This window comes from Methylocaldum sp. GT1TLB, assembly GCF_051027445.1.
Lineage (GTDB): Bacteria > Pseudomonadota > Gammaproteobacteria > Methylococcales > Methylococcaceae > Methylocaldum.
The window spans coordinates 2,809,085-2,865,627 of record NZ_CP194898.1 but is presented as its reverse complement, the minus strand read 5'-3'; the positions used below and the strand labels follow the sequence as shown (position 1 = coordinate 2,865,627).

The following is a 56,543-nucleotide window of genomic DNA, read 5'->3' as shown; positions in this document are numbered from 1 at the left end:
CCGATATGTCCAAAATTAACTCCTTCCGGGCGATGATTTCACGTTGCTTTCGGGTTAATTTCGTCATGATTTTGACGGTATGGATAAATTTTGACGAAACGTCAATTGTTATGCTGTAATCTGAGCCGTAGCTTGGGCGAAGAACTCGCTGTGACCCAAGCAGCGTACCCGGTAAGAAGGCTGGATTTCAATGAGGCGATTCCGATGCATCGTTCCCCGTTCGTTCGGCTGATCTCGATTTTTGCAGTTCTGGTGCTAGTCCATTCCCCCGTCTGGTCTCAGAACAGTCCTCCGGCCGAGCGGGCGTCGACGGGTGAAAGTCCTGATCTTAAGACGCTCGCAGTGCTGGACTTGGAACTCACCGGCGATCTCGGCGACAGCACGCGGGAGGCCGAGTGGAGCAGGCGGCTCGCTGTCATGACCGAGGTTTTGCGGGACGATCTGAGCCGCAGCGGGTTGTACCGGGTGGTGGATCATGGGCCGGCTCCCGAACTCGTCGCCGAGCTGAAGTCGGCCCGCTATCTGCATGCCTGCAACGGCTGCGAGCTGGACATCGCCCGGCGGCTCGGCGCCGAGCGGGTTCTCGTCGGATGGGTGTTCCGAATGAGCAATCTGGTCCTCAGCCTGCACATCCAAATCCGCGACGTCGCCACGGGGCAAACCCTGATCAACCGCGCCTTCGATTTTCGGGGTGACAAGGACGAATCCTGGCGCCGGGCCATAGCCTATTTCGTCCAAGACCTGCGGGAAAGGCCGCCAAGAAGGCAATAGCTGTCCGCCTTGGGCTTTCCGGTCCAACTTCCGGAGAAAGCAAGCATGCTCGAAAAGCTGAATGTGACGAAAGCGATCGATGTGCCCGGCCACGAAGTTTGAACAGCGATCAGCGGCATCGAGCAGGATTTACGATAGGAGCATAGTCATGTCTGTCTTAAGCAAGATCATTTCAGTCCTTACTCTCGCGATCCTCGTTTCCCTTCCGGTACGCGCGAATTCCAGTATTGGGGTTCTGGATTTCGAGTTGAACGATGTCACCTCGAATCCGGGCGTTGCCGAAGAAGTGGAAAGAACGGCCTCGCTGAAACGGTTACTGGAGGAACATTTGAGTGGCAAGGGCTATCGCATCGATGCGACCGACCCGGCCGCTCAAGCCGCCGCCACCAAGGGGTTCGGATACCTCTGGGATCATTCGGACGAAGCGGCGGAGCTCGGGAAAAATAGCGGGAGCGAGTTCGTCGTGGTCGGACGGTTGCACAAGCCGAGTTTCCTGTTCGTCTATCTCATGGCGCATTTGATCGATACCAAGACCGGCAATGTCGTCGGCGACTTCATCGTCGAGGTCAAGGGCCAACAGCAGAACTTCACCGCCAAGGGCATCGAGAACCTGGCTCGGCAGATCGATACGAGACTCAAGACGGTTAGCGGGTCGTAAGCCCCGGCGGGCTGCGAAAGGTTGTGCAACGCCGGGCGGTTTCCGGTCACCCGCGCAACCCCTTTGGTACCAGCCGGCGTTCGGCGAGCTCGAAGACGCCCTCGATCAATAGCGCAAGCAGGGCCGCAGGGACAGCCCCTTGGAGGATCAATCCCGTATCGTCCAGGCGAATGCCCGTGAGAATCGGCTGCCCATATCCTCCCGCACCGATCAGCGCGCCAAGGGTCGCCATGCCGACGTTGATCACGGCAGCCGTCCTGACTCCGGAGATGATGGTGCGCAAGGCCAGGGGCAACTCCACCAGTCGTAGCCGGGCGAAGCGGGGGAGGCCGAGCGCATCGGCCGATTCGAGCAGCGGACCGGGAATGTTCTGAAGCCCGGTACAGGTATTGCGCACGATGGGCAGGAGGCTGTACAGGAACAGAGCGGTGATGGCCGGCCAGGCTCCGATTCCGAGCAGCGGGATCATGAACACGAGGAGCGCCAGCGACGGTATCGTTTGAAGAATCCCGGTGGCTCCAAGTACCAGCCTTCCCAGGCGCGGTCTACGCGCGCACAGAATACCCAGCGGAATGGCCACGAGGATGGCGGCGGCCAGCGAGATTGCGACCAGAGAGAGATGTTCGAGCGTGTGGCGCCACAGGCTGGCAGCCAAGCCCTCGACCTCGCCGTCGGACGCGATGGCTAGCCGTTTCCGCAGGAAGTCGGCGGCCACCTTGCGCTCCGATACCTTGCCGAGCTTGGCCGCCGCGTTCATGGCGGTCATCTCTTTCTCCGAAATCCGGCCTTCCAGTTGCCGGAGTACCGGAAGGACGGCCGGCAGGCGTTCGGCGAGGTCGGCCCGGTAAAGAAACACGGCGCGATAGTCGGGGAAATAGCCTCGGTCATCCTCTAGCACCCGGAGCGAGTAGTATTGAATCTCCGCGTCGGTGGTATAGAGGTCGGTCACATCCAGGCGGCCGCCGGCAAGGCCGCGATAGGCGAGCCCATGATCCAGACCCACGACCGCTTGCTGGGGTAAGCGGTAGGCTCGTTTGAGCCCGGGCCATCCATCCGCCCTAGCCATGAATTCGTTGCTGAAACCGAACTTGAGCTCCGGGTGGTCGCGCAGCTCGGAGATGGTGGTGATTCCCAAGCGGTCCGCGCGAGCGGTCATCATCCCGAGGGCATAGGTGTTGTTGAATCCGAGCGGCTCGGTCATCGACACGCCCTGTTCCGCCAGGACCCTGCGCAGCGTCGCCAGGTCCCGCTTCCCTTGTAGCCGGCCGCCCAGAACCTCCTCGATCAGAGTCCCGGTATATTCGGGATAGAGGTCGATCTCGCCATCGATCAAAGCCTGCCAAAGGAACCGGGTCCCGCCGAGCTGCTTTCGGTGTTGCACGTCGATCCTCGCGCTTTCGAGGATCTGGGCGGCGATCTCGCCGAGGATCACCGATTCCGTGAACTCCTTGGAACCCACGGCCACACCTGTCGTCTCCCCGGCTTCAGGAGCCGAGCCGTAACCGATCCACAAGCTCAAGAGCAGGATCAGCCGGTAGATCATGTCGCCCGTTGCACAAGTCCGTCGACCAGGCTGCGCTGCGCCCGCACGAAGCGCGCGACGTACTCGGTGGCCGGCGAATCGATCAAAGCCGTCATCGGCCCTTGCTGTTCGATGGAGCCCTCGCGCAGCAGCACGATCTCGTCGGCAAAATGGCCGGCCTCGCTCAGATCGTGCGTCACCATCAGAACGGTTTTCCCGAGAGCGGTGAACAGCGTCTTGAGATCGGTCTGGAGTTCGTAGCGGATCAGCGGGTCCAGTGCGCCGAGCGGTTCGTCCAGCAGCAGGATCTCGGGGTCCAGCATCAGCGCCCGCATCAGGGCCACTCGTTGCCGTTCGCCTCCGGAGAGTTGGGACGGGTAGCGGTCGAGCGCTCCCGTAGGCAGGCGGACCAGTTCTGCGAGTTCGATCATCCGCGCCTCTGTTCGCGCGGATGACCAGCCGAGCCGGCCCGGCATCAAGGCCACGTTGCCGCGGGCGGTCAAGTGCGGAAACAGTCCGCCCTCCTGGATGACATAGCCCATTCGGCGGCGCAGTGCCAGAGCCGTCGAGGCGGTGACCGGCGTGCCCATCAACTCGACGGTGCCTCGGTCCGGGAGGACCAGGCCGTTCGCCAGCCGGAGCAGAGTGGATTTGCCGCAGCCGCTCGCGCCGATGATCACCGCCACCTGCCCCTCGGGAATCGAGAGATCGATGTCGCGAAGCACGGCAACGCCGTCATAGCTTTTGGTGACCCGTGACAGTTTGAGCATGCGGCGATAATACCGGTTAATAGCCTGAATTTCGTGGACCCGCCCTCTAAATTTGTTCCGCGACAGGACAGGGTCGATTGTCGCCGGCTTCCGATGCGCGACTCGAAACGGTTCGCGGGTCGTGTAGCTCATTTTGGCACTGCGAGTTTGCGCAACGCCTCGCGAGTTCGTTCATCGGCCACGGATAAGCGCAGTTTCCGTTCAGTCGCCGCGGCAAACCGCGGAGAGGCCGCCCCCGAAGCGATCATGTGGAGCGCGGTTCGCAGCTCATCGATCAAAGACCAGTCGGCATCGGTCATGCCGGATGAATCGGGATGTCGCGAGCCCCGAATCCAGCCATCGATGTCGCCGTCGAATCGTTGGTATATCTCGAGCTTTTCAAGGGTAATCATGATCTATGAGAATGCGTTTTGAACTCAGCACCAAAAGTAATATCGCAAATAGATTGATACCAAGCCCTCTCGGGTTTGCGACATCTTGTATGGAACCTTCCAGCATATTCAAAGGTATGGCGAATCCGGGATCCAATTTGAAAACGAAGTTTTCACCATAAATGAAAACCACCTGTAATGAATAAAAACCATTACGAGCTGTCTTCCGATGGAAAGGCGAACCGCGGTTAAAATCCCGCCGGAAAATCCGATAATCCCGAATATAAGACATGGGATATTGAGATGTTGATGATCGCGGATGGAAATAAAGCTGCCGGATAATGCGGATGCGGAAAGCAGGAGCGTGATTGCCGAAAGTGCAAGTTGTTTCTTTTTCATGGATCTCTCTGCAAGGCAGGACGACGCAATAGCGAACTCAATTCCACTTCTCCATTCACCCGATGCCGAATTTTTTCGATGGAACGATCAATCGTGCCGAATCTGCGCGCAGGCATTTAGAGCGTTTTCATCTCGCTCGTACGGCAAAACAGGCCTGGCAGGAGTCGTTGGCGCCTTCGGCTCGGGTGAATGGATTCAAGCATTTGTAGGTCGGCAATCCTTTCCCAATCGCAAACGGTCGCTTTAGTCGCGACCCTTCCGACGAAGACGCTCCGGCCGGGACGTGGCGTCGGGAAGGGATTCCCGATCTACGGGGATGCACGGTCGTAGGTCGGCAATCCCTTCCCGACGAAGACGCTCGGCCGGAGCATGGCGTCGGGAAGGGCGGCTTCGGCGCTCCAATCGCAAACGGTCATCCCAGGAGCGCTGGGATGACCCTTCCAATTGCAAACGGCCTGGCCGGGAGCGCCGGCCACGCCCTTCCCGAAAACGCCGTTTGCGATTGGAAGGGGGACTTTGGTGCTCCCAAAGTTCCCGTTTGCGATTGGAAGGGTCGCGACTAAAGCGACCGTTTGCGATTGGAAGGAATTCCCGACCTACTCGCCAGTGCCCGTACAGTAGGTATGAAAATGCTCTATTAACCCGGCCTATAAATATAGGCCGGGTTAATCCGGGGCAGGGATGCCCCGGCGCGGCGACAAGCCGCGTGAGCCCAGGCCGGGCGTGTACCGGCCTGGGCGGCGGCCCGAAATACCAGGAGGGTATTTACGGGCCTGATTAATAAGTACATTCAGGGAAGTCTTGCGGCATAGGCAACCTGCAGGACAACCCCGCCAGTCAAGCCAATCTGTCGAGATCCCGCAAATATTTGCGGAATGTACTTAGGCCTATTCCTGTAGGTCCCAAAAACCCTTCGACTCGGGGCGAACGGTCTACCGAGATAGGCTCTTAGAGTTCCCGCTGTCGATATTCCCGCGGCGAGCAGCCGAAGCGCTGCTTGAAAGCCCGGCTGAAATGCGACAGATCGTTAAACCCCCAGCGGAGCGCGATTTCGGACAAGCTGTGGCCTACATGCGCCGAGTCGAGCAGGTTTTTCGCGCAATTTTCCAGCCGGCGCCGCCAGACATGGCGCATCAGGGAGGTCTCCTCGTCCTTGAAAAGATCGTTGATATAGCGGGCCGACAAGCCCACGCCGCTCGCGACCGATTCGACATTCAGGCCGGGGTCGGAAAGGTGCCGCTCGACGAACGCCTTGACCCGGTAGAGGGAGAGCGAACGGCTGCGGGAGAGATGAAAGTTCGCGGGACGCACCGAATTTATGGCGAGGGTCAGCAGGCCGAGCGACTGTTCGGCAAGGGCGGAGAACTCGTGCGGATTCAAGCGGCCCGCCTGGCTGGCGGACCCGCGAAGGAACATGGACGCCACGGCGCCGATGCCGTCTTTTCCGGGAATCCGGCGCGCCGTGCAGTGCTCGATTCCGGCAATTCTGTCTCTCAGCATCGTGCGCGGAATAGAGACGATCAGTTTCGAAAAAGTCCGCGGGCAGTAGATGCGGTGGGGCCGGGTGGCATCGTAGAGGGTGATGTCGCCGGGTCTTAGAAAAACCTCCCGTCCCTGCTGTTCCAGGGAGTATTGGCCCGAGAGCAACACCACCGCGAAATAGGCGTCCTGATCGGATCGATACGGCTCGCCCGGCAGCCGTTCGATGCCGATGGCGTTGGACCGGATAGCGGAGAGGCGCAGGTCTTCCCACGGATATATCGTCATCTCGTTGAACAATGCGCCGTCGGCGGGTGGGCTGATTTCCACCTTGACGTACTCCCGGCCAATGACTTCCCGCAGCCAGCCCTGCCTCTCGCTTCTGGGCACATCGGCTGTGGATAGCGTTAAGGCCTTGGTATTCGATGTGTGCATGGATCAGGTTCGCGTTTTTCTCGATGGCTCCGGATAGTAGGCGTGCGGCAAACGGCTGTAAACGGCGAAACCGCCGTTTCAGTCAAGTTTTCTTTCCGTCCCGATCCAGCGGACAAAGGCGGAAATATTCATACTGCGCGGCACCGATTTGTAACCGGAATTCACGATGAGATTGACGATGCAGCAAGATTCAGGACTCGCGGGAAACATGATATTGCTCAGAGGCGCCGCGCTGTGGCTGTTGATGGCTCTGGTTCTGGCCTGGTGCATGGTCGGCCTGGGATTCGGTCTGCCCGTGCTGCCGGCCATTTTTCCGGGCAAGTTCACCCGCCTCTTGCAGGCGCATCTGGATTTCCTGCTCATGAGCGCCCTGATTTTCGGCTTCTATGCCGCCAGAGTGCCGCTGCCCTGGCATGTGCGCTGGGCCATGGTGGTCGGTGCCTTCACCAATTCCAGCCTGTTTTTGATGCAGGCGATGTTTCCGGTGCTGGATACTCCCACGCCCTCGGACGGTTTGTTTCCGGCGGCGTTTCGGCTGTTTTTGCTGGCTAGTATCGTCCTCACCAGCTACGGTTTCGGCAAGGGGGCGGTCATCGTATTGCGATCGACATTCAGGAACGATTGAAGCTCGACGGACGCCCTCCGGCGCATCACCCTGACTCGGCCGGATCGAGTTCGCAGAGGCTGGGCAGCCAGGGGAGGTCAGTGACGCCGTAGTCGAGCCCCAGTTGGCTCAGCAAGGTCGTCAGTTGTCCTCGGTGGTGGGTCTGATGGTTGAAGAGATGTGCGACCAGCAGCCAGAAGGGCCGGGTGCGCGTTTTACGGTCCGAAAGGCTGGTATAGGTGAAGGGCTGAGCGAGACGTTCGGGAGAGAGTGTCCGGGTCCAGTCGAGAATCTTCCGGTCCATCGTCTCGCGCTCCCGCCGCAAGTCGTCGAACGCGGAATAAAGTTCCTGGCCCAGGGCTGCCGTTGTCAACGGCAGCCCAGCCAAGCGTCCCATCCAGATGAGGTCGGCATGGAGCAGGTGATTGAGCGTGCCGTGAATCGAGCCGAAAAAAGCGCCGAGATCCTTTTTCCGGAGTTCGTCGGGAATTTCGGCGCACACCCGGTAGAGCTTCTCGTTCATCCAGGCGTTGTATTCGGCCATGGTTTCGTAATAGCTGAGCTCGTACATGAGACTATTGCTCCAATCTGCGTTTTCGTAGCCCGTATGCAGCGCAGCGGAATACGGGGAAAGAGGATTATTCGTTCACCGCGACCACCGCTTCCTTGCGGGCTCTCGACCGGCCGGTGCTATTGATGAACACCACCGATCCGATGATGATCGCCGATGCCGACAGGATGCGCGGGGTCAGCGGTTCCTGCGCGAACCAGTTGCCGAGGAACACCGCCACCAGCGGATTGACGTAGGCGTAGGTCGCCACCAGCGGAATCGGCGCGTTTTGCAAGAGCCAGGCGTACGCGACGAAACCGATCATAGACCCGAAGGCGATGAGATACGCCAATGCCAGCCACGAGTCGGTGGAAACCTCCGAAAAGCTGAATCCCTTCAATTCGCCGTTCATGGCGCTCGCGGCCATTAGGGCGCAACCGCCGGCCAGCATTTCCGCGCCCGTCGTCATCAAGGCGGACTTCGGCAGATTCATGGTTTTGCCGCAGATCGAGCCGAGTGCCCATAGAAATCCGGCGATCAGGAGCGCCGCCACGCCGAGAGCGTCCAAATGCAGGTCGTCCGAGAATTCCGACGGGCCGACCAGCAAGTAAATCCCGGTGAAGCCGATGGCCAGCCCGGCGATCACTCGGGCCGTCGGTCTGACGCCGTTCGGCCTGAGCGCGTCGGCGATCACCATGAACATCGGCACCGCGCCGATAATCAGCGCTGCAATGCCCGATGGAACGGTCTGCTCGGCCCATGAGACCAGCCCGTTGCCGCCGAGGAGGAGCAAGGTGCCGACGATGGCTGCCGATCGCCATTGGCGAAGGGTCGGCATGGCATCTCCGGCCGCGCGTCGCCAGATCAGCAAGATCACGCCTGAAACGAGGAAGCGGAGCCCGCCCGACAGAAACGGCGGAAGCGTTTCCACCGCGAAGCGGATCACCAGATAGGTCGAGCCCCAAACGAAATAAACCGCCAGCAACGCTAGCCAAATCCTCGTTTTCATTCCTCGAACGCCTGGATGACCTCGGTTTCCGATTTGCCGGCCTCGATCCATTCAACCATGGCAGGATGGCCGAGCACCGTATTCACGTAGTCCTGCGCCACGGGACCTGCATCGAGCCGATAGGTCCAAAAACGCAAGGCCACCGGTGCGTACATGGCATCGAGGACGGTGAAGCGGCCGAACAGCCAAGGACCGTCATTCGCGTGCCGCTCCCGGCAGTCCTGCCAGATTTGCCCGATTCGGGCGACGTCCTTTTGAGCGTCCTCGGGCAATTCCTTGGCAACCGGTTGTCGCCGGCAGTTCATGCTGCAATGTATGCGCAAGGCCTGAAAGCCCGCGTGCATTTCCGCCGCGAGCGAGCGGGCCTTTGCCCGGTCGGAAAGAGCTTCAGGCCATCCGCCGGTCTTCGGGAATCTTTCGGCCAGATATTCGAGTATGGCCAGGGAATCCCAGACAGTAACCCCATCGTTCACCAGTACGGGCACTTTTCCGGACGGCGAATAGGCGGTGATGCGGCTTGCCGTGTCTTCTCGATAGAGGGGAATCCGGACCTCTTCGAAGGGAATGCCGTGGTGTTTCAGAAACAGCCAGGGGCGCAGCGACCAGGAGGAATAATTCTTGTTGCCGATGACCAGGGTCAGATTCATGAGAGACAACTCCTTTTCGATGAAAAAAGTTCAGATGGACAAGGACGGGCTGTTCGTGCGGTTTCCACCGCGGTCGGTGATTTCCCCCAGAATTTCCGCGATCAGGCCGATGCCCCGCTCGATGTTTTCCGGAGCCGCATGGCTAAAGTTCAGGCGCAAGGCCGGGTAACGCTGGTCTCTTGCGGGAAAGAACGGTTCGCCCGGCATGAACGCCACGTCGCGCGTGAGGGCCGCCTGGAGCGCCGCCAGGGTATCGCACTCGCGGGTCAGACGCAGCCAGAAGAACAGGCCGCCGGCAGGCGCCCGCCACTCGGCGAGCCCCTCGAAATGGCGCAGGAGGGCGGCCTGCATGGCGTCGCGCCGTTCCCCGTAGACCCGGATCATCCGCGCCATGTGTTCGTCGAACCCGGCCGAGCTCAGAAACCGCGTGAGCCAGGCCTGGCCGATGCGGTTGGTATGCAGATCGCTCGACTGCTTCAGCCGCACCAGTCCGGAGAAGAGTTCCGGCGACGAAGCGAGATAGCCCACCCTGAGGCCCGGCGCGGTGATCTTGGAAAAGCTCCCGAGATAAACCCAGGGCGCCCGTTCCAGATAGGCGCAGATCGGGGTACGGTCGACCGTCTGGTAGACCAGGTCCCGGTACGGATCGTCTTCGATCAGGGGCACGCCGGTTTCGTCCAGAACCTGGGCTACCGCGCGCCGGACTTCGTCCGAGTAGCAATACCCGGAAGGGTTCTGGAAAGTCGGGATCAAATAGACGAAAGCCGGTCGGCGACGGTCTATGGCCAGGCGCAACGTATCCGGATCGACGCCGTCGGCGGACAGCGGAAGTCCTTCGAATTCCGCGCCGTACACGCCGAGCGCCTGGATCGTGGCGAGATAGGTGGGCGCTTCCAGCAAGACCTGCGAGCCTTCGTCGACGAACAGCTTCCCGACCAGGTCGATGCCCTGCTGCGAGCCGGATGTCACCAGCACCCGATCCGCGTTGCAATCCACCCCCAATGTGGACAGGTTCTGCGCGATCAGGCTCCGCAAGGCAGGTTCGCCTTCGCTGGGGCCGTACTGGCGGTAGTCGTCGGCGAGGCCTTCGAAATCCAGGGACGGCATCAGTTCGTCCGCGGGCAATCCGCCGGCGAAGGAAATCACGCCGGGCCGCTGGGTGACTTGCAGGATGTCGCGGATCAGGGAACTGGTGAGCCGCTCGGCACGGCGGGACAATCGAAGCGTCATGGGATCGTTGATTCCTCGGTAAAGGATTGAAGCAGTATTTCGCCTTGCAGGTATTTTACGGCCCGGCCCGAGATGAGAACGCGTTCCCCCCGCAGTTCGCATTCCAGTTCGCCGCCCCGGCTGGACAGTTGTCTCGCGGAGAAGCGGGTTTTCCCGGTGCGCTCCGCCCAGTAGGTCGTCAGCAGGCAGTGGGCCGCGCCGGTCACCGGATCTTCCGGAATGCCGACCTTGGGTGCGAACATGCGCGAAACGAAATCCACCGAGCGGCCCGGCGCCGTGACGATGACGCCCATGAGGTCGAGCTTGGCCAAAGCCGAGAAGTCGGGCTGCAAGGAGCGTATGTCCTCTTCGTCGGCAAAAACGCAAAGGTACATGGCGCCGCGCAGGACTTCCAGGGGATTGCGTCCCAACCCTTCGGCCAGGAGGTCCGGGCAATCGCAAATCATGCCGTGACTCGCCGGAAAATCCAGCGTCATGAACTCGTTCTCGCGGCGAACCCGGAGCTCGCCGCTGCGGCTGTCGAAGATCACTTCCCGCAAGGCCGGCTCCATTTCCCGGAACACCACATGGGCCGCGGCCAGAGTCGCGTGGCCGCACAGGTCCACCTCGACCGTGGGCGTGAACCAGCGCAAGCTGTAACGCCCGTTCCCGCCGACCAGGAAAACGGTCTCGGAAAGATTGTTTTCCGCGGCAATCGATTGCAGCGCGGAATCGTCGAGCCAGCGACCGAGCACGCACACGGCGGCCGGGTTGCCGCCGAACAGGCGATCGGTGAATGCATCGATCTGATAGATGGGAATACGCATGGATTTTTTTACCTTCCTAGAGCGTTTTTTATTGCGGCTTGGCGGCGAGCATCGGAGATGCGTGGGTCGGCAATCCTTTGCCGACAGAGCTCCCGCCGACGGGCTGCGTCGGCAAAGGATTGCCGACCTACTTCGTGCGCTACGCCAAACCGAAAAATGTTGGTTTAGTAGGCCGGGAATCCTTTCCCGGCGTAACGGCTCGACCAAGCCACCTTGAGTCGGTGGGTTACGTTCCGCTAAGCCACCACAATAAATGTTCATTCAAATGCCGAATGGACTATCAGAGACCGGACATGCCCACGTAACCGGGCAAGGACCGGATGCGTGCGATCCATTGCCCGATGTGTGGAAATTCGTCCAGTACGACGCCGCCTTCCGGAGCGAGAGCGACGTACGGATAACAGGCGATATCCGCTATGGTTGGGTGGTCGGCGGCGAGCCATCGATTTTTTTCGAGATGATTCTCCATGACGCCCAATCCGGATCTTCCCAGATCCTGGCATTGCGCCAGATCCCAGGGACGGTTGAATTTGGTTACCGCCCGAGCCCGTGCAAGCCCGTACAGGATTTCGTTTTCCGACAAGGCCAGCCACTGCATGACCCTGGCCATCGTTTCCGCCTCGGTAGGGAGCCACCGTTCGCCCCCGTATTTTCTGGCCAGGTACACCAGAATCGCCATGGAGTCCCATACGACGGTGCCGGCATCGTCCAGCACCGGAACCTGGCCGCGCGGATTTAAGGCCAGGAAGGCCGCCTGCTTGTGTTCCCCCTTCATCAGGTCGACGGGTATGGATTCGTAGTTCACCCCTGACAATGAACAAAACAGCCTTATCTTGTAGCAGTTACCCGATAATTCCATGTCATAAAGCTTCATGATCGTTCCTCATTAAGATTTGATTTTTCTCGGTCCGTAATGTCATTGAATGGCGAATTCGGCGGCCTTCGCGCTTGATTTCCGCCGACTGCCGCATCGGAGAGTGCTGACTGACCCAAAGGCTTGTCACTACGACGGCAGCCACGCCGAGCAGCGAACCGCTCAACGCCTCCCCCAGCCATAACGCGGAGGCGCCCAAGGTCAGGAATGGCTGCAGCAGTTGTATCTGGCCGATCTTTGCGATACCGCCCACGGCCAGACCGCGATACCACAATATGAATGCCAGGAACTGGCTGACCACGGCGACATAAGCGAACCCGGCCCAAGCGTCGAACGGCGCCGAGAGATCGGTATGCGCCATGATCCAGCACAGCGGTCCCAGCAACCAAGGCACCGACAGCACCAGGGCCCAGCTGATCACCTGCCAGCCCCCCAGAATGCGGGTCAGCCTGGCGCCCTCGGCATAACCGAGCGCGGCCAGCAAAGACGCCACGAACAGCCAGAGATCGCCCGAGCGAAGGCTGCCGCCCCCGGCTTCGAAGGCGAACGCGAACACCGCGGCCGCACCGATCAGCGCCGCGATCCAAAAGCGTCCGGGCAGCCGCTCGCCCGCCAACCACGCGCCGAAACAGGCCGTGGCCAAGGGCGTGACCGAAAGCGCGATGCCGCCGTGGGACGCCGGCAGTTCGCGCATGGCCCAGGCCGAAAGCACCGGGAAGCCGATGATGACCCCCAATGCGACCAAGGCTAAGCCTCGAAGCTGATGACGCTTCGGCCAAGGTTGCCGGGTGACCAGCAAAGCGATTGCCGCCAGTCCAGACGCAAGCACGCCGCGTCCAAAGGCAACGAACCAGGGATCGAGATGCAGGACGGCGACGCGCGTTGCGGGCAAGGTCAGACTGAAGCCGGCAATTCCCAAAATAGCGAGAAGCCAACCCCGGCGTATCTTCGACGTGTTCGACTGCATGACAACCGATTCCCCGAGCGTGTTTTCGTAGCGTGGTGGCCGTACAATAAATTGCCGCCGGCGGACAATACAGATACAGTTGACGATCCGTTCGGCCATCCTGTACCGGTCGCGGAGCCATAACAATCATGAATTCCCTCAACCTCGATCCCCACGACAGCCGGCCCTTGATCGAACAGATCGTGGCGGGCATCAAGCAGCGCGTCGACGAGCGCGCCTTGCGGCCCGGCGCGCGCCTGCCGTCGATCCGGCATTTCGCGAACGAGCACCGGGTCAGCAAGTTCACCGTGGTCCAGGCCTTCGACCGGCTGGTGGCGATGGGCTATCTGAAATCCCGGCAGGGGTCGGGTTTTTACGTGGCTCAACGCTCGGAATCCGGCGCTGCGGTGAATCAGTCCTGCCGGCTCGAGCGGGCCATGGACGTGCTCTGGCTGCTCCGCAACGCCTTGCAGGAACAGCCGCACATCGCCATGCCCGGCGCCGGCTGGCTGCCCGGCGAATGGATGGACGGCGAGGGCATTCAGCGCAGCCTCCGCACCCTCGCCCGCAAGAGCGGCACCTATCTGACCGGATACGGTCTGCCGGCCGGCTACGAACCGCTGCGGTCCCTGCTGGCGCGGCGGCTCGACGATCAGGGCATCGGCTGCTCTCCCCGGCAGATCGTCACCACCCGCGGGGCCACTCATGCCCTGGACCTGATCAGCCGGCTGTTCGTCAAACCGGGCGACGCCGTGCTGGTGGACGATCCCGGCTATTACACCCTGTTCGGTTACCTGAAGCTTTCGGGGGCGCGGCTGGTCGGCGTACCCTGGACTACTCAGGGGCCGGATACCGCCGCGATGGAAAGCCTCATCGAGGAGCACCGGCCCAAGGTGTTTTTCACCAACACGCTGCTCCACAACCCGACCGGCGTCAGCATTACCCAGGCGGTGGCCTACCGGGTTTTGCAACTGGCCGAGCGCTACGATCTGATGATCGTGGAGGACGATATCTACGGCGATTTGTTGACCGGACAGGCGACGCGCCTTGCGACGCTCGACCAGCTGGAGCGGGTGCTGTTCGTCAGCAGTTTTTCGAAAACCGTTTCCGCAAGTCTCCGGGTCGGTTTTCTGGCCTGCAAGTACGAAATCGCCGAGAGTCTCACCGATCTCAAGCTCCTGACCAGCCTGACCACCTCGGAAATCGACGAGCGGCTGGTCTACGAACTCCTTACCGACGGCTATTACCGGAAACACCTGGAAAAACTGCGCTCACGCCTCCGCAAGGCGCGCGGCGAGGCGGTCAGAAACCTCGAAAGCAGCGGGCTGGAAATTTACCAGGACGCGGAGGACGGACTGTTCATCTGGGCTCGCCGCGATGCGTCCGAGAATGCCACGTCGCTGGCCGCGGCGGCGGCCAAGCAGGGCATCATGCTGGCACCGGGCGCTCTGTTCAGACCTCAGCAGGAAGCCTCGCCCTGGCTGCGCTTCAATGCCGCGGGTTGCGGGAATCCGGCCATTTTCCGGTTTCTGGATGAGGGGCTTGCCGGCTGGGATTCCGGAACGGATTTCGACGACTGAAACGTGCCCGGCGGAAGTCGTTGGCGCCTACAGTCAGGATAGATCGACTCAAACCTTCGTAGGTTGGCAACCCTTTGCCGACGAAGACGCTCGGTCGGGATGCGGCGTCGGGAAAGGATTCCCGACCTACCGGGCGGCACGGTTGTAGGTCGGCAACCCTTTGCCGACGAAGACGCTCGGTCGGCAGGTGGCGTCGGGAAAGGATTCCCGACCTACGGGGCGACACGGTTGTAGGTCGGCAATCCTTTGCCGACGAAGACGCTTATCGTTTATCCACCATTTCGGGGCTCACTTCGAAGCGGCCGATATTCCTGAAAACGGGCGCGGGGTTCACGCCGAAGGTATCGCGAAAGCTGTGGCTGAAATGCGTCGCGTCGGCGAAACCCGCGTCCAGCGCGGCGCGGGTCAGAGTGTCGCTGGCATGCAGCAGTTCCAAGGCCGACACCATCCGCTTCCACAGACGGAATCGACGGTAAGGCAGGCCGGTGCACTGGCGGAACAGATGAAGGAAGCGGGAGGGTGAAAGGTCGACCAGCTTCGCCAACTCCTCTTGCGAGAAATTCCGGTCCGGCTCGCGGCAAATTCGCTCGATGACCTGCCGAATGCGTTCATCCAACTCGATCGGCGGCTGATCGCGGGTATTCAGCAGCCGATCCAGGCGCTGTTCGACGGCGATACGGTTCGGGTCTTCCTCGTGGACCCAGCGAAAGCATTCGATCGTTTCCGCATCCTCGAAAAACCTTACTGTCGTTTCCGAATACGGAAAACGCTTCCGGAATCCTGTCGCGTCGGGGCCGTTTCGCTCCACGAACAGCTTTCCGTGCACGCCGCCGGCCATATCCAGGGCATGCCGAATCCCCGCGGGCACCACCGCGCAACGGCAACTCCGCCATTCGCCGTCTGCCAGCCTGATCCGAAACGGGCGATAGATGCCCACGTGCAGCACGTTGGCGCCATAGACGTGGGTTTCCAGATGCTGGATCGGACCGCAATAGAGTACCCGTCCGTGTCCCATGTAAAGCTGCGAAGTCCCGGGATAAAGCGCGCGCATAGCCAGTTTATGCAAGTCCTGTCGGCGAGACGTGAGTACAATCCCGAGCGCCGGCCATAGGCGGAGACGGTCTGGCGGCTCGGCAATCCATAGTGATACGCCGTCCATCATAATGAACCGGAACCGGCGTTTTCCAGAACTTTTCCGGGAGGATTTCCATGAACGACACATTGACACGCACGGAATTTCAATCGCGTTTCGAGGCTTTGCTGAGCCAGCTCTCAAAGGACAATATGATCGATTACGCCTTCATCGATATTCCCTCGGATCGAAAACCCTGGCTGGATACCGGCATCGACTTGTCCGCGGGCGAGCGGGTGACCACCTTTGCCGTGGGCAAGACCTGCCTCAAGGGCACCGATCTCTGGTTCGGCGCCGATTTCCAGCTATGGTGCCGAATCGGTCCGGACGGCGAAATCTTCCGCGGCACCCGAGCGAGCAATACCTTCGCCGTAGAAAAGCCGGATCGGCTGTATCTCGCCAGCTATTTTCCCGGCGAATGGGCCACCCGAACCGGCGAGTTGGCGACGCCGGACGAAGTCTACGAGCAGGCGAGCGGTTGCCTGGCGGCCTTGATCGTACGCTGGCGGGTCGAACCGATCGAAGGGCTGAAAAGGCTGGCGGCGCTCGGCGACGTGGACGGCCTAGTCGCGTCCGAAATCGACCGTTTGACCGATCCGGTCGTCCCGCCGCCAGGTTGGAACTATCTGTGGTTCGTGGGGCCTGCGGAAATCTACCGATCCTGCCGGACTCCGGAAAAGGAACCGGCCATCTGCTGCCACACCCATCGCGATGTGGGTTTGTTGCAGAAGGACGTTTCCCTGCCATTCGAGCCGAACACGCGCTTGCGCTGGGCCTGGCGCATGGATCGCCTGCCCTCGGAGGTGCGCGAGGACACGCTCGCGACCCACGATTACATGAGCATCGCCGTGGAATTCGACAACGGCCAGGACATCACCTATTACTGGAGCGCCGAGCTGCCCGTGGGCACCGCCTACCGCTGCCCGATTCCCACCTGGACCGCGCGCGAAACCCATGTGGCGATCCGTTCCGGCCGCGAGGGTCTGGGCGATTGGTTCAACGAGGAGCGCGATGTCCACCGCGATTACCTGGACTTCATCGGCGGCCCGCCGCCGGCTCGCATCGTGCGGGTGTGGCTGATCGCAGTGAGCTTCTTTCAGGGGCGGGAAGGAGAATGCCGGTATTCCGGCATCGAGTTCGTGACGAGGGAAGGGGTGACGTCGATACAATAAGCCCGGCTGCGTCGTGGCGGCTTAACGCAACGGCGTTATCGTTGACGGGACCAATCCATGCATTTCGATTTACGCGATCTCGAACTGTTTGTCGCCGTGGCCGAGGCCGGCAGCATTGCCAAGGCGGCCGAGCACTGTCATACGGTCGCTTCGGCCGTCAGCAAGCGGCTGTCGGATCTCGAAGCGGGGTACGGTACGGCGCTGCTGGTGCGGAGCAGCAAGGGCGTCGCGCCGACGCCGGCCGGCCTTGCATTGCTCGTACGCGCCCGCGCCGTCCTGCATCAGGCCGGGCAACTGGACCGGGAGCTGCGCGGCTATTCGGCGGGAGTTCGAGGGCAGGTGCGGGTATTCGCCAACATCTCGGCCATCGTGGAATTCCTGCCTTCGGCGCTCGCCTCGTTTCTGTCGGCCCATCCGGAGATTCAGGTACACCTGGAAGAGCACGTGAGCGGCGTCGTCGTCCGGGCCGTAGCCGACAATCTTGCCGATTTGGGCATCGTGAGCGAGATAGCCGCCGAGGACGGGCTCATGATGATTCCGTTCCGCGAAGACGAACTGGTCTTGATCGTTCAGCCGGACCATCCGCTGGCTTCGCGCGAGCGCGTCGATTTTTGCGAGACGCTGGACTCGGATTTCGTCGGGCTCCACAGCGACAGCTCGCTGCACTACCGGCTACTCCGCGCCGCCGCCGATGCGGGCCGGCCGCTCAATCTCAAGATACGGGTTACCAGCTTCGACGCCGTCTGCGCCATGGTGGCGGCGGGGCTCGGCATCGGCGTGGTGCCGCGGGCCGCCACGACGCCTTATACCGCATCGCTGGGACTGGTGCCGGTCGTTTTGAACGATGACTGGGCAAAGCGCCGGCTTCATCTCTGCGTCCGTTCGCTGGAGGGGTTGTCAGGGGCGGCGCGGCTGTTGTTGGATCATCTCGCCGGAGGAGCGGCTTAGAGCATCCACGGTCCTATGGGGCGGCCGGCTGCCGCAGGTCGGAAATTCCTTTCGGACACAGCTCAGTCGGCAAAGGATTGCCGACCTACGATCGTGCCGCTGTGGCATCTACGGTTCTGTGCGGCGCCACAGCTGCCATAGGTCGGAAATTCCTTTCCGACACAGCTCAGTCGGCAAAGGGTTGCCGATCTACGACCGTGTCGCTCTAGGTCGCTCGGCCCGCGGCTTGATTTCCAAGGCGGTATCCGCGACCGGATCATCTCGCCGGCGGGGCGGTTTGATTCGGGCCATCGCGAGACGCGATGGCGACATCGCCAAACATCGTTTTTCCTCCATGCGTTCTTTCGGCATTCTTGCTCACACCTGTTCATTACGAGGAGAAAAACGATGTATCGCTGGAACCCGGAAGACTATGCCCGCCATTCGGCCGGTCAGGAAGCTTGGGCGCGCGAACTGTTGAGCGGCCTGAACCTGCGCCCGGACGACCGGGTGCTGGACATCGGCTGCGGCGACGGCCGAATCACGGCGGAACTGGCGCAGCGGGTGCCGTTCGGCGGCGTGGTCGGCGTCGATCTTTCGGAAGACATGATCGGCTATGCAGCAAGACGGTTTCCGGCGTCGGATTACCCTAACCTCGAGTTCCGGCAGGCGGATGCCCGGACGCTGCCTTTCGACGAGGAATTCACCGTGGTCTATTCCAATGCCGCTTTGCACTGGGTCCGGGATCATGAGCCGGTATTGGCCGGCATCGCCCGTGCGCTGAAGCCGGGCGGCCGCTGCCGGATGGAGATGGGCGGCCGGGGCTCTGCCGCCGCGCTGATCGCGGCGTTCGAGGCCGTGGCGGACGGTCCCGTGTGGCGGGAGAATTTCGAGAACTTCGAATCGACCTTCGGTTTCCACGATGCGGAGAGCTATCGCCGCTGGCTAGGGGAGGCGGGGCTCGACGCCGAGCGGGTCCGGCTGACCGACAAGGACATGGTGCATGCCGGCCGCCAAGCCTTCATCGGTTGGCTGCGCACCGCCTGGCATCCCTACACGTCGAGAGTCCCGGCGGAGCGGCGGGGGCTCTTCATCGACGCTGTCGCCGAGCGCTACCTGGCCGGAAATCCTCCCGACACCGCGGGACGGGTCCATGTCGCCATGGTGCGGCTCCAGGTGGAAGCGAAAAAATGAGCCGCTTTTGGCTGAAGGGCAAAGGTAGATGGAAATTAGAGCTGCGACTCTGAAGGATGCGCCGTTTATCAGCTCAGCGCACTTCTTCGCGAGCTTGAGCGTTTTCATCTCGCTCGTACGGCAAAACAGGCTTGGCGGAAGTCGTTGGCGCCTTCGGCTCGGGTGAATTGCTTCAAGCATTCGTAGGTCGGCAATCCTTTGCCGACGAACCCGTTAGCCCAACTTCACCGTCGGGAAGGGATTCCCGACCTACTCGCGAGTTCCCGTACAGTAGGTATGAAAATGCTCTTACCGGCAGGTTCATCGCGCATGAGCTGTCCGAAGAGGCGGCGGGCCGTTTGCTCGAATCGATGGATGAATGGGCAATCCGCAGCGGTCGACGTTTCAGGGGTGATTTGTATACCCATGAAGCTGGAGCTGGCGGCCAGACGCTTCGGAAGTGAGGAAACCCGTGGGCAGCCTACGATGTTTTCGGGTAAAGCCAGCCGGCCAGAATCCCATAAACGGCGAACTCGACCACGCCGAACAGAAACCATTGTGCCGCCAGGCTTCCCGGAATGGGGTACAGCAGGTATTGATTGAGATCCACCAAGAGTCCGGCGAGAACGGCGAAGGACAGGCCGTGAACCAGCCCTTCCTTGATGCCGCCGTTCCGTGCGCAGCGAATGTAGCTCAGGACGAAGAGCAATGCGATGCCGGCCGTGAGCAGCAGCGACAGCCACAAGCTCCTTTCCGCCTCCGGCCTGGCGATACCGGCCAACGCGGCATCGGCGTCGCGGAGAATCACCATGTGGACCAGACCGTTCCAGAGCAATGCGAATACGAAGATGGCGGCGGTCGCGAGAAGAAGACGTCTTGGGTTCAGGTTCATGTCTTGGTTCGGTTTGAGCATGATGGATTCGGGAGAAGGAAACGGCAGGCCGATTATACGTCGATGTTTTCCTCGACATAGGCGTAGAGGACCTGGTCGATAAGGACGCCGTCCTTGAAGGCGGCACGCCGCATTACCCCTTCCCGTTTGAACTCGGCTTTCTCCAGCACCCGCATGGAGGCCGGATTCCACGCAAACACGCGGGCTTCCAGGCGAATCAGGCCGAATCGCGACATAATTTCCGGCACGAGCGCGCGGGCCGCGGCCGTAGCAATCCCCCGTCCCCAATACGGCTCGCCGAGCCAATAGCCGAATTCGGCGGATTTGGCATAAATGCCCTCCCGCGGGTCGATGCCGATTCCGCCGATGGCGCGGCTGTCCACTTCGATGGCCCATGAGGTGCGGACGGGCATCCCGGCGACATGAGCTATCCACCAGTTCGCGTCTCTTTCCGTGTAGGGATGGGGGAATCGGTCGGTCAGATTCCGCCATATCTTGCGATTATTGGCGAGCGCCACGAGATCGGCCTTGTCGTGCTCCGACCAATCGCGGATCACGCCATGCTCGAATTCGGTCCGCATGGGTTTTCTCCTGGGTAAAAACCAACAATATCTATTCACTGCATAGGGGAGCGTCGGTGTTGGCTCTCAAACCGGCTTTACGTGCCCTGAACTCGATGGGTGTCGTCTATCGACGGATTCGCCTCGACCCGCACGATGCTTTTCACCGCCTCGCGCAGCCAGATGTGGCCGGGGTCCCGGTCGTGGCGGGCGTGCCAGAGCATCGAAACCGTGAAGGTCTCGATCTCGATCGGCGCGGGGCTCAGGGTGAGCTTGAACGCTTCTGCGCAGCGCCGCGCCATGGACGCCGGCAGGGTGGCGATGGCGTCGGCCTCCTTGAGGATGAAGGGCAGGGCGGAGAAGCGCGTGGTTGAAAGTAAAACCCGCCGTCGCAAATTTCGGCGCGCGAGCGCTTCGTCCACGACGCCTTCGAAGCCTCCGGAGAAGGACATCAGGAGATGGGGCAGGGCGAGATAGTCTTCCAGGCCGATGGGCGAGGGTATGCCCAGCCGCGCGCCGTCGAACAGGCACACATAGCCTTCCCGGTAAAGGTTCTCCTGGCGGTGCCAGCTCGCCACGTCCGTGAATCGCGAGACGCCGAGGTCTATTTCCTGGTTGTCCAGTAGTTTCGCTCCCTGTTCATGCCCCGCGAGACGGATCGCGACACGCACACCGGGCGCCTCGCGCTGGATGCGCTCGATCAGGCTCGGGGAGAGCGCCACCTCGATGCTATCCGGCATGCCGAGGCGGAAGCTGCGCTCGGCGGTGGCCGGATCGAAGCGCGGAGTCCCGTACATTTCCCGATGGATGATTTCGAGCGCCGGACCGAGCTGTTCCGCAAGTTCCAAGGCCCTGGCAGTCGGCTCCATGCCTTTCGCCGTTCTCAGGAAAAGCTCGTCCTTGAACATTTCCCGTAGTCTCATCAGCGCCGCGCTCACCGCAGGCTGGCCGAGATATAGGCGGCCGGCCGCCCGCGTCACGCTCCGTTCCTTCAGGAGAGCGCTGAATACCGGCAGCAGGTTCAGGTCCGCCTTTCTAAAATCGATTTCGTTGATGTTTTCAATCATAACAATCGATTTGAATAATAGAAAAACGATCCTCAGAATTCAAACCGCGGCGGAAAGCTCTAAGAGCTCTAAACAGTGCTTTTAGAGCGACCCGCAGTCTCTATCGTTCGGAGGTCACCATGTCTTATCGCAAAAAAGCCCTGATTACGGGCAGTTCCCGTGGCATCGGGAAGGGTATCGCTCTCAAACTCGCCGCTCAGGGCGCCGATGTCGCCATTCATTATTACCGCAACCGGGAGGCTGCCGACGACACCCTGGCCGAAGTGCGCCGGCGCGGCGCGGACGGATTCATCGTCCAGGCGGACATTTCGAACCCGGCCGAAATCGCCCGGATGTTCGATGAAGTCGGCGAGCGATTCGAGGGGCTCGACATATTTGTAGCCAACGCCCGGCCCGAAGCCGCCGAATTCTTCTATCCGCCCCTCGAAATCACTCCCGTACAGTGGGATTCGGCCTTCGATTCCCAGGTCAAAGCCTTTCTCGTCGCAGTGCGGCAGGCAGTGCAGCTCATGCGCGACGGCGGCCGAATCGTCGCCATAACCCACTCGCCCGGTGGCCGCACAGGGAGCCTGCAACCCTGGGTTGCCATGGGTTCGGCCAAGGCGGCGCTGGAGTCGCTCGTCCGCTACTTTGCCGTGGCTTTGGCCAAGCGAGGCATCACGGTGAATGCGGTCAGTCCCGGCTGGATCGAGGACAGCGTGCTGAACAGCCTGCCCGAACCGGCACAGGGCGCCATCCGGCGCTGGCATACCCGCGGCTGGACTCCCATGGGCCGGCTCGGCACGCCGGCCGACATCGGCAATGCCGTGGCCCTTCTCTGCTCGGAGGATGCCGGCTGGATTACCGGCCAGGTACTCTTCGCCGACGGCGGCGCGTCCCTGATGGACGCCGGACATCCGCCCGAGCTGCAGCTCGGCTGGTGACCATAGCCCTGCTATTCGTTTCTCCGGCGTGAGCCGAGCGAACTCGGTATGGCGGAGCGTCGCCGAGAAATCGTACGGGGAAACAATCTCGCGGGCTGCGGATGCGCTTCCGGCGAAACCGGTTGCGAGGATGCCGGATTTTCCTATCCGCCTTTGGGTGGGGAATTCCGGCGTTCTCGCCGTCAGGCCGGCCGTTCATAGTTCCAGGCGCACGCCGGCTACGGGATTCATGCCCCGCGCATCCGCTCCGGAGCCGGGTTCCCGGTAGTTCTTGTCCAGCCTGCTCTCCAGGTCCAACTGTGACGCCCGGTGCCGATTCGGCTACCGGCGGGCGCGCAGATTCAGGGTTGCCCGGCTGGCTCGGAAACAAACCGTGCGGTCCTTTATTGATCAGGCCCGTAAATACCCTCCTGGTATTTCGGGCCGCCGCCCAAGCCGGTACACGCCCGGCCTGGGCTCACGCGGCTTGTCGCCGCGCCGGGGCATCCCTGCCCCGGATTAACCCGACCTATATTTATAGGCCGGGTTAATAAACACCTATCTTCGGTGCTGAGAGCCGATCAATTCGTTGTACGCGCCCGGCCGCGAAAAACCGCGGCCAAACCGGTGGCCATCAGCCAGAACGCGGAAGGCAGCGGAACCGGGGAAACCGTCGTGGACGAGACACTGGCCGCCAACGCATTTCCGTCCGCGTCGCCGAGTGCGTTGACGGCCAGTCTCAATGGGCTGCTGCCGGCTTGCCGGAAATTAAAATTAACTACCGCCAGGGTAAAACTGTCGGCCTGCAGGGTATTCAAGTCCTCCGGCGAATCAAAGGACAGTTCGAACAGGTTCAGCACCCCGCTACCGCTTGACCCGACCGAAGTGACGTTTGCCCCGAAATCGAGAACATCCAGTTCGTCCCCTAGCACCGGATCGCCGAAACTGGTACCGACATATTCCAAATGGCTGCTATCGAAATTGAGATCCAGATCGTAGCTGCCTAGCGAGGGCGCTTCGCCGGCGCCTAGTCCGGATATCGTGATGCCGACCGCGACCGACCACCCGGTTCGGCCCACCGGCATGACCCCCAGTGTGATCGCGGACTCGGCGAGTCCCGATGCGGACAGCAACAGCGCAGCTATTAAAGGCTTACAGTAACGGTCGAGCATCTTGATAGTTTCCTGTTAACGAGTTCCTTGAGGGAAAGATTTCGGGAAACTCCGATCCGGTTCTTGGCCAAGTTCAGGACGAACGATCGCTCGTCGACGACGCGAACCATGGGCAGAAACCGGGTTTTCCGAGTTTCCGTCGATGGATAGGGCGAGGTATCCATGCCTCACTCGGCTGCGCACCGAGGACGGGTACACGACAAGGTCAGCTTGCGGGCATCGAGCGCGTCGATCGTACCGTTCTTGTCGATATCGCGGGGATCGTCCGGACCGGACGCGGATTGATTCCGCACGGCGAGGATCAGGTCGATATCCAGGCGATCGATATCCCCGTCGCCGTCCAGATCGCCGGCCAGCGGGGTCGTTTCGCACGAATCGGGAATATGATCGGCATCGGCGTCACCGGCCCGGCCTTGTTCGATATCCAGAACGTCCGACACGCCGTTTTCGTTGCAGTCCGGAAACACGTTCAGATAGTACACGTCCTGCTCGCCGTTGAAGGTTGCGGTATAGGCAACGCTTGCGCCGTCCCTCCTGGAAACCAGGGTCGAATAGTCCCCCATCTTTTGGGAAGCGTGCGGATAGCCGATCGTGGTATCGAAAGGCTGGCTGACCGGAACGTTTTTGCTCCACGTTGCGCCGCCGTCCCATGAATACGCGTAATACAACCGCGAGACGTTATAGCTGCCGCTATCGCGCGTGTCGTACCAAACGGCATCGATGCGCGAGTTCGGAGCTACCCCCATCATGCCGAACCATTGCCACGAATCTTTATTGGGTTCGTCGTCGTTGACCCTGATCGGCGCCGACCAGGTCTCGCCGCCGTCGCTGCTTCGGACGAATTTGATGTCCAGATTGTCTTCGCCGGGCGGATCCACCGTCGCCAGCACATAGACCTTGCCGCGCAACGGCCCGTTGGATCGGTCGACGTCGACTTGAACGTCGCCTATGGGACCGTACCGATTCGGATTGTTTCGAAAATTGAATAAAGGCGCGGGACCGCCGATATCCAGGATCTGCGTCGTAAAGGTGGGTGTCGAATCCGGATCTCGCGCGTCCAAGGACTTCGAGAAAATGTGCTGGTAGTGGTTTCGATTCTGGGTCTCTTCGTCCCATTCACTGGGTTCGAGCCGTCCGGCGATATACAACTCGCCTTCCGGCCCCACCGCCATGGTGCCGAAACTCGGGTTACCGGGAATCCCCACCGGTAGTTCGAAGCTCGCTCCGCCGTCGATGGAACGGGTGAAACAGTAGTCATCGCCGGTTTCGCGCCAGTTGACGTAGACATGGCCATCGCCGATTCCGCCGCTACGGTCTACCGCGAGCTGGCCTTTGTCGCCGCCTCGTCCGTGGGCGAATACCGGTTCTTGCCAACTGCGCCCGCCGTCGATCGACTTGATGACTTGAATGTCTTCGATATAGATGCCTTGCTCGTCGAAACGCAGACTCTGAAAGTAAAAGTTCCCCTGAGCATCCACATCGATGACCGGATTGCTTCGGCCTTGTCCCGGCGTCAACGATCCCGGAAAGGTCCAGCTGGAACCGCCATCCTGGCTATGCGCCCAGCCGCCTTGGCGAAAGGAGGACTGCACGGAGTCGAACTGACGCCAGGCGATGACGATGTTGCCGGGGTCCAGCGGATTGATGGCCATGGTGGGCTCGTTGGCCGCATCGCCGGTAATGTTTTGACCGGCCGCGTCGACGTTGACCTGGATGCTGATGTAAGGACCAAAAGCGGAATGCGTCGCTGCGGCGTCGGCGCATGCGAACGCCAGTATCCATCCGGACCACACCGCGGCATGCCGTCCCGGATGTGGATTGCGTAAACCGGACCGTATCATGCGCGGTAACTCCGGGATCTGCCGAACAGGCCGAATCCGGCGAGACCCGATACGAACAGCCACACCGCGGCCGGAACCGGTACCACGGTGGTTTGAAAACTGAAATCGCCGACGATCGCGCCCACGGTGCCGCCAAAATGCTCCCATCCCGGCCCGACCCCGAGTTCGCCCGACAGGGTGAACGAATTCGGGTCGAGCCCCATCGCCACGTTGAACAAGTTGAAGGATTCCGATCGGAAAGAATAATGGTTATAGAGCGTCCAGCCCGATTGGCCGGTATCGGCATCGATGTTGGCCGCATCGAATTCCAACGTGTAGTCTCCGGAGACGATGCGGTTGCTCGGCGATCCGGTATCGATCCGGAAACGGCTGACGCCGCCAAGACCGATCGCGCCGGTGACGCTGCCCGCGAAATCGCCCGGATCGAACGTCAACGTGGTCGGCTTGGTTCTCCGGCCGACCGGGACGTCGACGGTAGCGCCGTTGACGGCGAATTCGAGACCCGTGGCCGGGATTTCGCCGACGCCCGGCACAATATGATCTTCCAAAATTTGCGCGTTGTTGCGCACCGCCGCGGCTTGTGCATCGAAAAATTCCTCCAGATATATGGAAGGCGCATCGGTCGCGTCCAAGGAGACGGCGGCGGCCAGCGCATCCCGGTCCAGGTTCATGATCAATGCGCCGCCGGAAACGGTGGCGGCGGTCGCCGTTGCCGGAAGGAATGCCAACCATGCGGCTAGAAATGTCAAACAGGGTGCAAGAGTTTTGCCGAATCGCGAGAGTCGGTGGCGTGTAGTCATGAGGATAAGTCCGTAACAGGTCGAAGGTGGGAGCGTTTATCCGGCCGATTGGCCGGATAAACGCGATAAACGGCCCCCGGGCGGCTCGGCAGCCCGGGTCGACGGCCTCTATTCGGCGATCAAGCGGATAAAGCCGCCTGGACCGACTTTCGGCGGGCGCCGGCCAGCAGGCTTAACAAGCCGCTGCCGAACAGCCAGACCGCTGCCGGCACCGGAACCACGGCAGGCGAAACCAGAGTGAAGGTAGCGGCTTTACCGGCGGAGTTCGAGCCGTCGCCGCCGAACAGGAAAGCGGTCATATTGGGTGACCACCAGAGTTCCCCGGTCATGAGCAATTCATCGCCATTGGTGGTAACGCTGATGTTGCGGGCATCGTAAGTGGACGTTCTGAAGCTCGTGTTGTTCCACAAGGTCCAGCCGCTGTTGACGCCGTCATTTCGATTCGCGTTGTATTCGAAGGTGTAATCTCCGGACGTCAATGTACCCGTGAAACTGCCACGGGTCATCACGACACCGTTCAACCCGATCTGGCCGTTGGCGATAAAGGCGGACGAGTCGACCAAAGCATCCTGACTGGCGTCCCAGGTCAACGTGGTGGGCTTGTTGGCGCGGCCGCCGGCGCCCGTTGGAATTCCGGTGCCGGTCAGATCGGCGGGATTGACGACGTATTCGAGCGTTGACGGCGCGGGGTAGGTGTTGGTGGGCACCGTTATGATATCCGCAATGGTCGAGTAAGTATCGGCCACCGCCTTGGGAAAGAAGTTCGCGACATAATATTCGGTTAACCCGCCAGGACCGATGGTTAGTCCTTCCAACAGGTTGTTCGGGTTGTCATAGGTAACGCTGAAAGTTCCCCCGTGCAACACACCGGCATCGGCCGAATTGGCCATGATCAGGGCAGCCGCTGCGAGAATGGTCTGTCGGATCTGCATTTTCTTGACCCCAAATTTTTGCATGGATTTTTTCCTGTGATTTGAAACATCGAGAGGTTGTGCGGCAGGCTCGAGAAATCCATAGCCCTTGAATAACTCTCACAGGAGAGGCGGCCCGGCCGTCTTGAATACCAAGACCCGCGGCTTTCCGAGTCCGCCTCGCGGCGGAGGTGGCGAAGGCGTCTCGTCCCTGAGACCGATATCATCCTGGGCCAACGGACAGGCATGCGCCCAACCGCCAGTCGTCGCTGATAAGAACCGCCGAAATGACAATGACAATAAGGCTCGAAAACTGGCGTTCTTATCGGGCAAGTCAAGCTGCTAAAGCAGATACCGTGCCAGTGAGCAGGGGTATTCCGAGACTAACAAGCTGTAATTTGAAAATACCGGGGAACGGTGGAAGCAAAGCGTAATTTACCTGGGAACACATGCCAATTTACAGGCATGTCACGGGAAAGAGGCAGCGAGTATCAGTGCATTAACAAATGTATCGTTAATGCGTAGGTATCCCGGCGCCCATGGCGGATATCAATGCGCGACAAACCGCATTATGTGGGGAGCAGGTTAAATGCCACAATTCAATGCGCATGACATCATCATAATCTGTTGTCTTATTTGACATTAATCGTCTGTCCTGTGAAATCCCGCAAGGCTTAAGGCATACAACGTAATTATTCGATGGCAATCGACAAATACACCAGGGATATTCGGGACAAACTGCGAGATTCATGCTTTTGCGGGAATATTTCCCGATATTTGTAATCCATGGACTACGTTCAGCGGACCATGGATTATTGGACTTCGTCTGGGCCGCCAAATCAGCATCATTTGCCGGCCGCACAAACGGTCGCTGCGTGCTTGAAGATACCTTGGTTTCTTCGGTTCTCGTGCCTATCCTTCAGGAAGCAGTCCTTCATCCGATCTCTTGTAGGCGATGTATGCCAAGCGTCGTTGAGCCAGAGGATGGCGGCCGTAATGGGGTGAGACGGTCACCTCGAAACCGGCGCCGGCGAGAAGACGTTCGATTTGGGCGCCGCCCAAAACGCCGATCCGGTGCCGCTCCTCGGAACGGCGGTAGCCGTGGCCGCCTTTCCTGAACACGGTAATGTCCCGAATCAACAGGTTTTCCTGCGGCTGTTCGGATATCTCCACCAACACCGCCCAATCCGGCCCTTTGCGCCAGGAGCGATAGTGCATGGGTTCGCCGTCCGAGCGGACAAGGATGTCGAATGCGAAAACGCCGCCTTTCGGCAGACAGGAAGCGATGTTCCGGAACAAGCGGTCAAGGCGCGCTTCCGACGGCGCTCCGTCGGCACAATAGTTCAGGGCTTCGCCCAGGGCCGTGACCGCGGCGCAAGGGCGGAAGTCCACATCGTACAGCGATGCGGTTTGAAACTGTGCTTCGGGCGCTGTACGCCGGGCCAGTTCGATCATCGGCGCGGAAACATCGACGCCCAAAACCGAATATCCGTGCTCCAGCAGTTTCCTCGCCCAGGTTCCGCTTCCGCAACCCAGATCGATTATCAGGCCGGAATCGAGACCCGCGGCGCGGAACAGCGCCAGCAACTCATCGCCGGCGCCATCCACCAGATCGGGGAAGCCGACGTGATGAACATAGGCGAGATCTTCCTCATAGAACGGCATCATCGTTTCGAAGCATTTTTTCGACTGGAATTCCGCCAACCCATGGGGCGGTCAAAGCCGGTCCATCCCGATGGGTTCGCCGTTATCGGCACGGGTTTTGGTCAATCGCCGTTCCGCGTCTGCTGCGGCGCTGTCCTTGCCCTGCTTTCGATACACCTCGGTCAGCGCCCAGAGCGCCCAGGCGTCATTCGGCGCTTCTCGGAGCGAAATATCGAGCTCCCGCTCCGCCCCCGCCAGATCGCCCTGGAGAAACCGCAGCGCGCCTACCGAACGGCGTATCGGGTAGTACCAGTAGGGCGGTTCCATATAGGGCAGCTTTTCCTGAAGCGCCGCCGCTCTTTCGAAGGCGGCGGCGGCGTTTCCGAGATCGCCTTCGGCCTGGGCGATGCGCGCCGAAAGCACGTCCTGGGCAATCCGAACAATGTCCGCCGCCGGGACGCCGGCTTCCGTCAATCCGGAAAAATCCGCCGTTTTGGCGATCCCGGTCAAGGCGTCGAGTTCGAGTCGTGCGTCCTGCGGCGCTCCCTTGGCCGCCGCCGCAACGCCACGGGTATAGCGCCACATGGCTTGTACGTACGGGAACTCCGAGCCCGGATCGGCCATTTTCAGGACCGTTTCGGGCGGACTGAACTGGGCGTGGGCGAAGTATGGCGCGGCCTTGACCGGTTGTACCCACGGCACCGCACGGACCGTCTCGTCGGACAGCACGCCGGCGAGTTTCTCCGCCGCCGCGAGAGCGGTTTTGCCGTCGCCCGCCATCTGCGCCGAAACCATCAGGAAATGAACGTTGTGCGGATAATAGCCTTGCGCGTAGATGCCCTTTGCGCCGGTCTCCTTCAAATATGCCTCGTCGACTTCGATGGCGGCGCGATTGGCTTCGAGAGCGTCCCGATAGCGGCCCAGCCGGTAGTAAAGGTGTCCCGGCATGTGGACCAGATGTCCCGCGCCCGGCATCAGACCGGCGAGGCGTTTCGCATAAGGTTCCGCCCGTTCGGGCCGGTCGGAAGCCTCCATCATATGGATGTAATAATGAATCGCGCCGGGATGGTCGGGGTTGTTCGCCAGCACCCGCTCCAGGACCTCTACGATTTCCGCCGTGCGCCCCTTGGGTTTGCGGCCTTGGTCAGCCCAGTAGTCCCAGGGCGCGAGATCCATCAGGCTTTCCGCGTACAACACGGCGATCTCGTCATCCTCGGGGAAACGCTGGGCGAGTTTGCCCATCGCCGTGGCGTAGGCTTGGTCCAGGCGCTTCCGGTCGGTCTTCGGATTCTTGTCGTAGCGTTTCGCGAGCGCCTCGATCAAGGCTTGCTCCTTGGGGCTCGCGTGCTTGGCAAGGGCTTTCGCCCGCTCGATCGCGGCCCAGGCCGGGCCGACCGCGGAAGGCTCCATCGGCGCATTGATATTCGGTCCCAACACCAAGGCTTCGCCCCAGAAACACATGGCGCACTGGGGATCGAGTTTCTGCGCCATGCGGAAGGCCCGTTGCGCCTCCAGATGGTTGAAGGCATAGGCCAATCTCAAACCCTGATCGAAATATTGCTGGGCGCGGGTGTTGCTCGTGGTGATCTTGTAGCTCAGCGTGCCGAGGTTGTCCCACAGGGGCGGTTCGCTATCGACGTAGACAGCCTGGGCGGCAGCCGTGTCCTTGGGATAATGCCCCGCTTCGGTGTGAACATGGCCCGTCGTTTCGGCGGCAAGTGCCGGTTGCGTGCCGATCAGCAGCGAGGCCAGCAGGCCGATGCCGATGGTATCGGAAAATTTCATGATCCCCTCCTCGTTAAGCTTAGGCTTGAATGCGTTCCGTCGAACGGGAAACGCGATTATCGTAAAAACGACCGTTCATTGCTTAGGCGTAAAAACCAAACTCTCGGGTTCCGGTTTGGTGATTTCCGCTCACTTTTGTTTGCCGTTATACCGAAGCGGTCACATTGTGGCAGTGAAATTGTAACAACGGCTTGCGCGAAAAGGCCTCGCTGAGCCAGAATAACCTTTCGACACGCTCTGAATATTTACTCGTACCCGATCCGATCCATGAATCTCCGTCACTTCGCCATTCGTCGCATCGTCGCCCTCGTGGTGGTCGTCGTCGTGCAAGTGGTGATGCGCGCGCCGTCGTGGGTTGGAGATGAGTAAGTAAACGACCTGATTCAACAACCCCCGCCGGCGCAAGCCGACGGGGGTTTCTTTTTTGGGGCCTCCGCCGGACTCCGGCTCTACCAAGGAGAACCCCATGACGATACTATCCGGCGCCCAACTCACCGTTCGCCTCCTCGAGCGGCAGGGCGTGCGCGTCGTTGCCGGCATTCCGGGCGGCGCGAATCTGCCGATCTACGATGCCTTGTCGAAATCCGCGCAAATCCGCCACGTCCTCGCCCGGCACGAACAGGGCGCGGGCTTCATTGCCCAAGGCATGGCGAGGGTCACCGGCGTTCCCGCGGTGTGCATGGCCTCGTCCGGACCCGGAGCGACCAATCTGCTGACCGCTATCGCCGATGCCAAGCTCGACTCGATCCCGCTGGTGGCGATCACCGGCCAGGTGCCGCGCGGGATGATCGGCACCGACGCCTTTCAGGAGGTCGACACCTACGGCCTGACGATTCCGATCACCAAGCACAATTTTCTGGTGGACTCGGCGGCGGAACTGCTCGAGGTGATGCCGAACGCCTTCCGCATCGCGGCTTCGGGACGTCCGGGGCCGGTGTTGATCGATATTCCCAAAGACGTGCAGACGGAGTCGATCGACGTGAACGCATGGCCCGAACCCGGCGCGCCGGACCCGGCTCCGCCGGTCGATATCGCGCTCGTCCAGCGGGCGGCGGATCTGATCGAGGCGGCGGAGCGGCCGATTCTGTACCTCGGCGGGGGCATCATGCACGCGGGGGCGTCGGAAACGGCGTCGGCCCTGGCCGAAAAATCGTCGCTGCCGACCGTGATGACTTTGATGGCGTTGGGCGCATTGCCGGTGGACCATCCGCTGTCGCTGGGCATGCTCGGCATGCATGGGGCGCGCTGTACTAACCTGGCGCTGGACGAATGCGATCTGCTGATCGCCGTCGGTGCCCGTTTCGACGACCGGGCGACGGGCAAGGTCGCGGCGTTCTGTCCGCGCGCGAAGGTCATTCACATCGACATCGATTCGGCCGAACTGAACAAGATCAAGACGGCCCACGTCGGCATTCGGGGCGACGCGGCGGCCGTGTTGCAAGAATTGCTGCCGAGAGTGCGGGGGCAAGACCGGGACTCGTGGCTGGCCCGCGTCGCCGAATTGAAGCGGATGTTTCCCCTCGTCACGCCCGGCATAGCCGACCCGCGAACCCATTACGGCTTGATACGCGCCGTGGCCGAGAACCTCGACGACGAGGCGATTGTCGCAACCGACGTCGGCCAGCACCAGATGTGGGTGGCACAAAGCTATCCTCTGCGCCGCCCGCGCCGCTGGCTGACCTCGGGCGGCCTGGGCACCATGGGCTTCGGCCTCCCGGCCGCGATCGGCGCGGCGCTCGCCGAGCCGGACGCGGCCGTGGTCTGTTTCTCCGGCGACGGCAGCATTCTGATGAACGTGCAGGAGCTGGCAACCGCCGCCGAGGAGGACGTCAACATCAAGGTGGTGCTGATGAACAACAACGCTCTCGGTTTGGTGCACCAGCAGCAGACGCTGTTTTATGGCAAGCGCATCTATGCGTCGCGGTTTCGTGCCGCGCCGGATTTCGTCCGGATCGCCGAAGGCTTCGGCCTGCGCGCCGTCGATCTCGATACGGCGGAGAACCCGAAGGAGGTCCTGCACCAAGCGCTGACCACTCGCGGCCCATGCCTGATCCACGCCGGCATCGACGTCGAGGATCAGGTATTGCCCATGGTGCCGCCCGGTGCTGCCAACATAGAGATGATCGGAGGCTGAATCATGGACGGACAGTCTTTATTCGAACAACGGACGTCGGCGCGGACCGTGCTGGAGCTCGACGTCGTCAACCATCCCGGCGTCATGTCCCACGTGGTCGGCCTGTTTTCGCGCCGCGCCTACAATGTCGAGGGCATCCTCTGCATGCCTGTGGGTGCCGGCGCGACCAGCCGAATCTGGCTGCTGGTCAATGAAGACGCGCGCCTCGCGCAGATGGTCAAGCAATTGGAAAAGCTGGAAGATGTCCTGAGCGTACGGCGTCATGGCGCGGATCACGAAGTGTTCGAGCGGTTGGAGGAATTCTTCCGTTGAAGCGTTTGGTGGCGACTGCTTGTGAGCCACCGTCTTGCGCGTCGATCCCGTTTGTCGGCAAAGGATTGCGGACCTACGACCTCCACCTTTCAGGCAGGCGTTCTCTAGTTCGGGAGTTCCGGCCAGTCTTATGCCCACACCGCGAACGATGTGACTGATTATCGAATCTTGCCGACCGGGGTTCTCAAGCGTAATCTGGACCTGAGCCGCAGATCCAAGTTGACGGACCGAGGTTTGGCAAAGATTTAGGAACTCGTAACATTCAGAAGGACTCCAAGTTTGCGGGGCTGCATGCCAAGGAAGGGCGCAAACGACGGTCCGTTGCGGCTGTTTGCAGACCAACCTTCGAAATATAGGGAGTTTGCCATGTATACCAAGTTCGCTCCTAGGCTTGGCAGGTTCACATCTTTTCTTTTCGCGGCTGTTTTGTTGTGGTCCGCGAGTTGGGCGGCAGCTGCGAAGGAATGCTGGCTGGATCTCTATGATAAGGCGGATTACCAAGGTTCCCACGTTCGCTTGAAAGGACCCGTCGAACTGTCCAACCTCAAGTCACTGAGCGGCGAGGACTGGAGCAATCGCATCGAAAGCCTGGTTGTTGGTCCGGATGCGGAGATTTATGCCTTTCGGCAGGAAAATTTCGAGGATACACCCCAGGGACCGATCTATCACCAGAAAGAGCTTCAAGCTTTGGGAGAAAAGGACATCGGGAGTGCCCAGGATTTGAAGATCAGTTTCGGGCCCGGAACCAAGGAACACCATCTGGGCGACCTGAATTTCCACCGCAATATCAATTCGCTAAAGGTCCAGTGCCGGCGGTGAGACCGGATCGCTCGATTTGAAGAGATCCCGTTTGTCGGCAAAGGATTGCCGACCTACAACTACGATTTCTGCGACCTGCCCCAAAGTAGGTCGGGAATCCTTTCCCGACGCCGACGGGCGGCCAACGGCTTACGTCGGCAAGGGATTGCCGACCTTATATCTCGATTCTGGATTCCACAAGAGGCAGAATCTCCGACTGATCATCGGACCCAGACGCTGGGCAAGACGTTGCCGACCTTGGGCCTGAAGCCCGCGCCGTAGATCGTCCCCCAGCGTCCCTTCCTCGCCATAGAGTTCGAACGGTATCGTAGGGCTGCCTTGGGCAACACCCTGGATGGATAAGGCTGAACCCGGCAGGAGCGGTTTCGATCGGTCAGCACTTTGCCCCATCGTCAACGCAGACCAAGGAGACCCTATGACGTTCAGCCCCATCGGGATCGACATCGCCAAAGCCAAGTTCGACGCCGCCGCGCTCCGCCACGGCAAGTACAAAACCAAGGTCTTCCAGAACACGCCCGAAGGGTTTAGGGCGTTCCTGGCCTGGCTGCAAGCCTTCCCGACGCCCCACGTATGCCTGGAGGCCACCGGCCGCTATGGTGAGGGCTTGGCCCTGTTCCTGGTCGACCACGTCCTCGCCGTCAGCGTGGTCAACCCCGCCCAAATCCACGCCTTCGGCCAAGCCGAACTGAGCCGCACCAAGACCGATAAAAGCGATGCCAAGCGCATCGCCCGCTTCTGTCTCAGCCAACGGCCGCTGCTCTGGCAGCCGCCTCCGCCGGCCGTGCGCCCATTACAAGCCTTAGTGCGTCGGCTCGAGAGCCTCCTCGAGATGCGGCAGATGGAAAAAAACCGCCTGGACGGGGCCGACCCCACCGTACGCCCCTCCATCGAAGCCGTGCTCGCCACCCTCGACACCGAGATCGCCGCTACCCAACAACGCATCCGGGAGCACATCGACCACGATCCGGACCTCCGGCAACGGCGTGACCTGCTCGACACCATTCCCGGTTTGGGCGACGCCACCATCCCGGTGCTGCTGGCCGCCCTGGGCGACGTTCACCGCTTCGAAAACGCGCGCAGCGTCGCCGCCTTTGCGGGCCTCTCGCCCAAAGAGCACCAGTCCGGGAAGTGGAAAGGCCACACCCGCCTGTCCAAGACCGGCGATGCCTTGCTCCGCAAGGCCCTTTACATGCCGGCCATCGTCGCCTGGCGCCATAACCCACTGATCCGGGCCTTCTGCGAACGCCTTAAAGCCCAAGGCAAGAACGGCAAACTCATCGTCGGCGCCGCCATGCGCAAGCTCCTCGTCCTGGCCTACGGCGTCCTTAAGTCCGGCCGACCGTTCGATCCCAATCATGGGCTTGCATCGTGATTTCTAAGACGGTATCTACAACAGTGGGAGCTGGGTTTAGCCCGCGACTCAATGCCATTCGATATCGCGGGCTAAAGCCCGCTCCACAAGATCCTCCATGATCCGCCGTTCAGAACTGGATGCGGTGTCGCAACCGGGAGCAGGTTAGCGCCCGGCCTATTCGCCGACGATCCGGTCGACGACGATCTTGTAGCTGCCGTTATCCTCGGGCGCCACGGCTTCACTCAAGCCTTGCAGGTCGCCGGCCTCGGCTTTCGGCTGTCCGCTCTTCGAAATGCGCGCCCCGATCACGATGCGGTCGGCGGTAGAGAGCGTCATGCCCTGCATCATGGACATGGAGTCGTCCAGCACGACTTTTACCGGCAGGTCTTTTGCCTGCTTGCGGACGACCGCCAAAGGCATGGGGGGGCCTTCGGCCGCACGGGCGAAGACGAAAAGGGCATCGTCCGGCGCAACCCGGCTTTTCAGATTTTCCGCCAGGGTCACCGTAACGCGGATCTGTTTGCCCGCGCCCTTTGCGGCGGCGGGTTCCGACGGCGTTGTTTGGGCGGGGAGTCCTTGGACCTGGGCGATGTATCCCTCAATCTGCTTGGCCTCTTCGCTGCCGGGCGCGAATTGCTTTTTCAGTCTTTCCCAATACTCCACGGTCTTGGCCGCGTCCTTCCGTTCGGCGGCGGCGATTCCCGCCATCCAGAGCGCGGTTTGGTGATCGGGATTCTTCTTCAGGATTTCGTCGACGATTTCGGTCGGCTTGCCGGCCATGCTGCCTTGATGAGTTTCGGCCAATGCCTGGGCATACAAAGCCTTGACGTCCAGATCCTCGGGGGCGAGCTTGAGGGCGAATTCATAGGCCGTTACCGCCTTGTCCGGCTGATCGGTCGCTTGCAGCGAGCGGGCCAGCAATACCCAGCCCTCCAGATCGTTCGGCTGCTTGGCCAGCCTTTCCGCCAGCTGGCGTATGCTGTCCTGGACATCGGCCATGTCGTTCGGCGCACGTGCGCCGATCAGGTCGATGCGGCCCAGCGCGAGGTAAAGCGTCAAGGCCAGTACCGGAACGATCGCGAGCGTGGCCAGGACGGCCGAGCGGCCGCGGGTGCTCGACTGAGCTTTCGTCTCTTCGGCAGCCTCGAGATCCCCGAGCAGATTCCGTTCGGATTCCGCGGTCAGGCGCTCCAGATCCTCGGGGCTTGCCGCTTCCTGGGCGAGTTCGGTTTGCCGCTGCCGGTGCAGAAGGAGATTGAGCCGCGCCCGGTTTATCCGCCCGCTGCCGGTCTTGCCGAGGAGCGCGGGAAGGAAAAAGACGTAGCCCACTATCAAAAGCAGTACGGCCGAAAGCCAGAAACCCGTCATCGATATTTACCCTTCGAGATTGTTTCGAAGCCGCTCCAGGCGCTTCTTTTCTTCATCGGTAAGCGTCAGGTCCTCGCCCGTGTTGCGGCGTCTCACCTGTCGCCATAGAAAAGCGCCTCCGCCGGCCAGAAGCAGGAACGGCCCGACCCACAGAAGAGCCGTCGTCATTTTGAAAGGCGGGCGATAGAGCACGAAATCGCCGTAGCGATCGGTCAGGAATTTGACCGCTTCCTCTTCGTTCTTGCCGCTTTGGATGATGGTGTAGACCTCGTCCCGCAGGTCCTTTGCCAGATCGGCATCGGAATCGGCCAGGGACTGGTTCTGGCAGACCAGGCAGCGAAGCTCTTCGATCAGGCGCTCGTAGCGCTGTTGCTTGGCCGGATCGTCGAACTCGCGGATTTCGATGGCTTGAACGGTAAAGGGAAGAATCAGCAGGAACGGCAGTAACCGATGCATCATGAAGACTTGGCCTGTAATTGGCGGATCAGGGGGAGTAGTTTCTTTTCCAGGATTTCGGGCGTGATCGGTCCGGTCTGCTTGTGGCGGATGATGCCGTCGCGATCGACGACGAAGGTTTCCGGCACGCCGTACACGCCCCAGTCGATGCCGGTCTTGCCTTCGGGATCGAAGGCGCTCGCGGTATAGGGATCGCCGAAGCGCTGCAGCCAGGTTAGGGCGTTATCCCGCTCGTCCTTGTAGTTGAGGCCGTAGATGGGAACGATGTTCTGCTTGGCGAGTTGCAGCAGCACCGGGTGCTCTTCCCGGCAGGACGTGCACCAGGACGCCCAAACATTCACCAGACTGACCTGACCCTTGAGATCGTCGCTGCTCAGGGTCTTGCCGGCATCCGCCACCTGGGGCAGGGCGAACATGGGCGCCGGCTTGCCGATGAAGGGCGAAGGCACTTCCTTGGGATTCAGAGTCAGACCGATGCCGAGAAAGATCACCATGACGGCGAACACGGCCAATGGAATGAGATAGCGCATGATGGGTTATGAATATGCCGTTACGGAAAGAGACGTACTATAAATCAAGTGCTATGTAGCCCGGGATAAGCCTGTCCTAAGTAAAGTAGGTCGGCAATCCTTTGGCGACAAACTGTCGGGAAGGGTCGTCCTGGCGCTCCAATCGCAAACGGTCATCCCAGGAGCGCTGGGATGACCCTTCCAATCGCAAACGGCCTGGCCGGGAGCGCCGGCCAGGCCCTTCCCGAAGACGCCGTTTGCGATTGGAAGGGGCCGATTAAAGGCCCGTTTGCGATTGGGAAGGGATTCCCGACCTACGATTCTATTTCGGCCCACAAAGGATAGAGTCCGCATGCTCGACGCTAGTGATCTTTACTGTCACGCCGGCTTGCTTTCCGCCGACTCGCTCCAGGCTTCCGCCTGGCGGGTCGCCAAACGGTAGCGGCGGTCCGCGGCGGAGAACAGGCCGCCGGTCATCATCAATAATCCGCCCAGCCAGATCCAGCGGATGAACGGCTTGTAATAGAGCCGCACGCTCCAGGCACCGGCATCCATCCGCTCGCCGAGAGCGACATACAGATCGCGGGTGAGGCCTGGATCGATGGCCGCTTCGGTCATGGTATTGCGCTGCACGCGGTAAATGCGCTTTTGCGGCCGGAGTTCGGCCGCCTCCCGGTCGCCCCGCTGCACGCGGAAATCGCCTTGCTGAGCGATGAAATTGGGGCCTTGCACCTCGGTCACGCCCTTGAACGTAAACGTGTAATCGCCCAGTGTCGAAGACTCGCCCGGTGCGAGCCGCACGATCTTTTCCTCGCTGTAGCGGTCGGACAGGACGACGCCGGTGAGAAATACCGCGATGCCGATATGGGCCAGGGTCATGCCGTACACGCTGCGGGACTGCGTCTTGAGGCCCTGAATCGCGGTTCCGCGCAGACGGACCCGGTTCCAGAGGCTTAACAGCGCGCTGGCCGCGAGCCAGAACGCCATGCCGAGTCCCGCCATGGTCTTGATGTCCTTGGCGTCCCAGAAAACCGCGGTGGAAACCACGCCCAGCACCAGGCTTCCGAGAAACACGTGGCGCACGCGCCGCCCGATCTTGCCGAGGTCGGCCTCGCGCCAGGCGAACATCGGTGCGATGCCGGCCAAAAGAAAAATGGGCGCCATCAACGGGCCGAACACGCTGGCGAAATACGGCGAACCGACCGAAATCTTGCCCAGCTGCAAGGCGTCAAGAATCAGGGGATAAAGCGTTCCCAGCAGAATACTCGCGGCGGCCGTGACCAGCAGGACATTGTTCAGCAGCAGAAGATTTTCCTTGGACACGAAGCCGTAGCGGACCCGGTCCTTGACCGTCGGCGCCCGGACCGCGTAAAGCAGCAACGAACTTCCGACCACGATGGCCAGGAAGACCAGGATGAACAGTCCTCGCGCCGGGTCCGAGGCGAAGGCGTGCACCGAGGTCAGGACGCCGGAACGGACCAGGAAGGTTCCGAGAAGGCTCAGCGAAAAGGCGAAGATGGCGAGCAGCACGGTCCAGGCCTTGAAAGCGCCGCGCTTTTCGGTGACCGCCAGCGAGTGGAGCAGGGCGGTCGCGACCAGCCAGGGCATGAACGAGGCGTTTTCCACCGGGTCCCAGAACCACCAGCCGCCCCAGCCGAGTTCGTAATAGGCCCACCAGGAACCGAGCACGATGCCGAAGGTCAGGAACACCCAGGCGATCAGGGTCCAGGGCCGCGACCAGCGTGCCCAGGCCGAATCCAGGGAACCGCCGAGCAGGGCCGCGATGGCGAAGCTGAACGCTACCGAGAGCCCGACGTAGCCCATGTACAGCATCGGCGGATGAACCGTCATGCCGATGTCCTGCAGCAAAGGATTGAGATCGTTGCCGTCGGCGGGCGGCGGGAAGTGGCGCTCGAAGGGATTGGAGGTCAGCAGAATGAACAGCAGGATGCCGACGCTGACCAGGCCCATGACACCTAAGACGCGCGCCAGGAATTCCTCGGACAGGCTGCGGCTGAAGATCGTCACCATCACCGTCCACAGCCCCATGATCAAAGCCCAGAGCAGCATCGAGCCCTCGTGGGCGCCCCAGGCGGCCGAAATGCGGTAATAAAGGGGCAGGGCGGTATTGGAGTTCCGCGCCACGTAGAGCACGGAAAAATCGTGGCTTACGAAACTCCCGATCAGGCAGAGGAAGGCCACGGCCAGAAAGAAGAATTGAGCGCGCCCGGCGGCGCGCCCCACCGCCATCCAGACCGGCACGCCACGGGCCGAGCCCAGCAGCGGAAACACGGACTGCAACAGCGCCATGAACAGCGCCATGATCAAGGCGATATGCCCCAGTTCCGCGATCATTTCCGGTAATCCTTATAACTGGTGGACACCTGCCCGCTTTGCTTCAGCGCGTCGGCGACTTCCGGCGGCATGTAGTTCTCGTCGTGCTTGGCGAGCACTTCGCTGGCCTCGAACACGCCTTCCGCGTTGATCTGCCCGACCGAGATGATGCCCTGACCCTCACGGAACAAATCGGGCAGGATTCCGGTGTAATGGATGGGAACCGTAGAGGTTCCGTCGGTGACCGAGAAGCGTACCGTCAGGCTGTCGGGTTCGCGCTGAACGCTGCCCTGGACCACCAGTCCGCCCACGCGGAACGGGTAACCCTTGGGCGCTTCGCCGGCGGCAACCTGCGAAGGGGTATAGAAGTACAGCAGATTCTTCTGGAATGCGGTAAGCGCGAGAAAAGTCGCGATGCTGACCCCGATCAGAATCAGCCCGACCACGATCATGCGGCGGCGGCGCGGGGTCATGACCGTCTACCCTCCTGCTTCGCCCGGCGCGCGATGCTCTTCATCACCTCGGATTTCCGGCGTACCGCCCAGAAGAGATTGAGGCCCAAAACGACAAACATCAAACCGTAGGACGTCCACACATAAAAGCCGTAGCCGCCCATGGAAAAAAACTGTTGCCAATTCATGGAATCGATCGAAGCTCGTTAAGACTGTTAACCCGTTATTAAACCATATCGAGCCGATAATAAATGCTCGATTGAACCAAATCGTGAAAAACTAATGGAGCCGGACAGTTCTCAAGATGTCGATCGCTCGATCGGACCGCCTGAGGTCGGAACAGTTCCTTGGGAGTCGTTCGCCAAGGACATTCCGTTCTGCTTGAAAACGACCGCAGATTGTAGGGTTGGTTAGGCCGCGAGGCCGTAACCCACGGAGCGACCTCGAATCGGTGGGTTACGCTCCGCTAACCCACCCTACGCCGGAATCGGAACTTGACGCCTCGACTGAATAGTTCCTTAGCCGGGTTTCTCGAAAGCCAGCACCAGATAGCGCAGCAGCCCCAGGTGGCTCGCCCATTCGGCGAACAGGGTCTCGATGATCGCCGACACCGTTTTCACCGACATGTCTTTGGCCAGCTTCCGCACGAAATCGTAGGTGGGCAGGGTGTTGGACGTAATGTCCTGTCCGTGCCGAACGATGAATCCGGTTTCCTCGGCCAGGCGGCGATAGTCCCGCAAGGTGCTGTGAAACTTGCAGCGCCCGTAAAAACCGGCCGAGGCCGGCCAGCGGGAAGCGACAGTCATGGCGGGGCGCAATAACGGTGTCGGGACGAAGTCCGACAAGGCCAACCGCCCGCCGGGTTTCAGCACCCGATACGCTTCCTCGAAAAACCTTTTCCGGCTCGGGAAATGGAAAATGCATTCAACTGCCAAAACGGTGTCGAAACTTTGGTCCGCAAACGGCAGGGTGCAGGCGTCGGCCTGAACCCAGTTCAAGACGTTCCCGGGCTCGGCTGAAACGCGTTCGCTCGCGCGCCGCAGCTGCCGCCGATCGATATTCAGACCGGAAACGTCGATGTCCCGGAATCGCCCGTTGAGGCTTGCGACCGTGCCTCCGAAGCCGCAGCCTGCGTCCAATATCCGCTGACCGTCATCGACCTCGGCCGCCGTATAGACCAATTCGGTAAGCCGTTCGGCCGCTAGCGCGAAATCTTCCGGCGAGACGTCCGCCTGCTTGGGGTCTGGCCAGTATCCCCAGTGGACATGACGTCCGAAAGCTTGATCGACGGCCGGATGGCCACGATCCAGGAGATTCAAAAGGGCGTCGAAATAAGGGAGTTTGACCGGGCTGGACATGAGTTCTTGTGGAAACGGGATGGGACCGCATGTCTGTATACTACCAATCGGGCGGGCAAAAATGAAAAATCCGTCGTCGACACAGTTGTCGGCAAAGGATTGCCGACCTACTTGTTCTAGCGATGCGGACTTGGTAGGTCGGGAATCCTTTCCCGACACATGCGCTCGTTCCCAAGCTCCGGCTTGGGAACGAGCGGAAAGTTCTCTCTCACACCGACACCCATGAATCCCCAAGCTTCGGCCCTGGACAAATTTCTCGAGCAACACGCCGTCGAAAGCGAAGGCGATGTCCTGATTTTTCGCGCCATACCGGGAGACTATCTCCGGCGCTTGGACGGACACTCGATGCTGTGCCAGCAAACCTACAAGCCGGAAGCCGATGCGCTAGTCAAGCTCGGCTTTAAAGTCGTCGCCGATCCCGATGCGCCGTGCGGTCTCTGCATCGTTTTCGCGACCAAGCACAAGGAAGAGACCCTTTACCACATGGCGAGGGCGGTTTCCCTGCTGAGCGAGGGCGGGACCCTCGTGGTCGCCGCCGCCAATGACCTGGGCGCGTCCTCGCTGGAAAAACGCTGCGCGGAACTGCTCGGCGGCGTGCGGTCGTTCAGCAAGCATAAATGCCGGGTATTCCGCGGAACAAAGGAAACGGCCCGGCTCGGCCAAGCGCTGCTGGCATCCTGGCTTGGCGCCGGCGAACTTCAGCCGATTCCGGGAACGGATCTGGTGAGCCGCCCCGGCGTATTCAGCTGGAATCGCATCGACCCCGGCTCGCGCCTGCTCGCCGAGTATCTGCCGGATGATCTGACGGGACGTGGCGCCGACCTCGGCGCCGGTTACGGCTATTTGAGCCGGATGCTGCTCGCTCGTACTCGCTCCGTCGCCGAGCTGCACCTGTTCGAGGCCGAGCACAAAGCGTTGGAAGCTGCCCGGCGCAACCTCGCCGCGTTTGCCCACGGCGTTCAGCTACATTTCCATTGGCACGACGTCACTGCGGGGTTGCCCATCGACCGGCTCGATTTCGTCGTCATGAACCCGCCGTTTCACTCCGGCCGGGAGGCGGAGCCCGGCTTGGGCCAGGCATTCATCCGCGCGGCTCTGGCTTCCCTCAAGCCCGGCGGCCGTCTCTACGTCGTCGCCAATCGGCATTTGCCTTACGAAAAACTGGTTCGGACGTACGCCGAGCATGAAAAAACGCTAGCCGAAGCCGGCGGCTATAAAGTCATGGAAGTGCGGAAATAAGGGGGAGATGGACAATAAACTCGCTGCCTTTGCCGGGGCCTTCGCTTTTCGCCTCGATCCTTCCCTCATGCAGTTCCACGATTTTCCGAACGATGGTCAAGCCTAGGCCCAGCCCGCCTTGCGCGCGGTCCAGGGTACGTTGGCCTTGGGTGAAAATATCGAATAGATAGGGCAATAAGGTGCCGGGAATACCTTCTCCCGTATCGCGCACCGAGATCACCGCGTCGCCGTCGTCGCGGGTAACCGTCAGCCAGATTCGCCCTCCCTGCCGGGTGTACTTGGCCGCGTTGTTGAGCAGATTGGACACCACTTGGGTCAGGCGCACGGGATCGCCCTCGAGCGGCATCGGTTCATCGGGCATCGAAACGGACAATGTATGATGCTGGGCGTCGATATACGATTGGCTGGTCTCGATCGCCTGTCGTACGACCGTGGCGATATCCAGCGGAGTCTTGTGCAGCGTCAGCTTGCCCTGAACGATCCGCGACACATCCAGGAGATCGTCGACCAGCCGAGCCAGGTGGTCCACCTGCCGGTCCACCATGTCGCGAGCCCAGAGTATCTTTGGATTGTCCAAGTCGAGCCTGCGCATGATCTGCACGGCATTGCGGATCGGAGCCAGAGGGTTCCTAAGCTCATGGCCGAGCATGGCGAGGAATTCGGTTTTCCGCTGGTCGGCTTCGCGGAGCATTTGCTCCGCTTTTTTGCGCTCGGTGATGTTCGTATGCGAAATCACCGCCGCTCCGGGCGGTGCTCCGAGCGGGGTGACTTGCATGACGAACCAGCGTTCCCGATCCGGGGCATGGCAGGGATACTCGATCGCGAAACTTTCCCGCTCTCCCTTCAACACGCTCAGAATGCCGGTGTATGCCGTTAGGGCATCGTCCGAAACTCCGCCGGAACTGGTGCGGCACACCTTCAGATAATTCGCTCCGATATCCGTATTCGGGACCGGTGTTCCGGGTTGCGGACCGTTTTCGCGCGCGAAGCGCTGCCAGGCTTGGTTGACTGCCAGGATGTTTCCCTCCCGGTCGACTACGGCTACGTGCTCGAGCAGCGAGTCGAGTATGGCGCGATTCAGAGCTTCGCTGGCTTGCAGCGCTTCCTCGACGCGCCGGCGCTCGGTAATGTCGATGCCGATGCCGCCGACGAATTGGGTCCCCGCGGGATCTTCGAACGGAAACTTGAAAACCCACCAGCAGCGGCGTTCCCCGGTGAGATCGGGGGTTGTTTCAGTGGTCTCGACCGTCTTGCCGCTGATCAAGGCCTCCCTGTCGTTCTTTTGGAACTGCTCTGCAATCTCTCGCGGCCAAAGTTCGAAATCCGTTTTTCCGAGCCAATCCTCCGGTCGCACTCCGAGGCGGTCGTCACGAACCTTGCTCATGTACACATATCGTCCTTGCGTATCTTTCATCCAGGCTACGGCCGGACTATTGTCCATGAAAGCATGAAACCGCGTTTCGCTTTGCACGAAGTCCCGCACCAGCGGCGTAATATCGGCCAAGGCCGCGACAGCGCCGCGCGGGGAGCCGCCACTATCGAACAGCGGCGTTGCCCGGCCGGCGAGGTAGTGACGTTCGCCCGTGGGAAAAACGAACTCCAGCGAGGTTTCCTCGACCGGCTGATCTGCCGCGATCGCCCGGCGCAAGGTCGATTCGACGGGCGTGAGCGGAGCCTCGGTGCTGCGGATGGTTGATTCGGATGGGCGCCCTGCCGTCTCGCCGACATTCGATTCGGCAGCGACACCGGTGAAAGCCGCTGCGGCAGGATTGCCTCTTACAGTGCCGCAAGCGACGTCGTCGGCAATCCATACAGGTATCGGAACCGCATCGAACAGGACGGACAGTTCTTCGTTGCTTTGGCGCAGCGCCTCTTCGGCTTTCTTGCGCTCGGTGATGTCGCGGATGAAGCCGTGCGCGAGGATGCTGCCATCCGGTTCGAGTTTGGGCACGGCGCTTCCTTCGATCCAGATTTCGCCCCTGATCGGGTGTCGCACGCGCCATTCGGCTTGCCAATCGGACAGGGCGCGCGCCGATCCGGCGATCGTAGCGCGCAAGTATTCGAGATCGTCGGGATGAACCAGGGCGAAGGCGGGTTCCGCATCATCCGCTAAGTTCTCGGGCGGAATGCCGTAAATTTCCGTCCATCTGGGGCTGGCGTAGGGAAGGCAAATGGTGCCGTCGGGTTTGAATCGAAAGGAGCAAATGGCCAGCGGCACCGTGGCCACGATGTTGGCCAACTTTTCCTCCAGTTCGGATCGCCGTTTTTCGGTTTGCCGATGTTCGGCGATTTCGGTCCTGAGCTGAGCCTTTCGTTCAAGTACCTCATGCAGCGCCCGCCGTTCCATCGTTCGCAAACGCGCGACCACCAGACTCATCAGCGTGCCAACCGCCAACAACAACACTACGCGGAGTCTCTCCCTTTCTTCGACGATGAACAGCGAATCGACGGGTTCTTCCAAAAAGTAGGCGCCTGCGGCGGCGCTTAACACGGTGGCCAGGAACCCGGCTCGAAAGCCGCCTAGCCAAGTCGCGAACAGAACCGCGACCAGAAAAAGAAGCAGGGGAGGCGCCCCCCAGAAGATCGGCTGAAGAGTCTTTAATATCAGCATGACGGCGAACGTCGCCAATACCGCCAATGCGTAGCCGTTCAAAAAAAGGCGTTTGAGGTGACGCACCATCTTTCTACCGCTTTTCCTGCGGAATTTAACAAATTTATGAATCTTACCGCTCCGGGTTTCGAGTTGCCGGGAAATCCGACAGAAATTTCTCGACAATTATCTCGTCCGCATCCAGACATTCGTGGAGCGTACCCGTGCGTTCAACCTAGAAATGGCTGTTGGACGTGCCCGAGTGTGCGGCGGGCTGGCCGGATGGCGAGCCTGTCCTGAGCCCGAGTCGAAGGGTATGCCCAGAGCCCCGTCGAAGAAGCGCGAGACGGGGAGCGGTGCCGGCGCACAGCCGCGACCGGGTAGTCTCCTGCAACCAGGATCGGGTGCGTAGCGGCTCCCCTCAAACGTTGAGGAAGCTGAAAGCCGGAACACTCGGGATTCATGAGACTTTTTGAGTCGATCCGAGCGGTGAAAGGCGGTTTCCAAGTTCAAGAGTTTGAACAAAGGCGAAATCGCGTCTGAATATGGGCGTGCACTCTTTGCTCTGAGCGAACATGAGCGGAGACGCGTCGGGCAAATATATGAAGATCAACCGAAAACAGCAGGCTGTAGGCATATTGAAACGAATATTATCAAGGACAGCGCGCAGCGCTTGAACTGGTAGAACAACGTACGTGGAGGCGAGCCGCGCGCATAGGAGCCGCGGACGCCCGCCCGGACGGGCGGGCTGAGGCCACAAGGAAGTGTACTCGCGGTGCCCTGGAACGGACTACCCGGTTCATCCCCACGCATGTGGGGGTGAGCGGCGGGCGTAGGAGCCGCGAACGCCCGCCCCGGATGGGCGGGCTGGCTGAGGCCACAGGGAAGTGTACTTGCGGTGCCCTGGAACGGACTACCAGGTTCATCCCCACGTATGTGGGGGTGAGCGGCGGGCGTAGGAGCCGCGAACGCCCGCCCCGGACGGGCGGGCTGGCTGAGGCCACAGGGAAGTGTACTTGCGGTGCCCTGGAACGGACTACCCGGTTCATCCCCACGTATGTGGGGGTGAGCGGCGGGCGTAGGAGCCGCGAACGCCCGCCCCGGATGGGCGGGCTGGCTGAGGCCACAGGGAAGTGTACTTGCGGTGCCCTCGAACGGACTACCCGGTTCATCCCCACGTATGTGGGGGTGAGCGGCGGGCGTAGGAGCCGCGAACGCCCGCCCCGGACGGGCGGGCTGGCTGAGGCCACAGGGAAGTGTACTTGCGGTGCCCTCGAACGGACTACCCGGTTCATCCCCACGTATGTGGGGGTGAGCGGCGGGCGTAGGAGCCGCGAGCGCCCGCCCCGGATGGGCGGGCTGGCTGAGGCCACAGGGAAGTGTACTTGCGGTGCCCTGGAACGGACTACCGGGTTCATCCCCACGTATGTGGGGAACAGGCTATTGGGGTAATCGTGGTATTCGCACTGGGCGGTTCATCCCCACGTATGTGGGGAACAGGGCTAGCGTAATCGATGCGGCTAGTCCTTTTTCCGGTTCATCCCCACGTATGTGGGGAACAGTCCAACTAACCCGACTGTACCGGGACGGTGAGCGGTTCATCCCCACGTATGTGGGGAACAGCCCGGGTGGATGGCCGTCCACGCCGGGGTTTTCGGTTCATCCCCACGTATGTGGGGAACAGACGTCGCCCGGATTCAAAAACACCACCTCGTCCGGTTCATCCCCACGTATGTGGGGAACAGCACCGGGCCGACGCCGTAAACCAATACCAGCTCGGTTCATCCCCACGTATGTGGGGAACAGGCTTTATTGGTCCACCGGAGCTTGCGTCCCCTCGGTTCATCCCCACGTATGTGGGGAACAGCCCTCATATTTCGCGTCCAGGATTTCGCCCGCCGGTTCATCCCCACGTATGTGGGGAACAGTCGGCCTGGTTCAAGGCCGCCGCCATCCAGCCCGGTTCATCCCCACGTATGTGGGGAACAGGAGGTAGTCCGCATCTAATGGCCAAGGTTTCCCGGTTCATCCCCACGTACGTGGGGAACAGTTCCGGGTAGGCCGTCAACGCGATTGCGCGGGCGGTTCATCCCCACGTACGTGGGGAACAGGGATCGAAACAGCGGTACTCGATCGGAGTCACCGGTTCATCCCCACGTACGTGGGGAACAGAGCATGAATTACGCCGCCGTGTCGCCTTCGACGGTTCATCCCCACGTACGTGGGGAACAGAACTTTCAGAATTCAAGGCCCGCGTGAAAGAGCGGTTCATCCCCACGTACGTGGGGAACAGGGCGGCATTCCGGGCAACAACATCACCCGGAACGGTTCATCCCCACGTACGTGGGGAACAGAGGTCCCGTTTTTTTCGTACAAATCCCTGCATCGGTTCATCCCCACGTACGTGGGGAACAGAGCATCGTGGAATCGTTTAGCTAATCCCTTATCGGTTCATCCCCACGTACGTGGGGAACAGATCTAGTGCTCGGTTCAGTTCGTTTAGTGTCACGGTTCATCCCCACGTACGTGGGGAACAGTCCTTTAGGTTCTGCCCGTCCGTGCGTTCATTCGGTTCATCCCCACGTACGTGGGGAACAGGAAGACCGGAAGACTTTACGGTCACGGATGAACGGTTCATCCCCACGTACGTGGGGAACAGCGTAGCGCCGGGGTGAGCATCGACCCACTCCTGCGGTTCATCCCCACGTACGTGGGGAACAGGAGGATTTTGTCACGCGACGGAGGTTTGCCATCGGTTCATCCCCACGTACGTGGGGAACAGCTCTGCTGAGTATCCGCCTAATTCGGGGGGTTCGGTTCATCCCCACGTACGTGGGGAACAGCTGCGTTCTGTTTTTCCTTTCGATTCCGACGCCGGTTCATCCCCACGTACGTGGGGAACAGCGGACGCCTTATGCCCGCGACGTCATGCGAGCCGGTTCATCCCCACGTACGTGGGGAACAGGGGGTTCCATGGGTTTCTACACCCTGACTAGCCGGTTCATCCCCACGTACGTGGGGAACAGAAAAAGCTATCGAACGGCGTTCCGACTATTTGCGGTTCATCCCCACGTACGTGGGGAACAGAAAAACGGGACCTTGCCGGTCTGTTTCCGTTTCGGTTCATCCCCACGTACGTGGGGAACAGTTGACTGTACGGGCTGATCGATTCAAGGTTTACGGTTCATCCCCACGTACGTGGGGAACAGTCCTCGGGCGGCGGTTTTTTTATTGGCCGTAGCGGTTCATCCCCACGTACGTGGGGAACAGCGGCCGACGGTGACCGGCGACAGCGCCGGCCACGGTTCATCCCCACGTACGTGGGGAACAGAACGAACCATCGAGGAATACGATGAAAAACAAGCGGTTCATCCCCACGTACGTGGGGAACAGGGCCATGTCCGCCTCAATTGCCGGTCAATTGTTCGGTTCATCCCCACGTACGTGGGGAACAGGCGCGTCCGCCCCCGCGCATTCAGCCTCTACCCGGTTCATCCCCACGTACGTGGGGAACAGTCGCTGAACTTGCCGAGAAGCTTGACGTGGTGCGGTTCATCCCCACGTACGTGGGGAACAGACTACCCGCTACCGGGTACGGATCGTTTGATCCGGTTCATCCCCACGTACGTGGGGAACAGTTTCCCGTGACATCAATCCGGCTAACCTGCCACGGTTCATCCCCACGTACGTGGGGAACAGACCCGTTTACCGGCTAATAAATACTCCCGGATCGGTTCATCCCCACGTACGTGGGGAACAGCCCACCCGCTCATAATCAATACCCGTCTATATCGGTTCATCCCCACGTACGTGGGGAACAGCTGCGATTAATCAATCACCCCTGACGTTGGGGCGGTTCATCCCCACGTACGTGGGGAACAGCTTACCGGGTACGGATCGCTTAATTCTCCGCGCGGTTCATCCCCACGTACGTGGGGAACAGGGCGATTTGATGGGAGTCGGACCGCACAGAGTCCGGTTCATCCCCACGTACGTGGGGAACAGGCCGACCCGTATTTAATAACCTGATTTCTGAACGGTTCATCCCCACGTACGTGGGGAACAGCGTGCCACCCGATGAACACCGGCAATGCTCGCCGGTTCATCCCCACGTACGTGGGGAACAGGACGCATACGCGCCAAAATAGTCCGACGGATGCGGTTCATCCCCACGTACGTGGGGAACAGGGTTTGAACGGTGACGCCGCAGAGTTCGGCCGCGGTTCATCCCCACGTACGTGGGGAACAGTATCCCGCCCCGCTTGGCGTCCAGGATAAGCGCGGTTCATCCCCACGTACGTGGGGAACAGCGGTTGTTGTTCAACGTGGGGATAGTGTAAACCGGTTCATCCCCACGTACGTGGGGAACAGTTGGACCTAATATCGTGGGCCTTATCGTAATACGGTTCATCCCCACGTACGTGGGGAACAGGCCACAATAGAGCCCGTGCCCGTGTAATGTACCGGTTCATCCCCACGTACGTGGGGAACAGGAAAATCGATAAACGACGTATTTTGTTCAGTCAGGTTCATCCCCACGTACGTGGGGAACAGTTCCGTAACGATCCCAACAGTTACCGTTTTTGCGGTTCATCCCCACGTACGTGGGGAACAGCAGCCCTCGGGGGATTTTTTTTGCCCTAACCCCGGTTCATCCCCACGTACGTGGGGAACAGCCCGTGGTATACCGGATAACTCAACACATTTTCGGTTCATCCCCACGTACGTGGGGAACAGGCGAAGAATCCCGCATCCGCGAACTGATCGACCGGTTCATCCCCACGTACGTGGGGAACAGTTTTAGCGCCTACTGGAGAGGAACAATACTGGCGGTTCATCCCCACGTACGTGGGGAACAGATCGGCATCGTCGTCGGTGCCCCGGCGCTGGCCGGTTCATCCCCACGTACGTGGGGAACAGCGCTGGGCGCGGCGCGCCCCGAACGCCCCGGACGGTTCATCCCCACGTACGTGGGGAACAGGATCGGAATAATCGCATGAACCCCATCCCCATCGGTTCATCCCCACGTACGTGGGGAACAGTATCTTTTGCTTTTAGAAAAGCAGGGCCCATTCGGTTCATCCCCACGTACGTGGGGAACAGATACTGCCGCGACTGGTCGCCGATGCCGGTCACGGTTCATCCCCACGTACGTGGGGAACAGGGAGATAAGCGTGTCGAAGGGCTTAAAAGAGACGGTTCATCCCCACGTACGTGGGGAACAGCCCGTTCCTGATAGTCCCGTATTTCGCCTAGCCGGTTCATCCCCACGTACGTGGGGAACAGCACTCGAACGCGGTGTAAACATGGCCCGGAGCCGGTTCATCCCCACGTACGTGGGGAACAGGGCGCGGCGCGAGTGCCTCGACTTCGCCGAGGCCGGTTCATCCCCACGTACGTGGGGAACAGACGTTCGATCCTGCGGGGGGATTCCCCGGTGGCGGTTCATCCCCACGTACGTGGGGAACAGAGATCAATCTCGGCCATTGAGCCGGCCCCAGACGGTTCATCCCCACGTACGTGGGGAACAGTATCGGTCATATCAGGCCGCCCCCAGTACCTGCGGTTCATCCCCACGTACGTGGGGAACAGTCGCACACGGCGAACAGCACCTGCTCCTGCTGCGGTTCATCCCCACGTACGTGGGGAACAGTTGCGGATGCCCCGCTTGATCAGTCTATAGGCCGGTTCATCCCCACGTACGTGGGGAACAGAGTTCGCCCTTGCGTTCGGCCAGCTCCAGCTCCGGTTCATCCCCACGTACGTGGGGAACAGAAACGGTCGAGATCGCCGGGCAAGTTGATTCGCGGTTCATCCCCACGTACGTGGGGAACAGATCCCATGGCTTGGCGAGGATATTGTTTTTGCACGGTTCATCCCCACGTACGTGGGGAACAGACGCTGAAAGCTATCTCCGCCAGCTCCAAGCCCGGTTCATCCCCACGTACGTGGGGAACAGACCACTTCTTCATCCAGGAAGAACAGGCCGACCGGTTCATCCCCACGTACGTGGGGAACAGAGTCCCAGTCCGTCGATCAGCTTGGTCTTTTCCGGTTCATCCCCACGTACGTGGGGAACAGCTCCAACCAGCCCACCAGCGACGCCAGCCGCTCTGGTTCATCCCCACGTACGTGGGGAACAGCTTGAGTTCGGCGACCGCGCGTTCGGTGCGGGCGGTTCATCCCCACGTACGTGGGGAACAGGAGATGTCGAGCGGGGTATCTCGCGCAAACGACGGTTCATCCCCACGTACGTGGGGAACAGGCGTGCCGGGACGTTCGCGGCGCCAGTGAATACGGTTCATCCCCACGTACGTGGGGAACAGACCAAGGCGGACCTCGACCATCCGCCGTTCGACGGTTCATCCCCACGTACGTGGGGAACAGAACCTACGCAACTTTTTCGTCTTGCGTGGCGTCGGTTCATCCCCACGTACGTGGGGAACAGGTGCCAGTGATCGCGGAGAATACCTGCCCCTCCGGTTCATCCCCACGTACGTGGGGAACAGTTTACTTTTTCCCTGTTGCTCTTAATCCAAAACGGTTCATCCCCACGTACGTGGGGAACAGGCAGCGGCACATCGACCGGCATGTCGCCGTGGGCGGTTCATCCCCACGTACGTGGGGAACAGTCGCGGGGTCAGGGCTTTCAGGAGTTCGTTGTCGGTTCATCCCCACGTACGTGGGGAACAGTTCGCGGAACAGCTCATCAATCCGGCTGGCGTCGGTTCATCCCCACGTACGTGGGGAACAGGGAAAGTTCGCGGCCCCGACTTGGTGTCGCGGCGGTTCATCCCCACGTACGTGGGGAACAGCATGCCCGGTTTAGACATTTTCAACGCCAAACCGGTTCATCCCCACGTACGTGGGGAACAGTAATACTGGATAAGCGCCTCGCGGGGATCGGGCGGTTCATCCCCACGTACGTGGGGAACAGCATCATCCCAAATCGTTAACGTGACCGGTTCCCGGTTCATCCCCACGTACGTGGGGAACAGCGGCCCAGGAAAGACCGGCAGCAAAAAGAAGACGGTTCATCCCCACGTACGTGGGGAACAGTGCAGTTCCCTCGCCTTCTGCCAACCCATTTCCGGTTCATCCCCACGTACGTGGGGAACAGATCCCCATCGCCACAGACCCGAGCCGGAGACCCGGTTCATCCCCACGTACGTGGGGAACAGGGATTTCACTGTCTGGTATATTCATGAAATATCGGTTCATCCCCACGTACGTGGGGAACAGTTCCCGCACGCCGGCCCGCCGATCAAAACCACCGGTTCATCCCCACGTACGTGGGGAACAGATGGGGTGGGGCGTCTACGAGCTGGTCCAGGGCGGTTCATCCCCACGTACGTGGGGAACAGCACGGCCTCGCCACCGAATGGCTATGGATGAACGGTTCATCCCCACGTACGTGGGGAACAGACCATTTCTAACCTATTGTTAGGACTGGCAAAAAATACCGGTCGAAATTCTACCGGCGATTCGCCGCTTTGAAAATGAAAAATCCGGGTTGTTAAAGAGCATTATTTCCCTCCCCGTTGGCCGGTTCGGGCGGATAGAAGGACACCAGTTTCAGGCCGTCCAATTCGACCGGCATGCGCCGGTTCTTGCCGAGGGTTACGAAGTCGAAGCCCGATTCCGTATTGGTGGACCATACCATCACCGCGTTGCCGTCTCCGAGGCCGGCTTCGACTTGCGCCCAGAGCATTTCGCGCACGCGCTTCGACAAATCGCCGACGTAGACGCCGGCGCGCACTTCCACCAGCCACACGCCCAAACGGCCGCGCAGCCGGGGCGGAACGTTTTCAACCACGATGACCAGCATCGCCGAGACTCTTGGGGTTGGGGATGGCGGGGCCGACGGCGTCTTCCGGGGTTTCCGGCGGTTCCAGGCCGCCCGCGGCGAGCACGTCTTCGATGGCGGGAATGATCTGCTGCAGGAGCTTGGTTTGCCGGAACACGTCCCGGCAGGCGAGACGGACGGCGCGTTCCGGTTCGCCCGGCTGCTGGGAGGCGATCTTGAAGGCGACCGGCACGACTGTGTCGAATTTGAAGAGGTCGGCGATGTCGTAGACGAATGACAAGGGTTTTCCGGTGTGAATGAAACCCACCGCCGGCGCGTAACCCGCCGCCAGCACCGCCGCTTCGGTGATGCCGTAAAGACAGGCGGTGGCGGAACTGACGCAACGGTTGGGAAGATCGCCCGAGCCCCATTCGTCGGCGTCGTAGTTGCGGTGCTTCCAGGTGACGCCATAGCGCTTGGCGAGCAGTTCGTACAGCTTTCGGACCCGCGCCCCCTCGATGCCGCGGAGTTGCTGGACGCTGCGCCGCTCCGGCGGCTTTTCCTTGAAGCGAATCTTGTACATCTTGCGCACCACCTTGAGCCGGGCGTCCTCGTCCAGGGCGAGCTTGGCCTGATACAGAAGACGGTCGGAGCGCGCGCCGCCCGGCTGCCCCGAGGCGTAGAGCCGAACCCCGGCTTCGCCCACCCAGACCAGCAAGGTTCCGACCCGCGCCGCCAGCGCCGCCGCCCGGTGCGACACCCGCGTTCCGGGTTCCAGCATGATGCAGGCGATGGAGCCCACCGGAATGTGGGTGCGCACGCCGGTTTTGTCGATCACCACGAACGAGCCGTCGAGCACGTCGATTTCTCCGTATTCGATGAAAATGAGCGAAATGCGCTCTTTCATGGCGATGGGTTTGAGGGGAGGGAGGAGGTCTGTCATGGCGTATCAGCCTCAGTCTTCGCCCGCAGCGGCGAGTACGGCCGCGCGCAGATCGGGGGCGATAAAGTAGCCCTGGGCGCGCAGCACGTCCATCGGTACCGCAACGGTGTCGATATACTCTTGCCGCTTCGCCAGCAGCAGCAAACCGCAGACCCCCACGACCGGCACACCCAACCGCCGCGCGGCACGGCGTCCACGCAATTCGTCCACAAGCAGGTGGGCTTGTAACTGATGCGCAAGCGCCAAGGCGGCGGTTTCACCGGCATCCAGGCGCGGAACCGCAATTCCTTCGGGCCAGGCCGCATCGTCCACCACGTCGAGTTGCCCTCCCTCGACGAATGTTTTTATCGCCTGTGCGTCGGGCCGCCGTGCTTGGGCAAGGCATTCAGCGAATACCGTGGACGGCAACACCGCGCGCGTGAACAATCGAACGGGCAAATCCAAAAGACCGAGTTTGGCGAGCGCGATGAGCGGACCGCTATCAGCGACGAGACACGTCATCCATGTCCGCCAATTCCTGACGCAGGTCTTCCGGCGAATAACGCACCACCGGTATTTCACGCGCCGAACATTCTTCCATGAATTCGGCCAGCGTCATGCCAGCCAGCTTGGCGGCCTCACGGAGCGACAGTGCTTCCTCATCGAACAGTTTCACCGCCAAGGCCACATTCACACCCTCGCGCAACAGGAAGTCATCGAAGGGTACGGCTACGAAGATCGGCTGCCCATGTTTGGTGACGACGGAAAGCTTGCCCGCTTCGGCATCGCGTACCAGTTCGCCGGTCCGGTCGCGCAAATCGCGGATCGTAAAGGTGTGCATGATGTCTTCTCCAAATATGCCCACAAGTAGGGGAACAATTTATCCCAAGCGCCGTACTAACAGCAAACCGCAGCCGAAGGCTTTGGCGGGGCCGATGCCGGAAAACAAAGCGTGCTCTACAAAAGCTATGGGTTCGGTCACGGTCAGTTCGCCCTGAAAATCAAGCGTACTAAATGTGACCGGCTTATCGCCTTTTTTCAAAAAGCGATGTTGTTCATAACCATCAACTTCCAAGGATTCAGTGTCGAGGTGGAATCCATATTTAGCCGCTCGCGCCGCCAGCCACGCTGTACCTGCTCGCTGAATGACTTCGGCTAACGGCGGGCGATCATTCTCGGGCAGGGTTTTCCAGTTCAACGCGCGTTTAGCCTCCATCACCACATCGTGGCGGTGAGTCCGCGCCTTGCCGCCAGTGCGGATTTCGCCTTGCCGCCGCGCCACGATGGGATTGGCGCGCAGACGAAACTCCAACCGGTCGCCGACGGCAAGATTCGGCCGGTATTCGCGGGATTCGAGCATCCAGGCCGAGGATGGGGCGGCAGGCGGCGCCGGTGAAACCAGGTAATACGCAGTTTGGCCGCCGGAAGCGCGGGTGAACAGAAACTCTCTGCGCGCTGTGTCGGGAAACAATCGCCACAGTAACTGATGTTCGCGATAAGGGTTATCCAGTTCGAGCAGGCACTCGCGTGCCTCCCGCCGGCTCAAATCCAATACGGCTTTACTAAAATACCTCACGTGTCCTCCCGCAATGCCTGATACTCCTCGCGCTCGCCGAATTGCCAGCGACTACGATGGATCAGCCGATCCTTGCGCTGTACCGTTTGGAACTTGCCGAAACCGCTCTCGACGCCGTCTTCCCAGTAATAATCCACGCCTTTCTGCCGCCGAATCCTGTGGTCCAGTTCCCCACAAGGCTGGAATTTCGCTTTTGCGAAGGCGTCTTTAAGGCTGTCGGCACTAACCACCTGTGCTTCCAGAGGTAACGCGGGAGGACAGGCTTTGCGTCCAAGATAAAGCGTGAAGCGCGGGCTGATCAGTGCTTCGCGCAGTTCCGCAAGGGAGTGCCGCGCTTCCGCTTTCGCCCATAGGCAGACGGTATGTACGGCATCGGCCAGATAATCGCGGGTGGAAAGAATGGTGTTCAGATCGTCGGCAGCCAGCTCTTCCCGCCGGGTGTTATGAACCGTGTTGCGCCGCGCCGGCGGCACCTGCGCGGTATGGAAATCGCGTAGTAAATGGCCCGGCAGATCGGTGCGCACGGCGAGACCGTAACCGTCATGCAAAGACCGGTGGACTTCGTTTTCCTCCCGCCTGATCCCGAGAGCAGCGCCCAACAAGCCGGCAATGGCGGCTTTACCGGGCCGGTTGTCGGTCGGCCTGAATTCTCCCACCGCCGTATCGCCCCAGGAGGCCAGCGGCGCATACAGGCGAAACAGCAAA

The 56,543-nt window shown here is 60.8% G+C and carries 50 protein-coding genes, 1 CRISPR repeat array and 1 riboswitch (2 of these 52 running past the window's edge); of the genes, 13 read left to right on the top strand and 37 right to left on the bottom strand.

Features of this window, described 5'->3' with window-relative positions; translation table 11 throughout:
- Nucleotides 1–13 carry the 5' end (the start) of a TetR/AcrR family transcriptional regulator gene (locus tag ACR2R1_RS12465; RefSeq protein WP_168175482.1) on the bottom strand. The gene continues 665 nt to the left of window position 1, outside the view, so the window shows 13 of its 678 coding nt (coding positions 1–13); it begins with the start codon at nt 11–13; the stop codon falls past the left edge of the window.
- Nucleotides 14–204: 191 nt separating this feature from the next.
- On the opposite strand from ACR2R1_RS12465, the gene ACR2R1_RS12460 reads away from it, so the two are divergent.
- A complete protein-coding gene (locus ACR2R1_RS12460) occupies nt 205–771 on the top strand; it encodes a DUF3280 domain-containing protein (protein ID WP_434110303.1) in 567 nt (188 codons plus the stop codon).
- A 148-nt stretch (nt 772–919) separates the two neighbouring features.
- Entirely contained in the window at nt 920–1,429 is a 510-nt protein-coding gene (locus tag ACR2R1_RS12455; protein ID WP_133717856.1) for a DUF2380 domain-containing protein, read from the top strand.
- Between the two features lie 46 nt (nt 1,430–1,475).
- Here ACR2R1_RS12455 and ACR2R1_RS12450 read toward each other — a convergent pair whose 3' ends face one another.
- The 5 genes from ACR2R1_RS12450 to ACR2R1_RS12430 form a co-directional block, all read right to left on the bottom strand.
- Complete coding sequence (locus ACR2R1_RS12450; protein ID WP_434110301.1) at nt 1,476–2,972, bottom strand: ABC transporter permease/substrate-binding protein; 1,497 nt, start codon at nt 2,970–2,972, stop codon at nt 1,476–1,478.
- Complete coding sequence (locus tag ACR2R1_RS12445; protein ID WP_347257850.1) at nt 2,969–3,853, bottom strand: ATP-binding cassette domain-containing protein; 885 nt, start codon at nt 3,851–3,853, stop codon at nt 2,969–2,971. The genes ACR2R1_RS12450 and ACR2R1_RS12445 overlap by 4 nt, the downstream gene beginning before the upstream one ends.
- On the bottom strand, nt 3,850–4,113 hold the full coding sequence (locus ACR2R1_RS12440) for a hypothetical protein (protein WP_434110299.1): 264 nt from the start codon (nt 4,111–4,113) through the stop codon (nt 3,850–3,852). Before ACR2R1_RS12440 ends, ACR2R1_RS12445 begins: the two co-directional genes overlap by 4 nt.
- 108 nt (nt 4,114–4,221) lie before the next feature.
- Nucleotides 4,222–4,491 carry a hypothetical protein gene (locus ACR2R1_RS12435; RefSeq protein WP_156880796.1) on the bottom strand — a complete coding sequence of 90 codons (270 nt, stop codon included), beginning with the start codon at nt 4,489–4,491 and terminating at the stop codon, nt 4,222–4,224.
- Between the two features lie 948 nt (nt 4,492–5,439).
- Nucleotides 5,440–6,405: a helix-turn-helix domain-containing protein gene (locus ACR2R1_RS12430; RefSeq protein WP_434110297.1), complete on the bottom strand. Its 966-nt coding sequence runs from the start codon at nt 6,403–6,405 to the stop codon at nt 5,440–5,442.
- Between the two features lie 178 nt (nt 6,406–6,583).
- On the opposite strand from ACR2R1_RS12430, the gene ACR2R1_RS12425 reads away from it, so the two are divergent.
- Nucleotides 6,584–7,030 carry a hypothetical protein gene (locus tag ACR2R1_RS12425; protein ID WP_077731761.1) on the top strand — a complete coding sequence of 149 codons (447 nt, stop codon included), beginning with the start codon at nt 6,584–6,586 and terminating at the stop codon, nt 7,028–7,030.
- A gap of 25 nt (nt 7,031–7,055) precedes the next feature.
- On the opposite strand, the gene ACR2R1_RS12420 is transcribed toward ACR2R1_RS12425, so the two are convergent.
- From ACR2R1_RS12420 to ACR2R1_RS12390, 7 genes are all read right to left on the bottom strand, one after another.
- On the bottom strand, nt 7,056–7,580 hold the full coding sequence (locus tag ACR2R1_RS12420; RefSeq protein ID WP_077731704.1) for a DinB family protein: 525 nt from the start codon (nt 7,578–7,580) through the stop codon (nt 7,056–7,058).
- 67 nt (nt 7,581–7,647) lie between these two features.
- Entirely contained in the window at nt 7,648–8,568 is a 921-nt protein-coding gene (locus ACR2R1_RS12415) for an EamA family transporter (protein ID WP_434110295.1), read from the bottom strand.
- The gene (locus ACR2R1_RS12410; protein ID WP_434110293.1) at nt 8,565–9,215 is read right to left on the bottom strand and encodes a glutathione S-transferase family protein; all 651 of its coding nucleotides are present in this window, start codon (nt 9,213–9,215) and stop codon (nt 8,565–8,567) included. The genes ACR2R1_RS12415 and ACR2R1_RS12410 overlap by 4 nt, the downstream gene beginning before the upstream one ends.
- Nucleotides 9,216–9,245: 30 nt before the next feature.
- A complete protein-coding gene (locus ACR2R1_RS12405; protein ID WP_434110291.1) occupies nt 9,246–10,445 on the bottom strand; it encodes a PLP-dependent aminotransferase family protein in 1,200 nt (399 codons plus the stop codon).
- Nucleotides 10,442–11,251 (bottom strand): PhzF family phenazine biosynthesis protein, encoded by an 810-nt coding sequence (locus ACR2R1_RS12400; RefSeq protein WP_434110289.1) that lies wholly within the window; start codon nt 11,249–11,251, stop codon nt 10,442–10,444. The genes ACR2R1_RS12405 and ACR2R1_RS12400 overlap by 4 nt, the downstream gene beginning before the upstream one ends.
- A gap of 280 nt (nt 11,252–11,531) precedes the next feature.
- Complete coding sequence (locus ACR2R1_RS12395) at nt 11,532–12,125, bottom strand: glutathione S-transferase family protein (protein WP_434110287.1); 594 nt, start codon at nt 12,123–12,125, stop codon at nt 11,532–11,534.
- Nucleotides 12,112–13,092, bottom strand: coding sequence for a DMT family transporter (locus tag ACR2R1_RS12390; protein WP_347258675.1), 981 nt, complete (start codon nt 13,090–13,092; stop codon nt 12,112–12,114). The genes ACR2R1_RS12395 and ACR2R1_RS12390 overlap by 14 nt, the downstream gene beginning before the upstream one ends.
- Nucleotides 13,093–13,220: 128 nt before the next feature.
- Here ACR2R1_RS12390 and ACR2R1_RS12385 point away from each other — a divergent pair, with 128 nt between their 5' ends.
- Entirely contained in the window at nt 13,221–14,651 is a 1,431-nt protein-coding gene (locus ACR2R1_RS12385; protein WP_086133629.1) for a PLP-dependent aminotransferase family protein, read from the top strand.
- Between the two features lie 262 nt (nt 14,652–14,913).
- Here the strand turns inward: ACR2R1_RS12385 and ACR2R1_RS12380 are convergent, their stop codons facing one another.
- A complete protein-coding gene (locus tag ACR2R1_RS12380; RefSeq protein WP_168183764.1) occupies nt 14,914–15,717 on the bottom strand; it encodes a helix-turn-helix domain-containing protein in 804 nt (267 codons plus the stop codon).
- Nucleotides 15,718–15,860: 143 nt separating this feature from the next.
- Here ACR2R1_RS12380 and ACR2R1_RS12375 point away from each other — a divergent pair, with 143 nt between their 5' ends.
- From ACR2R1_RS12375 to ACR2R1_RS12365, 3 genes are all read left to right on the top strand, one after another.
- Entirely contained in the window at nt 15,861–16,955 is a 1,095-nt protein-coding gene (locus tag ACR2R1_RS12375; RefSeq protein ID WP_347259229.1) for a DUF3047 domain-containing protein, read from the top strand.
- Nucleotides 16,956–17,012: 57 nt separating this feature from the next.
- Nucleotides 17,013–17,903 carry a LysR substrate-binding domain-containing protein gene (locus ACR2R1_RS12370; RefSeq protein ID WP_434110284.1) on the top strand — a complete coding sequence of 297 codons (891 nt, stop codon included), beginning with the start codon at nt 17,013–17,015 and terminating at the stop codon, nt 17,901–17,903.
- 387 nt (nt 17,904–18,290) lie between these two features.
- A complete protein-coding gene (locus tag ACR2R1_RS12365; protein ID WP_347258852.1) occupies nt 18,291–19,076 on the top strand; it encodes a methyltransferase domain-containing protein in 786 nt (261 codons plus the stop codon).
- 460 nt (nt 19,077–19,536) lie between these two features.
- Here ACR2R1_RS12365 and ACR2R1_RS12360 read toward each other — a convergent pair whose 3' ends face one another.
- The 3 genes from ACR2R1_RS12360 to ACR2R1_RS12350 all read right to left on the bottom strand — a co-directional run bounded on the left by ACR2R1_RS12360 (nt 19,537) and on the right by ACR2R1_RS12350 (nt 21,574).
- Nucleotides 19,537–19,968, bottom strand: coding sequence for a hypothetical protein (locus tag ACR2R1_RS12360; protein WP_077732799.1), 432 nt, complete (start codon nt 19,966–19,968; stop codon nt 19,537–19,539).
- Between the two features lie 32 nt (nt 19,969–20,000).
- Nucleotides 20,001–20,528: a GNAT family N-acetyltransferase gene (locus ACR2R1_RS12355; protein WP_434110281.1), complete on the bottom strand. Its 528-nt coding sequence runs from the start codon at nt 20,526–20,528 to the stop codon at nt 20,001–20,003.
- A gap of 77 nt (nt 20,529–20,605) precedes the next feature.
- Nucleotides 20,606–21,574: a LysR substrate-binding domain-containing protein gene (locus ACR2R1_RS12350; RefSeq protein WP_156880804.1), complete on the bottom strand. Its 969-nt coding sequence runs from the start codon at nt 21,572–21,574 to the stop codon at nt 20,606–20,608.
- Between the two features lie 119 nt (nt 21,575–21,693).
- Here ACR2R1_RS12350 and ACR2R1_RS12345 point away from each other — a divergent pair, with 119 nt between their 5' ends.
- Nucleotides 21,694–22,497 carry an SDR family oxidoreductase gene (locus ACR2R1_RS12345; RefSeq protein WP_434110279.1) on the top strand — a complete coding sequence of 268 codons (804 nt, stop codon included), beginning with the start codon at nt 21,694–21,696 and terminating at the stop codon, nt 22,495–22,497.
- Between the two features lie 560 nt (nt 22,498–23,057).
- Here ACR2R1_RS12345 and ACR2R1_RS12340 read toward each other — a convergent pair.
- The 6 genes from ACR2R1_RS12340 to ACR2R1_RS12315 all read right to left on the bottom strand — a co-directional run bounded on the left by ACR2R1_RS12340 (nt 23,058) and on the right by ACR2R1_RS12315 (nt 30,629).
- The gene (locus ACR2R1_RS12340) at nt 23,058–23,648 is read right to left on the bottom strand and encodes a hypothetical protein (RefSeq protein WP_434110277.1); all 591 of its coding nucleotides are present in this window, start codon (nt 23,646–23,648) and stop codon (nt 23,058–23,060) included.
- Between the two features lie 167 nt (nt 23,649–23,815).
- Complete coding sequence (locus ACR2R1_RS12335) at nt 23,816–25,489, bottom strand: hypothetical protein (RefSeq protein WP_434110275.1); 1,674 nt, start codon at nt 25,487–25,489, stop codon at nt 23,816–23,818.
- Nucleotides 25,486–26,289 carry a VPLPA-CTERM sorting domain-containing protein gene (locus ACR2R1_RS12330; RefSeq protein ID WP_156880807.1) on the bottom strand — a complete coding sequence of 268 codons (804 nt, stop codon included), beginning with the start codon at nt 26,287–26,289 and terminating at the stop codon, nt 25,486–25,488. Before ACR2R1_RS12330 ends, ACR2R1_RS12335 begins: the two co-directional genes overlap by 4 nt.
- Before the next feature lie 119 nt (nt 26,290–26,408).
- Nucleotides 26,409–27,245 (bottom strand): hypothetical protein, encoded by an 837-nt coding sequence (locus ACR2R1_RS12325; RefSeq protein WP_434110272.1) that lies wholly within the window; start codon nt 27,243–27,245, stop codon nt 26,409–26,411.
- Between the two features lie 82 nt (nt 27,246–27,327).
- A riboswitch (cyclic di-GMP riboswitch) is annotated at nt 27,328–27,406 on the bottom strand.
- Nucleotides 27,407–28,112: 706 nt separating this feature from the next.
- Complete coding sequence (locus ACR2R1_RS12320) at nt 28,113–28,868, bottom strand: class I SAM-dependent methyltransferase (protein WP_434110270.1); 756 nt, start codon at nt 28,866–28,868, stop codon at nt 28,113–28,115.
- Nucleotides 28,869–28,916: 48 nt separating this feature from the next.
- On the bottom strand, nt 28,917–30,629 hold the full coding sequence (locus tag ACR2R1_RS12315; RefSeq protein ID WP_434110268.1) for a hypothetical protein: 1,713 nt from the start codon (nt 30,627–30,629) through the stop codon (nt 28,917–28,919).
- 466 nt (nt 30,630–31,095) lie between these two features.
- Between ACR2R1_RS12315 and ilvB the strand changes: the two genes are divergently transcribed.
- From ilvB to ACR2R1_RS12295, 4 genes are all read left to right on the top strand, one after another.
- Nucleotides 31,096–32,763 carry an acetolactate synthase large subunit gene (ilvB, locus tag ACR2R1_RS12310; RefSeq protein WP_086133615.1) on the top strand — a complete coding sequence of 556 codons (1,668 nt, stop codon included), beginning with the start codon at nt 31,096–31,098 and terminating at the stop codon, nt 32,761–32,763.
- Between the two features lie 3 nt (nt 32,764–32,766).
- Nucleotides 32,767–33,075, top strand: coding sequence for an acetolactate synthase small subunit (gene ilvN / locus ACR2R1_RS12305; RefSeq protein ID WP_077732769.1), 309 nt, complete (start codon nt 32,767–32,769; stop codon nt 33,073–33,075).
- A 366-nt stretch (nt 33,076–33,441) separates the two neighbouring features.
- A complete protein-coding gene (locus ACR2R1_RS12300; RefSeq protein ID WP_077732770.1) occupies nt 33,442–33,894 on the top strand; it encodes a beta/gamma crystallin domain-containing protein in 453 nt (150 codons plus the stop codon).
- 415 nt (nt 33,895–34,309) lie between these two features.
- Nucleotides 34,310–35,266, top strand: a complete 957-nt coding sequence (locus ACR2R1_RS12295) for an IS110 family transposase (protein ID WP_434110266.1) — start codon at nt 34,310–34,312, stop codon at nt 35,264–35,266.
- 156 nt (nt 35,267–35,422) lie between these two features.
- Here the strand turns inward: ACR2R1_RS12295 and ccmI are convergent, their stop codons facing one another.
- The 7 genes from ccmI to ACR2R1_RS12260 form a co-directional block, all read right to left on the bottom strand.
- Entirely contained in the window at nt 35,423–36,616 is a 1,194-nt protein-coding gene (gene ccmI, locus ACR2R1_RS12290; protein ID WP_434110264.1) for a c-type cytochrome biogenesis protein CcmI, read from the bottom strand.
- Nucleotides 36,617–36,622: 6 nt separating this feature from the next.
- Nucleotides 36,623–37,075 carry a cytochrome c-type biogenesis protein gene (locus ACR2R1_RS12285; RefSeq protein WP_086133613.1) on the bottom strand — a complete coding sequence of 151 codons (453 nt, stop codon included), beginning with the start codon at nt 37,073–37,075 and terminating at the stop codon, nt 36,623–36,625.
- Nucleotides 37,072–37,602: a DsbE family thiol:disulfide interchange protein gene (locus ACR2R1_RS12280; RefSeq protein ID WP_210023732.1), complete on the bottom strand. Its 531-nt coding sequence runs from the start codon at nt 37,600–37,602 to the stop codon at nt 37,072–37,074. Before ACR2R1_RS12280 ends, ACR2R1_RS12285 begins: the two co-directional genes overlap by 4 nt.
- Before the next feature lie 357 nt (nt 37,603–37,959).
- Entirely contained in the window at nt 37,960–39,936 is a 1,977-nt protein-coding gene (locus ACR2R1_RS12275) for a heme lyase CcmF/NrfE family subunit (RefSeq protein WP_086133612.1), read from the bottom strand.
- Nucleotides 39,933–40,388 carry a cytochrome c maturation protein CcmE gene (gene ccmE, locus ACR2R1_RS12270; RefSeq protein ID WP_077732805.1) on the bottom strand — a complete coding sequence of 152 codons (456 nt, stop codon included), beginning with the start codon at nt 40,386–40,388 and terminating at the stop codon, nt 39,933–39,935. Before ccmE ends, ACR2R1_RS12275 begins: the two co-directional genes overlap by 4 nt.
- Entirely contained in the window at nt 40,385–40,555 is a 171-nt protein-coding gene (gene ccmD / locus ACR2R1_RS12265; RefSeq protein ID WP_077732806.1) for a heme exporter protein CcmD, read from the bottom strand. Before ccmD ends, ccmE begins: the two co-directional genes overlap by 4 nt.
- A 330-nt stretch (nt 40,556–40,885) precedes the next feature.
- Nucleotides 40,886–41,725 carry a methyltransferase domain-containing protein gene (locus ACR2R1_RS12260; protein ID WP_434110261.1) on the bottom strand — a complete coding sequence of 280 codons (840 nt, stop codon included), beginning with the start codon at nt 41,723–41,725 and terminating at the stop codon, nt 40,886–40,888.
- Between the two features lie 222 nt (nt 41,726–41,947).
- Here ACR2R1_RS12260 and ACR2R1_RS12255 point away from each other — a divergent pair, with 222 nt between their 5' ends.
- Nucleotides 41,948–42,964, top strand: a complete 1,017-nt coding sequence (locus tag ACR2R1_RS12255; RefSeq protein ID WP_434110259.1) for a methyltransferase — start codon at nt 41,948–41,950, stop codon at nt 42,962–42,964.
- Here the strand turns inward: ACR2R1_RS12255 and ACR2R1_RS12250 are convergent.
- The 7 genes from ACR2R1_RS12250 to cas5e form a co-directional block, all read right to left on the bottom strand.
- Nucleotides 42,945–45,644 carry a PAS domain-containing sensor histidine kinase gene (locus tag ACR2R1_RS12250; RefSeq protein WP_434110257.1) on the bottom strand — a complete coding sequence of 900 codons (2,700 nt, stop codon included), beginning with the start codon at nt 45,642–45,644 and terminating at the stop codon, nt 42,945–42,947. The two genes, ACR2R1_RS12255 and ACR2R1_RS12250, sit on opposite strands and share 20 nt — an antisense overlap.
- Nucleotides 45,645–46,964: 1,320 nt before the next feature.
- A CRISPR array of direct repeats spans nt 46,965–52,979; the repeat unit is 29 nt; unit sequence CGGTTCATCCCCACGTACGTGGGGAACAG.
- 91 nt (nt 52,980–53,070) lie between these two features.
- Entirely contained in the window at nt 53,071–53,382 is a 312-nt protein-coding gene (cas2e, locus tag ACR2R1_RS12245; protein WP_086135102.1) for a type I-E CRISPR-associated endoribonuclease Cas2e, read from the bottom strand.
- Complete coding sequence (cas1e, locus tag ACR2R1_RS12240) at nt 53,363–54,283, bottom strand: type I-E CRISPR-associated endonuclease Cas1e (RefSeq protein ID WP_434110254.1); 921 nt, start codon at nt 54,281–54,283, stop codon at nt 53,363–53,365. The genes cas2e and cas1e overlap by 20 nt, the downstream gene beginning before the upstream one ends.
- A gap of 12 nt (nt 54,284–54,295) precedes the next feature.
- On the bottom strand, nt 54,296–54,784 hold the full coding sequence (locus ACR2R1_RS12235; RefSeq protein ID WP_434110252.1) for a DUF3368 domain-containing protein: 489 nt from the start codon (nt 54,782–54,784) through the stop codon (nt 54,296–54,298).
- Nucleotides 54,765–55,103 carry a type II toxin-antitoxin system prevent-host-death family antitoxin gene (locus tag ACR2R1_RS12230; RefSeq protein WP_086135105.1) on the bottom strand — a complete coding sequence of 113 codons (339 nt, stop codon included), beginning with the start codon at nt 55,101–55,103 and terminating at the stop codon, nt 54,765–54,767. Before ACR2R1_RS12230 ends, ACR2R1_RS12235 begins: the two co-directional genes overlap by 20 nt.
- Nucleotides 55,104–55,142: 39 nt before the next feature.
- Nucleotides 55,143–55,838 carry a type I-E CRISPR-associated protein Cas6/Cse3/CasE gene (cas6e, locus tag ACR2R1_RS12225; RefSeq protein ID WP_168183878.1) on the bottom strand — a complete coding sequence of 232 codons (696 nt, stop codon included), beginning with the start codon at nt 55,836–55,838 and terminating at the stop codon, nt 55,143–55,145.
- A protein-coding gene (gene cas5e / locus ACR2R1_RS12220; RefSeq protein ID WP_086135107.1) for a type I-E CRISPR-associated protein Cas5/CasD crosses the window boundary here: on the bottom strand, nt 55,835–56,543 show its 3' portion. Its footprint extends 14 nt past the window's final position; the window shows 709 of its 723 coding nt (coding positions 15–723); the start codon falls outside the window, past its right edge; it ends in the stop codon at nt 55,835–55,837. Before cas5e ends, cas6e begins: the two co-directional genes overlap by 4 nt.

Bases quoted from the DNA above. Each gene is read 5' to 3' on its own strand.
- ACR2R1_RS12450 (WP_434110301.1), bottom strand. From the start codon at position 2,972: ATGATCTACCGGCTGATCCTGCTCTTGAGCTTGTGGATCGGTTACGGC.
- ACR2R1_RS12460 (WP_434110303.1), top strand. From the start codon at position 205: ATGCATCGTTCCCCGTTCGTTCGGCTGATCTCGATTTTTGCAGTTCTG.
- ACR2R1_RS12330 (WP_156880807.1), bottom strand. From the start codon at position 26,289: ATGACTACACGCCACCGACTCTCGCGATTCGGCAAAACTCTTGCACCC.
- ACR2R1_RS12230 (WP_086135105.1), bottom strand. From the start codon at position 55,103: ATGCACACCTTTACGATCCGCGATTTGCGCGACCGGACCGGCGAACTG.
- ACR2R1_RS12405 (WP_434110291.1), bottom strand. From the start codon at position 10,445: ATGACGCTTCGATTGTCCCGCCGTGCCGAGCGGCTCACCAGTTCCCTG.
- ccmD (WP_077732806.1), bottom strand. From the start codon at position 40,555: ATGAATTGGCAACAGTTTTTTTCCATGGGCGGCTACGGCTTTTATGTG.
- ACR2R1_RS12325 (WP_434110272.1), bottom strand. From the start codon at position 27,245: ATGCAAAAATTTGGGGTCAAGAAAATGCAGATCCGACAGACCATTCTC.
- ACR2R1_RS12440 (WP_434110299.1), bottom strand. From the start codon at position 4,113: ATGATTACCCTTGAAAAGCTCGAGATATACCAACGATTCGACGGCGAC.
- ACR2R1_RS12395 (WP_434110287.1), bottom strand. From the start codon at position 12,125: ATGAAGCTTTATGACATGGAATTATCGGGTAACTGCTACAAGATAAGG.
- ACR2R1_RS12365 (WP_347258852.1), top strand. From the start codon at position 18,291: ATGTATCGCTGGAACCCGGAAGACTATGCCCGCCATTCGGCCGGTCAG.
- ACR2R1_RS12250 (WP_434110257.1), bottom strand. From the start codon at position 45,644: ATGGTGCGTCACCTCAAACGCCTTTTTTTGAACGGCTACGCATTGGCG.
- ACR2R1_RS12295 (WP_434110266.1), top strand. From the start codon at position 34,310: ATGACGTTCAGCCCCATCGGGATCGACATCGCCAAAGCCAAGTTCGAC.
- ACR2R1_RS12280 (WP_210023732.1), bottom strand. From the start codon at position 37,602: ATGCGCTATCTCATTCCATTGGCCGTGTTCGCCGTCATGGTGATCTTT.
- ACR2R1_RS12350 (WP_156880804.1), bottom strand. From the start codon at position 21,574: ATGATTGAAAACATCAACGAAATCGATTTTAGAAAGGCGGACCTGAAC.
- ilvN (WP_077732769.1), top strand. From the start codon at position 32,767: ATGGACGGACAGTCTTTATTCGAACAACGGACGTCGGCGCGGACCGTG.
- ACR2R1_RS12320 (WP_434110270.1), bottom strand. From the start codon at position 28,868: ATGATGCCGTTCTATGAGGAAGATCTCGCCTATGTTCATCACGTCGGC.
- ACR2R1_RS12385 (WP_086133629.1), top strand. From the start codon at position 13,221: ATGAATTCCCTCAACCTCGATCCCCACGACAGCCGGCCCTTGATCGAA.
- ACR2R1_RS12345 (WP_434110279.1), top strand. From the start codon at position 21,694: ATGTCTTATCGCAAAAAAGCCCTGATTACGGGCAGTTCCCGTGGCATC.
- ACR2R1_RS12435 (WP_156880796.1), bottom strand. From the start codon at position 4,491: ATGAAAAAGAAACAACTTGCACTTTCGGCAATCACGCTCCTGCTTTCC.
- ACR2R1_RS12260 (WP_434110261.1), bottom strand. From the start codon at position 41,725: ATGTCCAGCCCGGTCAAACTCCCTTATTTCGACGCCCTTTTGAATCTC.
- ACR2R1_RS12235 (WP_434110252.1), bottom strand. From the start codon at position 54,784: ATGACGTGTCTCGTCGCTGATAGCGGTCCGCTCATCGCGCTCGCCAAA.
- ACR2R1_RS12315 (WP_434110268.1), bottom strand. From the start codon at position 30,629: ATGAAATTTTCCGATACCATCGGCATCGGCCTGCTGGCCTCGCTGCTG.
- ACR2R1_RS12445 (WP_347257850.1), bottom strand. From the start codon at position 3,853: ATGAGCTACACGACCCGCGAACCGTTTCGAGTCGCGCATCGGAAGCCG.
- ACR2R1_RS12335 (WP_434110275.1), bottom strand. From the start codon at position 25,489: ATGATACGGTCCGGTTTACGCAATCCACATCCGGGACGGCATGCCGCG.
- ACR2R1_RS12285 (WP_086133613.1), bottom strand. From the start codon at position 37,075: ATGATGCATCGGTTACTGCCGTTCCTGCTGATTCTTCCCTTTACCGTT.
- ACR2R1_RS12455 (WP_133717856.1), top strand. From the start codon at position 920: ATGTCTGTCTTAAGCAAGATCATTTCAGTCCTTACTCTCGCGATCCTC.
- ACR2R1_RS12255 (WP_434110259.1), top strand. From the start codon at position 41,948: ATGAATCCCCAAGCTTCGGCCCTGGACAAATTTCTCGAGCAACACGCC.
- ACR2R1_RS12375 (WP_347259229.1), top strand. From the start codon at position 15,861: ATGAACGACACATTGACACGCACGGAATTTCAATCGCGTTTCGAGGCT.
- ACR2R1_RS12340 (WP_434110277.1), bottom strand. From the start codon at position 23,648: ATGCTCGACCGTTACTGTAAGCCTTTAATAGCTGCGCTGTTGCTGTCC.
- ACR2R1_RS12425 (WP_077731761.1), top strand. From the start codon at position 6,584: ATGCAGCAAGATTCAGGACTCGCGGGAAACATGATATTGCTCAGAGGC.
- ccmI (WP_434110264.1), bottom strand. From the start codon at position 36,616: ATGACGGGTTTCTGGCTTTCGGCCGTACTGCTTTTGATAGTGGGCTAC.
- ACR2R1_RS12300 (WP_077732770.1), top strand. From the start codon at position 33,442: ATGTATACCAAGTTCGCTCCTAGGCTTGGCAGGTTCACATCTTTTCTT.
- cas1e (WP_434110254.1), bottom strand. From the start codon at position 54,283: ATGACAGACCTCCTCCCTCCCCTCAAACCCATCGCCATGAAAGAGCGC.
- ACR2R1_RS12420 (WP_077731704.1), bottom strand. From the start codon at position 7,580: ATGTACGAGCTCAGCTATTACGAAACCATGGCCGAATACAACGCCTGG.
- cas2e (WP_086135102.1), bottom strand. From the start codon at position 53,382: ATGCTGGTCATCGTGGTTGAAAACGTTCCGCCCCGGCTGCGCGGCCGT.
- ACR2R1_RS12370 (WP_434110284.1), top strand. From the start codon at position 17,013: ATGCATTTCGATTTACGCGATCTCGAACTGTTTGTCGCCGTGGCCGAG.
- ccmE (WP_077732805.1), bottom strand. From the start codon at position 40,388: ATGACCCCGCGCCGCCGCCGCATGATCGTGGTCGGGCTGATTCTGATC.
- ilvB (WP_086133615.1), top strand. From the start codon at position 31,096: ATGACGATACTATCCGGCGCCCAACTCACCGTTCGCCTCCTCGAGCGG.
- ACR2R1_RS12415 (WP_434110295.1), bottom strand. From the start codon at position 8,568: ATGAAAACGAGGATTTGGCTAGCGTTGCTGGCGGTTTATTTCGTTTGG.
- ACR2R1_RS12390 (WP_347258675.1), bottom strand. From the start codon at position 13,092: ATGCAGTCGAACACGTCGAAGATACGCCGGGGTTGGCTTCTCGCTATT.
- ACR2R1_RS12430 (WP_434110297.1), bottom strand. From the start codon at position 6,405: ATGCACACATCGAATACCAAGGCCTTAACGCTATCCACAGCCGATGTG.
- ACR2R1_RS12410 (WP_434110293.1), bottom strand. From the start codon at position 9,215: ATGAATCTGACCCTGGTCATCGGCAACAAGAATTATTCCTCCTGGTCG.
- ACR2R1_RS12400 (WP_434110289.1), bottom strand. From the start codon at position 11,251: ATGCGTATTCCCATCTATCAGATCGATGCATTCACCGATCGCCTGTTC.
- ACR2R1_RS12275 (WP_086133612.1), bottom strand. From the start codon at position 39,936: ATGATCGCGGAACTGGGGCATATCGCCTTGATCATGGCGCTGTTCATG.
- ACR2R1_RS12360 (WP_077732799.1), bottom strand. From the start codon at position 19,968: ATGCTCAAACCGAACCAAGACATGAACCTGAACCCAAGACGTCTTCTT.
- ACR2R1_RS12355 (WP_434110281.1), bottom strand. From the start codon at position 20,528: ATGCGGACCGAATTCGAGCATGGCGTGATCCGCGATTGGTCGGAGCAC.